Below are 57,671 nucleotides of genomic sequence, written 5' to 3'. Positions count from 1 at the left end.
CATTGACGTTGTGGCAGATGTCGTTAGAAGCCATTGAATTATTAAAATATAATATTAAAAAATATGATATTCAATGCGATTTTCAACAGGGTTTGGCTGAGGTTGCAGTTAAACCGCGTCAGTATAAGGAGTTGAAAGCATGGGCTGAGGAAATGCAACGACATTATAACTATCACAGTATGCGGTTTATGGAAAAGGAGGAGTTATGCTCGATTCTTGCGACAAAACGGTATTTAGGTGGTGTTTATGACACCAATGGCGGACATTTGCATCCGCTTAATTATACATTAGGACTGGCAAAAGCCGCTCAGCAAGCAGGTGTAAAAATATTTGAGCAGTCAGCAGTCATACGTGTTACGCAAGGTCAACAACCTGTTGCAGTCACTGCGCAAGGACAGGTACGTTGCCGTCATCTGATTTTAAGTGGCAATGCTTATTTACATCAAATATTGCCTGCTATTGAGGCGAAAGTGATGCCTGTGAGTACTTATATTTTAGCAACCGAACCCTTGGGCAAGACACAGGCGACGCAGTTGATTAGTAATAATATGGCTGTTGCCGATGTCAATTTTGTTTTGGATTACTTTCGTTTATCGGCTGATTGGCGTTTATTATTCGGCGGCGGGGTGAGCTATTCTACGGTTGACCCGATTCATTTAACGCAAACTATGCGCCGTAAAATGCTGAGGGTTTTCCCGCAATTACAAGCGATTAAACCCGCTTTTGCGTGGGGTGGACATGTTGCGATTACGATTAATCGTGCGCCCCATTTTGGTCGTGTGGGCAGTAATGTTTATTTTGCACAGGGTTATTCAGGACATGGATTGGCAATGGCTGGTTTTGCAGGAAAATTAATGGCTGAAGCCCTTGCAGGAACATCTGAACGGTTCGATTTATTCGGCGAAATTCCGCATCATCCATTCCCCGGTGGGCGGTGGTTACGTATGCCCTTGTTGGTATTGGGAACAACCTATTATAAGTTAAAAGATTTATTTTAAGTTGGTTGTTTAAATTCCATACATTTAATATGGGTATATCACCTGATAGTATTGTGTTATTCGTTCATTTATTGTTGCGTTAATGGCACACAAAATGAATGTTATACGTCATCCTCCATATAGTAATCGCTATTAATTGTATGAATTTATATTTCTTTTTCTTTATCACGCTAACAGTGTGAATGAAGTTTTTATTCAAAATCAATAATAAGTTGTTTTAGGTAGATTGGTAAGTGCAAAACTAGGATTTTCTACAATGTTTTCCAAGACTAACAGTATAAAAACAATAGCAAGTTTGCTTATCTTAGGATGTAGTCCTTGTGTGTTATCTAATAATGTTTTAGAAGCACGAGAGCTATTAGATTTGAGTTTAAGCGAACTAATGGACATTAAAATCAATGCTGCATCAGGCATTGAGGAAACAATTGCTAATGCACCTGCTGCAATGATAGTCATTTCTGCTCAGGATATTGAAAAGCGCGGGTATAGCAGTTTAGATGAAATTTTATATGATTTGCCCGGATTTGATGTCGTTAAGATAGGTGCAGCAGTCAGTGTAAATGCCTATCAGCGTGGTTATAGAACACCATCGACGCAACGTACTTTATTCATGGTAAATGGTATTGTTGATAATACGCTGTGGGGACAAATAGCTAATATTTCAACACAATATCCTTTATCTATTATTGAGCGTGTCGAGGTTTTATATGGTCCTAGCAGTGTTGTTTATGGGGCAAATGCGTTTTTAGGGGTCATTAACGTTGTTACAAAACAAGCGAGTTCTTTGGAAGCGGGTGAATCTTTCGCGAATGCAACGGTTCGTTATGGTAGCTACAATAATAAACGGGTTGAGTTTGCAGCAGGTGGAACTTATAAGCAGTTGAAATTTACCCTTTCAGGTACGTTAGGTAGCAGTGATGAGGCAGGGCTTGATGATTTTCCTAAACAGTGGGGTTTTACCAGTAATGAATTGTTAAGTAATCAAAATACATGGGGAAGTATTACCAGTCTTTCTAATGATGGTAAATCGCTGGGTAGTTATTATGACCCTTCAGATTCATGGGGAATTATTGGTGACATCAATTATGGTGCATTTACATTAGGGACTATGTTGTGGCAAACCAAAACATCCTTTGGAGCAGCATACGCCAATGATTATGTACAAACTAATGTCCCTTGGTACACTTCATCTTCACAATTTTATTTAAAACATAATGATAAATTCACGGATAGTTTAAACATCACCTCTTTAGCTTTGTTCCGTAGGAGTAATACATGGGGGCAATGGGCAGAGGCTATCCCTGACAGGACGGATACAAACTATTCTTATTTAAGTTATTCCGATTGGAATTCAGAAAGCGAAAGTTTTCTTTTAAAACAAGACTATGATTATACATTAAGCAACACATGGCGGATGACAGGGGGCGTTAAGTATGAAAATAAACGTCTCACTAAAGCCTATGATGTTTGTTCTTATTGGATAAGTTCTTATTGTTCTAGCTCTGATGGGGAAGATTCAGGCCCTTATGGTTTGGGTGAAGGGGTTTTTTATAGCACAGATCCCACCCCAGTGATTGCGGATGGAACTGCCGCCGACGTGCCAGAAGATGACCGCATGACAACGGTGGACAAAGGTATTTATCTACAAGGTATTTGGGATAAAGACGCTTGGCGATTAAATGCAGGTGTACGATACGACCATAATAGTTTGTATGGTAGCACTATCAATCCGCGTGCATCGGCAATTTATCGTTGGTCAGATAAACTCTCATTTAAATTCTTAAATGGCTATGCTTTTCAAGAGCCTGCACCCCAACAAGTTTGGGGCGGATGGAGTGGACGTTTAAGCAATCCTAATTTAGTGCCTGAAGAAGTGAAAAATTATGAATTTATCACGCTTTATCAAATGGATAACTGGTTACATGACGTGTCTTTATATTATGCTAACTATAAAAACGTGATTAAGGAAGAAGCTGAAAATGCGGGTGAACGGGATGTTTATGGATTGGAATATCGTGGACGTTACTCCTTCCCTAACTTTATACAAGCTCCTGATATAACAGGCTATGTCTATTATACCTATACCGAAGCACGCAGTAGCATTCACTATGACCATGATTTGCAAGACTGGGTAGAGGGAGAGGCAGATGTTGGTGATATTGCCCCCCATAAACTGAATTTTGGATTAAATTTCCCCTTGAACGAAAAATGGTTTATTGATACGCGGATTAACTATGTGAGTAGTCGTGAACTTTACTCACGTAATGCCTTAACACCATTAGGGATTAAAGCAGAAGACTACACCCTAGTACATTTGAATATTGGTTATAAAAACAAGCCATTTTCTGCTTCTTTTAAAATCAATAACTTATTTGATAAAGGTTATTTAGTTCCCGGTTTTGAACAAGCCGATTCAGGCAATGATTTTAGCCAACGCAGTGCTGGTTTTCGTAACTCTTTAATTCCGCAAGAAGGGAGAAGTTTTATGCTAACGTTGCGCTGGGATTGGTTATAAACAAACGCTGAGTAAAGCGCGTTGATACAGTCGCCTAACGGATACCCGCATTTAATGTGGTATCCGTTAGTAATAGGTAATATTTTATAAACAATGGTTTATAATAAGCTTTATGCTTGACAAATCACTTTATCAAATAAACTTAAAGCTCGTGCAATTGCCTGATCCATGTTGTAATACTGATAATCCGCCAACCGCCCCGCAAACAAAACTTTTCCCGCTAACTTCTGCGCTTCAGCCTCATATTCTTTATATAACAACCGATACTCATCTTTAGGAATAGGGTAATAAGGAATATTTTTTCCCCTAACATAAACCTGTGGATATTCCTCCACATAGCTTGTGCCAAAACTACGTTGTCCTGTTAAGTGTTTAAATTCAGTTATTCGCGTGTAATGGTATTCATTAGGGTAATTCACCGTCCCTACAGCCTGATATTGCTCTACAGGGGTATGAATAAAATTAAAATGCAAACTGCGGTAAGGTAATTCACCATGTATATGCTGGAAGAAATCATCAATTGCCCCAGTATAAATCATTCGTTTATATTGAATTTCGCCTTCAATATCGCTCAATGTCGTGTTTAATAACACTTTGATATTCGGGTGATTCAACATATTACGGAATAGTGGGGTATAACCATTTTTTGGCAAGCCCTGATAGGTATCTTGAAAATAACGGTCATCACGACTGATATAAATAGGCACTCGGGCAGTAACTGAAGGAGCAAGTTCTTCAGGTGTTAAATTCCACTGTTTTAATGTATAGCTATGAAAAACATTGCGATAGATATAATCCGCCAAAAATTTTAAATCTTCACTGGGAGCAGACTCCCGAATTTTTAAAATAGGAACTTTAACATTAAATCCATACTCAGATAACAATGCCTGCTCTAATTTTGCCGCATACTGTGGGGGGAATAAGGAATATAACGAGTTGAGATTAAAGGGAATCGGCACAGATTTCCCGTCAACAACCCCCAAAACATGATGATAATAACTACGCCATTGCGTAAATTGGGCGAGATAATCCCAAACATGTTTGGCATTTGTATGAAAAATATGTGGTCCATACTGGTGAACTAATACGCCCTGTTCATCATGATAATCATAAGCATTGCCACCAATATGGTCGCGTTGTTCGACGATTAATACCTTCTGCTTTAATTGGCTAGCAATACGTTCTGCTAACACTGCACCTGTAAACCCCGCCCCAACAATTAACCAATCAACCTGCATAATAACCCCCATGTGCCTTATTTATTGAATCTATCAAACCTTACATCATTTTCACGCTTAGAATTGTATCAGTCTCGATTCCAAAAATGGTAACAGGTTTTGGTAATGGGTGATGTTAAGATGAAAAAGATTCCCATCTAAAAAAAATAGTGCCAAACAGAAAAGGACAAAGACTAATGATTGTCTAAATCAGGATTCTTCACATCAATGGGTAAAAATTCTTTGATAACGCTATTAGTTTTGAGAATCTTGATTCAAACCGTCTTTTATTCAAGAAAATAACTTATCCTTACTTCGGCATTACCGCAATTTTTTCTTTGTGCCGTATGCGTATATAGCCATTTTCGGATAATAAAATAGCCAATGGTCTGGTTTTTGGAAAATAAGTAAATACAATCATTACAATTACCATAATAGGCACGCATAAAAACATTCCAACCACCCCCCATAAACTCCCCCAAATAGCAAGGGAAAATAAAATAACCAACGGACTTAAATTTAATGAACTGCCCATCATTTTCGGCTCAAGAAAATTACCAATTAGAAACTGAGTTGTTCCTAATGAACTAATAATAATGATAAAAGGATAAAACGTATCAAACTGTACCAAGGCGAGTAAAGAAGGAAATATGGTCGCAATGATAGAGCCAACATTAGGGATAAAATTCAGGAAAAAAATCAAAATAGCCCAGAAAGCGGCAAAATCAACACCAACCCCCCACATAATAAAAAAACTGATGACCGCTGTCAGAATACTCATCAAGGTTTTTACACCAATATAAGTTTTAATGTCTTCATCTATTTGGCATAAAATCCGTTCTACGGTACTTTCCTGTTCTGGCTCAGCGGACAATAATACTTTTAACTTTTGGTAGAAGGTTTTTTCCTCTAAAAAAAGAAAAATAACGTATAATAAGATAATTCCCGTATTACCCGCTAAATTGGTTAGCGAAATAGCCAAGGTAGAAATAAGCTGTGGAATATTGATACTATCTTTAAAGTTAGCAAGATTAGGTAATTGTTCCACACCCACTAGGGCGAATAAACGAAGTAATAATTTTTCAAAATTTGCTTGGTAAATAGGTGAAACTGTAATAACTTTATCAATATTACTACTAATTAATTGCACAAATATCCAAAAAAATACTAAAAAAGTCAAAATAGACAGAAAAAAGCATACTGTTAAAGGGAGTTGCCACTGTCTAAATTGTAATAAATGATAACCATCCGCTAAAGCATCAATAAGATACCAAATAGCGATTGCAATCAATAAAGGCATCAAAATTGATTCGCCAACTTTAATCAAATAAAAAAACAGCACCAGTAAAAATAACCATAAAGCAATCGGTTGTAAACGCATAACTTTTCCTTTTTTAACGACACAATGATACCAATAACACTCCCAGATTTTGCCTACATTTTAGGCGCGCCCACCATAACGGCTGATGTACGGACTTATCCCGAAGATTTTCAGGTAGTAGAAACCTTAAGTTTTGAGCCAACTGGAACAGGGGAACATGTTTTTTTACAAATTCGCAAGCGCGATACCAATACGGATTGGTTAGCACGACAGCTAGCACAGTTTGCGAATGTTAAACCACATGAAGTTAGTTATGCGGGTTTAAAAGACCGTCATGCAGTAACAACGCAATGGTTTAGCATACAACTGGCGGGTAAAATAGCTCCCGATTGGCAAACATTAAATAGTGATACGATTCAAGTTGTACAGCAAACACGTCATAGCCGTAAACTACGGCGTGGTGCGTTGCGTGATAATCAATTTATTCTTTGTTTACGAAATGTTACAGGTAATCATGCTACCTTAGAACAACGCTTGACATACCTTGCACAACACGGTGTTCCCAATTATTTTGGTGAACAACGTTTTGGACACAATCATAATAATTTGCAAGCGGCCGAGCAGATTCTCGTTGCACAAGCCATTATAAAAGACCGTCATCAACGAAGTTTATATTTATCAGCGGCACGGTCTTTCTTATTCAATCGTATTTTGTCAGAAAGAGTAACACAAGGCTCATGGAATCAGGCTATTAATGGTGATGTAATGCAGTTAGCAGGCTCGCATTCAGTTTTTCCAATTACGAATATTGATGATGAAATTCAACGTCGTCTTACTTGTTTTGACATTCACCCCGCCGCGCCATTATGGGGAAAAGGGGAAAATTTAGCCTCTTTAGACGCACTGGCGTTGATGCAAACAATTTTATCTGCTCATCAAGGCTGGTGTGAGGGTTTAATTCGTGAGGGTTTAGAACTTGAATGGCGTAGCTTGCGCTTGATAGTGGAAAATTTACAATGGACATGGTTAAGTGAAACCTCACTGCAATTGGCGTTTCATCTGCCCGCAGGTGCGTATGCAACCACTGTTTTACGCGAGTTGGTGAAAACGACCGAGTTTACACGCCATGTTATGTAATATATTGAGATATAAAAATTTACTTAAAAACAATATATAATTTATTTGGAATAAGATAAATTCCTCTTCACAACGAAAAAAAAGATTGATATACTGCGCAACTTCAAAACGTCGTCAAATTGCCGATATAGCACAGCGGTAGTGCAACTGATTTGTAATCAGTAGGTCGGGGGTTCAAGTCCCTCTATCGGCACCAGTTTTTATTCCCTCTTTTTAAAAACCTACCTATTTTTCCCAGAATATTCGTGTTTAGAACAAATGTTGGTTTATTTTTATAAATCCCGCTTGAAGAAATCGGCATCCATCATTTCAATAAAGCGTTTTGCACCGGGGGATAAAAATTTACCGCGTCGTAAAATTACACCATAACTGCGTTTAGGAAAATATTGTTCTAATGATAAGACTTCTACAGGGTCATCTGGCATTAAACAAATGCTGGTAACAATCGAAATTCCTAACCCCAACGCCACGTATTTTTTAATGACTTCCCAGCCACCCGCTTCTAGGGTTACTTTGTAATCCAAATTATGTTGTTGAAAAACCATTTTTACCATACGCCATGTGCTTAAATGTCGTGGGGGTAAAATTAAACCGTATTGGCTGATGTCTTCTAACCGAAAATCAGGCTTTTGCGCAAGTGGGTGATTTTTTGGTGTAATTAAAACAGTATCATAGTAATAAATCGGGAAATACATAATATCATCGGGTATATCTAAAAACGAGCCAACCGCGAAATCAACCTCATTTGCCCGCAACAACGCCATACCATCGCGCCCTGTGACATTATGCAAGCGTAAACGAATGCCGGGATAGGCACTTGCAAAGCGTTTCATTACATCAGGCAAAATGTATAAAATAGTCGATTCACCCGCTGTAATATTCAGCTCACCCGACTCTAAATTTCCGCGTCTGACAGCAAAAGATTCTGTTAAAGAATCAATACCTTCAACTAAAGGCGTTGCCAACTCATATAAAATTTTACCTTCGGGTGTTAATTCAATAGAAGGTCCACGCCGTTCAAATAGTGAAATATCTAACTCACGCTCTAAGGCTTTTATTTGTAAAGAAACAGAGGGTTGACTTAAGAATAAACGGTCAGCGGCTTTAGAAATACTGCCCGTTTGAGCTGCATGACAGAAAGCACGCAATTGTTTTAATCGATTTTGTTTATAGTAAAAACGCTCGTTTGACATAACACACCTTATTTTATTGAAATTATCGCGCGTTATTAAATAACAGATTGCTTATCAACAAGCCTTCTACCATGCTTTGGGTTGGAATTGGGTATCATTAAGCATTACGGCTGTATCATGTTTTTGAGTAATAACAAAAAAACCTTTGCGGTACGCATATTTTGCCACATTATCAGGAATGACCATGCCAGCAACTGCGCCAAAAACTTTGCTATCTTGGTATTTGGGAAATAACGGTTTAAATTTTTCCAATCGTGCTATATGTTCATCAATATCATCCTGACTTAAATGACTTTTAACTTCAACTAATACACAACAATCACCATTGGTAGCTAATAAATCAATTTGCATCGCAAGACCTAATTGCGGATTATCTGCTTCTACATCTCGACTGACGACATGCACATCAATACCGCGTGCTTGAAGCAAGGGAACGACATTAGGCTTAATTAACCCTTCAACAAACTCTCCTAACCGATTGCTTAATGAGCCGATTTTTTTATCTAACTCACGGGAACGTTTTTCTGCTGCTTGTGCGTAGGTGTTTAATAACTTTTCTGTTTCTTGAAAACGATGCGCTGTTTCTTGAAATTTACGATCCGTTTCTTGAAATTTAAGGTCAGTCTCAAGAAACTTACGGTCTGTTTCTTGAAAACGACGAGCTGTTTCAAGAAATTTGCGGTCGGTTTCAAGAAATTTGCGGTCAGTTTCTTGAAACTTACGGTCGGTTTCTTGCGTTTGATAACGGAGTTCTTGAAGCTGTCGACTGGTTTCCCGAAATAATTCCCAGATTTCTTGTGCATCAGACATTGAAAAATTCCTTGTAAATACTTGGTCGCTATACTTTATGTCAAATAGATATAATTTTTTAGCGATTTACTATTAACATAGACAATAGTATATATTAAAATATTTGGCTTACCAATTGTTGCAATGCAACGTAAAAATCAGTTCTAATTATAGACCCATTACTCAAACGTAGCTAAACACGTCCAGAGGGATAAATTACGATGTCAACACAACCTGTGTCACTGCATACGCCTGATTTAACAATCACTGCTCCCATTAAAGCAGAGTTTGCCTCTGTATTAACAGCAGAAGCAGTCGCGTTTGTAGCAGACTTAGTAAAACACTTTGGTGCACGACGTGAAGCACTTTTAGCAAAACGGGTTGAGCGGCAAAAACAATTAGAAGCAGGCATTATGCCTGATTTCCTGCCTGAAACTAAGCATATTCGCGATGGTAATTGGCAAGTTGGCGCAACCCCCGCCGATTTACAAGACCGCCGCGTCGAGATTACAGGACCTGTTGACCGCAAAATGGTCATCAATGCACTGAACTCAGGCGCGAAAGTGTTCATGGCAGATTTTGAAGATGCACAAAGCCCTACTTGGGAAGGATTATTGGAAGGGCACATTAACCTACGTGATGCCTTAGACAAGACCATTTCCTACACCAGCCCAGAAGGCAAACAGTATCAATTAAACGACACTATAGCGACCCTATTAGTGCGTCCTCGTGGTTGGCATTTAGAAGAAAAACACGTGTTATTTGAAGGTAAACCTATTTCTGGTTCACTTTTTGATTTCGGGTTGTATTTCTTCCACAATGCGAAACGTGCCTTAAGCAAAGGTACAGGACCTTATTTCTATTTACCTAAATTAGAAAGTCATTTAGAAGCCCGTTTATGGAATGACGTATTTGATTACGCTCAAGATAAACTCGGCTTACCTCGTGGCACTATCAAAGCCACTGTTTTGATTGAAACCATTTTAGCATCCTTCGAAATGGACGAAATTCTGTATGAATTGCGTAATCATTGCGTTGGGTTAAATTGTGGTCGTTGGGACTATATATTCAGCTTCATCAAAAAATTCTGCAAAAATCCAGAATTTGTCTTACCTGATAGAAGCGAAGTCACCATGACCAGTCACTTCTTACGTTCTTACTCACAACTGTTGATTAAAACCTGTCACCGTCGCGGTGCACATGCGATGGGCGGGATGGCGGCACAAATTCCCATTAAGAATGACCCCGCTGCTAATGATGCAGCCATTGCAAAAGTGTTAGCCGATAAAGAACGGGAAGCAAGTGATGGACATGATGGCACATGGGTTGCACATCCTGCACTGGTTCCGATTGCAATGGATGTATTTAACAAATACATGCCTAACGCCAATCAAAAGAATAAACTGCGTGAAGAAGTCAACGTTACTGCACAAGATTTACTCCAAGTTCCGACAGGGAATATCACTGAAAAAGGCTTACGTAACAACGTCAGCGCAGCACTTCAATACATGGAAGCATGGTTAGGCGGTAATGGTTGTGTGCCTATCAACAATTTAATGGAAGATGCAGCAACCGCTGAAATCGCCCGCGCCCAGTTGTGGCAGTGGGTACGTTATCCGAAAGGTATTTTAAATGACGGTCGCAAAGTGACCGCCGAGTTGATGAAACAAGTGATACAGGAGGAACTCGATATTATCCGTGCTCAAGTGGGTGAACAGCGCCAAAAGGCTGGTCATTACGCGCTAGCTGCGGAATTACTCGCGAAAATTGTGACAGAAGAGACGTTTGCAGAATTTTTGACTTTGGTCGCTTACGAATATTTACCTTAAATCGAGACTGGATAATATGACATTTTTAGATGCAAAAGCACTTGAAAAAGAATGGGCTGAGAATCCCCGTTGGAAAGGCGTGACCCGTGGTTATTCCGCTGCTGAAGTAGTTCGTTTACGCGGTACTATGCCAATCGAGCATACCTTGGCTAAAGTTGGTGCTGAGAAACTGTGGAAATACTTAAACACAGAAGCCTATGTCAATGCGTTGGGTGCGTTAACAGGCAACCAAGCCATGCAACAAGCCAAAGCAGGCTTAAAGGCCATTTATTTAAGTGGCTGGCAAGTTGCGGGTGATGCCAACAGTGCGGGACAAATGTATCCCGACCAAAGTTTATACCCTGTTGACAGCGTGCCTACCGTTGTTCGCCGTATCAATAACGCTTTCCAACGTGCTGACCAATTACACCACGCCGAAGGCAACGACTCCATCGACTGGTACGTGCCTATCGTTGCTGATGCCGAAGCTGGTTTCGGTGGCGTATTAAACGCATTCGAATTAATGAAAGGCATGATTGAAGCGGGTGCGGCTGGTGTGCATTGGGAAGACCAATTAGCCTCTGCTAAAAAATGCGGTCACATGGGCGGTAAAGTATTAGTTCCCACCCAAGAAGCCGTGCAAAAATTAATTGCTGCACGTTTAGCTGCCGACGTTTCTGGCGTGCCTAGTGTGATTATTGCCCGTACCGACGCATTAGGTGCGGCATTACTCACCAGCGACATCGACCCACGTGACCAAGAGTTTGTCACAGGCAATCGTACCGTTGAAGGCTTCTACCAAACCCGTCAAGGGATGGCACAAGGGATTTCTCGTGGCTTAGCCTACGCACCTTATTCTGACCTCATTTGGTTAGAAACAGGTAAACCTGATTTAAATGAAGCACGTGTATTTGCTGAAGCCATCAAGAAAGAGTTCCCCAACAAAATGTTGGCTTACAACTGCTCTCCTTCATTTAACTGGAAACGTCACCTCGACGACGCAACCATTGCTAAGTTCCAAAAAGAACTCGGTGCAATGGGTTACAAATTCCAATTCATTACCTTGGCAGGTTTCCATACATTGAACTTCGCAATGTTTGATTTAGCTGACAAGTACCGTGATTCTGGCATGACCGCTTATGTCGAATTGCAAGAAAAAGAATTTGCTGCTGAAACACGCGGTTACACAGCGACCAAACATCAACGTGAAGTTGGTGCAGGTTTCTTTGACGACGTGACTCAAGTGATTACAGGCGGTGTGTCTTCTATCACTGCATTAAAAGGCTCTACGGAAGAAGAGCAATTTACCCACGCTTAATTTTTTAAGTCGGTAAATGAGAAAAGCCCCTATCAGTTTAATGATAGGGGCTTTTTTTATATGTTTTCACTAAAAAAACTGAGTGTGCGCAATTTGCTATAGCTAACGCACTTTAAAATGATTATTGTAGGGTGGAATAGGCGCAAGCCGTATTCCACAACAGCGCAAACTTTCTGCATAAACTCAGCTAGTTCTGGCGTTTTATGGTGGAATACGCTACGCTATTCCACCCTACATTAAGCTGCTTTTTAAGTTGCGTTAGCTATAAATCAAATAATAAATTTAAGGAAACGCTATGAATTAAGACCTAGATAATTCCTGACTTAGTAACCGCGCCCAATAATTTAAGCCATCCTCTCCCAAATCCTTTGCCAACTCCTCCAACGCCTGCAAGGCTTGTGCTTCACCAATCTTATGAGCAATTCGATACACTTCTACAAACTTCGCGATTCCTTCCTGCATTTCTTTATTTTGTAAATGAATATGTCCCATATTAAACAATGTCGCACACAAGCCCGCCACATCGCCGATTTCTTGTCTTATCGCTAAGGACTGTTGCAAGTAGCGCAGGGCGGTTTCGTAGTCGCCTCGGGCATAAGCCGTTGTTGCCATATTGTTGAGCGTCGAGCCTTCGCCACGTTTATCGCCGATTTCTTGTAGAATCGCTAAGGACTGTTGCAAGTAGCGCAGGGCGGTTTCGTTGTCGCCTCGGGCATCATAGATTTGAGAAATATTGTTGAGCGTTGTGCCTTCGCCACTTTTATCGCCGATTTCTTGTTGAATCGCTAAGGACTGTTGCAAGTAGCGCAGGGCGGTTTCGTAGTCGCCTCGGGCTTTAAATATTTGTCCAATATTGTTGAGCGTCGTGCCTTCGCCACTTTTATCGCCGATTTCTTGTCTTATCGCTAAGGACTGTTGCAAGTAGCGCAGGGCGGTTTCGGTGTCGCCTCGGGCATCATAGATTTGAGAAATATTGTTGAGCGTCGTGCCTTCGCCACTTTTATCGCCGATTTCTTGTTGAATCGCTAAGGACTGTTGCAAGTAGCGCAGGGCGGTTTCGTAGTCGCCTCGGGCATAAGCAGTTGTTGCCATATTGTTGAGCGTCGTGCCTTCGCCACTTTTATCGCCGATTTCTTGTTGAATCGCTAAGGACTGTTGCAAGTAGCGCAGGGCGGTTTCGGTGTCGCCTCGGGCATCATAGATTTGAGAAATATTGTTGAGCGTCGTGCCTTCGCCACGTTTATCGCCGATTTCTTGTCTTATCGCTAAGGACTGTTGCAAGTAGCGCAGGGCGGTTTCGTAGTCGCCTCGGGCTCTAAATATTTGAGAAATATTGTTGAGCGTCGTGCCTTCGCCACGTTTATCGCCGATTTCTTGGCGAATTGGTAAGAGTTCATCAAACAAAGTTTTTGCTTCATCATAACGTGCTATGTCAAACAGTTTTGTGCTTAATGAACCGCCCACTTTAGAAAAAATCGTCTTCTCTGCCCCTAATTGCGCAATACGAGCCAGTTCTATATGTTCTTCAAAATTAATGGGATAATCGCTTTCCCACCATTTCGCATATAACCCTTGTGCAACATTGGCATAAATAGCGGGTTGTTCCAAATGCTCGCACTCTTGCGCAAGAAATGGCACAAGCAAACGCGACACAAACAAGGTTTCCTGATAATGCTCTACCAAACCCAACACCAATGCGGGGCGTAAAACCATGATTAATTCAGGCTGAGAAAACGCTTGCGCAAAAATATCGATAGGTACGGGCAAATTAAACAGGGCAATACGGGCTAATAAATTGCGAACTTCCGCAGATTGATAATTTAATAAGGTTTGTAATAACAACTTTTCTCTAAATTCTGCCTGCTTTGCTTCTAACTGTGTAAATAAAGCCGTTTTATCAATGTTTTTATCCGCTAATACCTTATACAACCATTCTAATAAACGCGGATTGCCTGCGCCTAAGTCTATGGCTTGCTGTTCTAATGCTTTGCTGACGGCGGGCGTATCTTGAGCGGTCAAATAGCTTTCACGCAAGGCTTGCAGTTTTTTCTGTAGCTCTGTCCCTTCAAAAGAATTTAAGGCTAATTCAGCGAGTTGTAAGGGCTTTTGTACCGAAAACGCATAGCGACAGGTGATTAATACTCGACTGGGCGAGCCTGTTTCACGAATGGCTTTTAATAAAGCGGTGATAATTTGAGACGCGCCCGCTTCAAGCTGTTGATGATTGTTTTTGATAAAATTTTGCTCAAAGTCATCAAACACAAATAGCGCACTGTGTAATACGGGAAACTGGTTAAATAACTGTTTTAGGCGTAAATCTAAAGCAAGAGACTGATTTAAAATTTCATTAATCAGGCTGGCATGTTCAGGCAATTCTTCACTAAACACGCCACGCAAAGCGATTTCATCAATTTTCCCCATCCATACAAAACGTTTGGGCAATAACACCGCTAAACGCTGACAAATCCGTAACGCTAAACTACTTTTTCCCAACCCGCCCATGCCTAACAACATCAAGCCATCCGCATAATTCGCATCACCCTGTTGACTGCGTAAAATTCGCAAAGCGGTTTGTAATAATCGCCGTCTGCCCACAAACAGCTCACGCGGACACACTTCCGTTTTTGCATTTTTATCTAAAAACTCCTGACGAATTTCCCGCTTGGCTTGCGCTCGCCCCTTAAGCACTAAGGCGTTTAACGGTGTGTAATCGCTGTAAAACCGCAATAAATGCCATTGCGGTTTATAATGAGGGGTTCGCTGTTGTATCTCCATTTCATACACATACAAATCCCGCCGTGTTTTCGCCACTGCCCGCGCTAAATCCAGACCATCGGCTAAATACGCATATAATTTTTGTGCGGTAAAAAGCCCGATAAAATCATAAACAGGCTTCGCCCACCCCAACACCGCAGGCACACCCGCTTGTACTAATGCCTCGCACAAACTGGGCAACGCATTATCATGACTCTGCGCCGTTTCACAACCCGATAAAAACAACAAACGCGGAAAATGTCCTTTATAACTAAAAACTTCGGCAATCTCATCCGCTTCTGCTAACTGTACTTTTCCTAAATCATCCTCTAACACAAATACGGGTTTGCCCTGATTAAAACTTGCATGACCTGTTAAATGCACCACATCAAAACGCATTGATTCATCGTCAAAACGCATTGATTCATCATCGTAATTCAGCCATTCTTGCAAACCTGCTAAAGAACCACTTTCTTCAACGACTAACTCTAAAGGCAATTTTTGAGTGGCTTTTAAAATCAAGCCTTCTTCTTTTTCAAACGCTAAAACAGGTTTTACATCTTCAGGCGAACTTGCCATAAACAACACCCGCAATTGACGCTTTGCAGGCTCAATATTTTGTTTTTCTTTACCAATTAACCGCAACGGCGTAAAAGGCTTATGCAGATTCATGCAAAGATATTGTTCTGTATGCAACAATTCCCACGCGAGATGATGTAAACCGTGTGTGTTAGGAATTTGTAAAATGGTTTCTTGTTGAAAATTTTGTAGCGTACTTTCTTGTCCATTTAGCCAATTAAATAAGTCCTTGCCTAAATTCTGTAACTGTAGCCCATCCTCATAATGCTGTTTTGCATTGCTTATAAATTGCTGTAAATCCTGCGCACTGACTGCCCGCGTTTGGTAAGGCGTGGGCGTATTGTCAATGAAAAAACGCAATTGATAATTATCAGTGGTTTGCTCGAACACTTCTAAACGGATATTTTTCATTGGGTTATTCCTGTTTAGCATCCATCATTGTTTTTAAAATACGCTCAATATGCCCTGCTGACCCTGATAGTTCTGTGAGTTTATTACCTTCTTTAATTTTAACTTCTACTTTTTTGCTATTAATCCAAATTTCTAACACCCGCGCCAATTTAGCAAAAAATATTGTACCTGCACCACCCGCACTTAACGCAGTTGTTAATAAAATAACGCTTAAATCAACAGATTCTGCACCTATCCAACGTTGTGCTTCTGATTCTACGGTGGGTAAGGCTTCACAATGAATAACCTCTTGTAGTTGTTGTTGATGGAGAACAGTTTGTACAGTATTGATAAAATCAGGGTCGTGACTGAGTAAATACAATTGCATGAAATAACTCCTTAAATTTAAAAAAGTCATCATAATAATACAATAAAAAAAACAGACAAGTTATTTATTTTATTGAATCCAAGATTAAAATTGTTTCTCAGCACTTTGATATAGCAACCGTACTATAAAAAGATTAAATAGAATTCAGTAAAAAGAGCTTATCGATAGAACAATATTGTTGTTTACGGAGAATCTTAGCCTGCATTTATGCTCAATAGGATTTAAATCAGGCGAATGAAGGCGGTAAATATTCCAAGAGATGCCAAGCGTCTAAAATGGCCTGCTGCATGTCGCTACGTTTATGAAAAGTGGCGTTATCCATCACAATCATAGAATTCTGAATGAAAAAGTCCAACGACAACGTTGGACTTCAATGCAATTTAGTTTTTATGGAAAGTGCCGATATTCAGACAGTGTGAGTACTTGATGTTTACTAAGTTGTGATTGAAAATTTTGCTCATACAAAATGAAAAAGTCCAACGACAACGTTGGACTTCAATGCAATTTAGTTTTTATGGAAAGTGCCGATATTCAGACAGTGTGAGTACTTGATGTTTACTAAGTTGTGTTTGTGCTAATAAAGCATTGTGTCATTAGCTTTTTAGGGTAAAGGCGTAACACGTACAACATGTTGTTCGTCTTTTAACATCGTCATAACATATTCAACCCGCTGTCCTTGAGATAAAGACCGACGACCATTTGCTTCTATCGGCACGATGTTGCTGAAATGAACAAACACCTCTTCATCCCCAATATCTGGCGTAATAAAGCCAAAACCACTTTGTTTATCAAACCATTTCACTGTTCCATAATACTTTTTTTCGACAACGGCGGGGTTTGCATTAGTAGCGTTATTTGCTGTTGGTGCGGAAATAGCCTCTTCAGCATATACGATATGCATAAACAGCACCCCTAAAATGGCAAATACATAAAGTATTCTCTGCATTTTACTTTCTCCCTTAATGAGAAATATGCAATAAAACAAGGCTTTTAAACATAAATCATGAGCGTTGTTACATACAATTTTGGTCTGCTACTAACATAACCTAAGATTAAGAAGTACGTAATTTAGGTAATTGTCTTATTGCTTAACGAAAATGACCTAATAAAGTTGTGTTATTTTCCATATCAGCAATTCATGTGCCAGCCTATTTATTTAGGTTTAATTAATTGATTTTTATATTAAAAAATATAAACTTTTTCATGAATTATTCAGTATTGATTTAGTAATAGACATAAGGTGTCATAATTTTGACAGTTTATGAATTAAGTGGAAAAGAGGCATTGAGTTAGGGGATGTATTAGTGAAATATAATGGTGCAAAGAAAGGGTTAATAAAATTTCATTAAGATAAACGCGAGAAGAATATAGAAATCAGGTGTAAAGTGCTTTTATAGCATTATTTTTTAATACGTTAAACCATAAAACTAATTTCAAAAAAACCAAATAATGGGCTTTTCGTGTTGATAAACTCGCCTGAGTTTACAAGATTAACGGGATTTCATTATCCTGAAAATTCTGATTCTGATATGTTATCTCTTATAGAAGTACACACAAATTTGCACAGTGTTCTTAATGAATAAGTCCATGCGTTGCGACTGCAAAACACCGTGTTATTAACGAAAGCAAAAATAATTATTAACTTTAATGGTTTATAGCCATGTCAAAACCTGATACACAAGCTTTTATTGATGCGATTCGTCAGCATTTGAGCTATTCGTTAGGTGTACAACCTGCTCAAGCGTCTTTACACGATTTATTTATGGCAGTGGGCTTGGCAACCCGTAATCTAATGTTAGATAAGTTATTTCTAACAGAACAACGTTATGCCGAACAAAATGCAAAACGCTTGTGTTACTTATCTATGGAATTTCTGGTTGGGCGTTCCTTAGCAAATAATTTATATAACTTAGGTATTTATGATATTTGTCGTCAAGCAGTGCAAACCTTGGGGATGGATTTTGACGAGCTATTAGAAGTAGAGCTTGATGCGGCATTAGGTAACGGTGGTTTAGGACGTTTAGCCGCTTGTTTTTTGGATTCGCTGGCAACGCTGGATATGCCGGGATATGGTTACGGTATTAACTACGAATATGGCTTATTTAAACAAGATATTATAGATGGTAAACAAGTTGAAAAGCCTGACCATTGGTTAATTCGCGATACCCCTTGGTTAATTGAACGACGTGATTACGCTTGTTTTATTCCCCTTTATGGGCGTGTTGTGCAAACCCGTGACCGTGCTGGAAAAATGTTGCCAACATGGATAGATTGGAAAGTACTGGTCGGTGTGCCACATGACATGCCAATTGTTGGTTATAACGGCAATACCGTTAATTATTTACGTTTGTACTCAGCCATGTCCTCTGATGAATTTGATATGAATTTATTTAACTCAGGGGATTATATTAAAGCGGTTGAGCAAAAAATCTCTTCCGAAAACATCTCTAAAGTATTGTATCCCTCAGACCAAGTGCGGGTTGGGAAAGAATTACGCCTTATTCAAGAATACTTTTTTGTTGCCTGCGCCGTTCGGGATGTTATCCGCATTCATCGTGAAAAGTATCAAGATTTAAACAATTTAGCTGATAAAGTAGCCTTTCAACTCAATGACACGCACCCAGCACTTGCCATTGCTGAATTAATGCGGACATTGACGGATGAATATGATTTTAGCTGGAAAAAAGCATGGGAAATGACAGTTAGTATGTGTGGTTATACTAATCATACATTATTGCCTGAAGCCCTAGAAAAATGGTCAGTTGCGTTGTTAGAACATGTTTTACCGCGTCATTTACAAATTATTTACGAAATTAATCATCGTTTTCTCCAACAAGTTGCTAATCAATATCCTAGCGATATTGGACGGTTGCAACGCATGTCTATTATTGAGGAAGGCGATGATAAACAAGTGCGTATGGCAAATTTAGCTATTATTGGGAGTCATTCTATTAACGGTGTAGCGGCGATTCATTCCGAATTGGTCAAAACAAACCTTGTTCCCGATTTTTACGAATTTTTTCCAGAGCGATTTAATAATAAAACCAATGGGGTAACGCCTCGTCGATGGCTCTTAAACGCAAATCCACAACTGGCTTCGCTGTTAACGGAAACCATAGGTGAACAGTGGATAACCGATTTATCACAACTATCTGCTTTAGAAGTCGTTAGCGAAGACAGTGCGTTTCAAGATTGTTTTCTACGCATTAAACGTGCAAATAAACAACGCCTTGCAACGCTGATTGCTGAAGAAATTCGTGTTATTCTCAATCCTGATGCTCTTTTTGATATTCAAATTAAACGCTTACATGAGTATAAACGGCAATTGCTCAATGCCATGCACATTATTCATCAATATCTCTCTATTGTTGAAGATGGTGTGATGTTACCGCATCCCAAAGTGTATATTTTTGCAGGTAAAGCCGCGCCCGGTTATTTCATGGCGAAGCTGATTATTAATTTAATCAATAATATTGCAGATATTGTCAATCATGACCCGCGTGTAAAAGGCATGTTAAGTGTTATTTTTATGCGTGATTATAAAGTTTCACTCGCCGAAAAAATTATTCCTGCTGCGGATTTAAGTGAACAAATTTCTACCGCTGGTATGGAGGCTTCAGGTACGGGAAATATGAAGTTTTCTATGAATGGCGCGCTAACCATTGGCACACTAGACGGGGCGAATGTAGAAATTAGAGAAGAAGTCGGGGCAGAGAATATTTATATTTTTGGATTAACTGTTGCAGATATTGAAAAAATGCAACGAATAGGAACTTATAAATCGTGGGATTATTATCATCATAATCCTTTAATTCGACGGGTGATGGATGCTATTAATTCTGACCGTTTTTGTCCGCGCGAAAGCGGCTTATTCAAGCCAATTTTTGACGCGATTATGTTTAACGACCGCTATTATCACCTTGCGGATTTAGACGCATATATTCAAACCCAAGCGCAAGTTTTAACTGATTTTGGCAGTAAGCCCTATTGGGCAAAAAAAGCTATTTTAAACGTTGCTCGTATGGGTAAATTTTCTAGTGACCGTACCATTAAAGAGTATGCGCAAGCCGTATGGGGTATTGAAACCGCAAAAAAATAAAATGCGCACACTTTAAATTTTGTTAGCACACTACATAACCATAATCATTCAGTCAAAACCGCCTTAACTAAGAAAAGTAATCTTAGTGACTGATTGAGATTTTCTTCCCATTTATTATTTACTTTTAATATAGATATCGCATTTATGTTTACAGGCATTATACAAACCGTCGGCAAAATCGCCCAAACAGAAAAAACAGGGGTAGATGCGCGGTTTTACATTCAGACAGGCACATTGCCATTGGGTGATGTCAAGATTGGCGATAGCATTGCGGTTAATGGGGTATGTTTGACAGCCGTTGTATTAACAACAGATGGTTTTTGGGCGGATGTTTCTGGTGAAACCTTATCGCGCACTACCTTGGGTAATTTACGCATTGGTAGTCCTGTGAACTTAGAAAAAGCCCTTACACCACAGACCCCTTTAGGCGGGCATATCGTTGCAGGGCATGTTGATGGTGTAGGCATTGTCAACCAGTGTTATAACGATGGGCGTTCTTTACGCATTCATATTCAAGCCCCTGCGGAATTGGCAAAATATATTGCCGAAAAAGGCTCAGTTTGTTTGGATGGAATAAGCCTTACGATTAATCGCGTTGTGGGTGCTGAATTTACAGTGAATATTGTTCCACATACGGCACAAATGACAACGTGGAAAACACTCCAAGTTGGACAGGCGATAAACATAGAAGTAGATGTTATTGCGCGTTATTTAGAACGATTACTCTTAGGGGAAAAAGCGGCTGACCCACAAGCGAGTAATATCAGTGAAAATTTTTTACGCGAACATGGATTTATGTCTTAAATTGCCTGTTTCAGAACTGCTTTTACTGAATTTTTTAATAAAAAATATTGTGTAATGCCCAATTTCATACACAAAAGCCATTACATAATCCCTTATAAATAGAGATGTTTTAACATGATTGATGATTGGTCAGAGTTTGGGTTAGATACCCGCGCAGTGCGTGCAGGACAAGTGCGGACGGCGGAAGGGGAACACAGCGAAGCCCTGTTTTTAACCTCTAGTTTTGTCTTTGACAGTGCTGCTGAAGCTGCCGCGCGCTTTTCGGGACAAATAGAAGGTAATGTTTATTCTCGTTTTACTAACCCAACCGTTCGCACTTTTGAAAAACGTCTTGCCGCATTAGAAGGTGGAGAACGTTGTATTGCGACCAGTTCTGGCATGGCGGCAATTCTAACGACCTGTTTAGGCTTACTGAAAACAGGCGACCATATTCTTGCTTCACGCAGTATTTTTGGGTCATCTGTTACCCTTTTTGACAAAATTTTATCCCGCTTTGGGATTCAAACTACATTTGTTGAATTAAATGACCGCGCTGCATGGGAAACTGCTTTCACGCCACAAACCCGTTTATGTTTTTTAGAAACCCCTTCTAATCCACTCACTGAAATTGTGGATTTGCGCCAGATGGCAGACCTTGTTCATGCGCATAATGCTTTGTTAGTGGTTGATAACTGCTTTTGTAGCCCCGCATTACAACAACCCCTGAAATGGGGGGCAGATATCGTTATTCACTCAGCAACCAAATATTTAGACGGGCAAGGGCGTTGTCTAGGGGGCGCAATTGTTGGCGCAGAATCACTATTGGGCGGTGATATTTATAGCGTATTACGTTCTAGCGGAGCAAGTTTAAGTCCTTTTAATGCTTGGGTATTTTTAAAAGGGCTAGAAACCTTAACGCTTCGTATGAAAGCCCATAGCGCGAATGGTCTAGCACTCGCACAATGGTTAGAAACACAACCATCCGTTAATAAAGTGTATTACCCCGGTTTAGCCTCTCATCCACAACATGAACTTGCAAAACGGCAACAAAGTGGTTTTGGGGGACTGGTTTCTTTTGAAGTGAAAGGCGGACGCGAAGTTGCTTGGCGTATTATTGATAATACACGCCTTATTTCTATTACGGCTAATTTAGGCGATACCAAAACCACCATTACCCATCCTGCTAGCACGACACATGGGCGTATTAGCCCTGTTCAGCGAGAAGCGGCAAATATTACAGAAGGGTTATTGCGTGTTTCGGTTGGCTTAGAAGATATTACTGATATTCAAACAGATTTAGCACGAGGGCTGGGTAAGACAACATAAACGGATAATGTAAATGGGAGGTAAACATCTCACAGTAAAAAGCAAAATTGATTTTTGTGCCCAATTCCCTTTTTAACTTTTTATACAGAGTATAAGCTAATGAAAAGCAAATATTTAGCAATGGCGTTAATGATGGGTTTAGGTTATGGCGTAACCGCTATTGCGGAAGAACCCACCACAAAAGAACAGGACAAACCTGCTCATGAAATGGATCATGAGAAGATGATGGCTGACGGCGACAAGAAGCCTGCTATGGATCATGAGAAGATGATGGCTGACGGTGACAAGAAGCCTGCTCATAAGATGGATCATGAGAAGATGATGGCTGACGGCGACAAGAAGCCTGCTCATAAGATGGATGAGAAGATGAAGGCTGAAGGTGACAAGAAGCCTGCTCATAAGATGGACGAGAAGATGAAGGCTGACGGCGACAAAAAACCTGCTCATAAGATGGACGAGAAGATGAAGGCTGACGGCGACAAGAAGCCTGCTCATAAGATGGACGAGAAGATGAAGGCTGACGGCGACAAGAAGCCTGCTCATAAGATGGATGAGAAGATGAAGGCTGACGGCGACAAGAAGCCTGCTCATAAGATGGACGAGAAGATGAAGGCTGACGGCGACAAGAAGCCTGCTCATGAAATGGATCATGAGAAGATGAAAGCTGAAGGCGATAAAAAGTAAGTTTGAATTTTGTATCTAATCTTCCCTTTTAATTTTTCAATACAGAGTTTAATACCATGAAAAGCAAGTATTTAGCAGTAGCATTCCTTATCGGATTAGGTTATGGTGCAACCACTTTTGCAGAAGAACCTGCCTCTGCACAGCCGTCTGTAACGATGAAAACGGAAGCAAAACCTATTCACAAGATGGCGCATGAGAAGACAAAAGCGGATAGCAATAAAAAGGTTGTCCATCACAAAGTACACAATAAGAAGTCCAAAACGGGTACTAACACATCACTCAAACATAGCGGTGTTGACAAGAAATCCATCCATAAAGTAAGCACGAAGAAATCTAAACCTGCACATGAGATGGAAGACAAAAAAGCACAGCAATAAACACGGTTGCTTGATTGGTTAAGATGCGGTTAGTAAAAGGGGCAGTGTTGTATAACTGCCCTCTCGTTAAGCAATTTTTATCTCCCTCTCAATTCCCTGCCAAATCATCAGCAAAACAACTACACATATTGCTGAATATCATTGTATCCCTTGTTAAATTTAAAGAAATAGCTATTATTTAACCCTCTCTATAAATACATTAAATGCCTATCAGGTGCATTTACGCACTGTCAAAGGAAGCCTAATCATAATGCTACAAAATAAACCACTTAATGGTGTGCGTGTATTAGATTTAACGCGCTTATTACCCGGCCCTATGTGTACTTTACATCTAGCAGATATGGGGGCGGATGTGATTAAAATTGAAGACACGGGCGAAGGGGATTATGCACGCTGGATGGGTGTGGAAAAACCTAAAAACTCAGGCTATTTTCTCGCAGTCAATCGTAATAAACGCGGTATTACCCTTGATTTGCGTCAAGAAAAGGGACGCGACATTTTTCTACAATTGGCAAAAACGGCAGATGTGATTATTGAAAGTTTTCGCCCACAAGTGGTAGATAAATTAGGAATTGGTTATGACACGATAAAAGCGATTAATCCACGTATTGTTTATTGTGCCATTACAGGCTACGGACAAACAGGACCTTATCGTGATAAAGCGGGGCATGATTTAAATTATTGCGGTTATAGTGGTGTTGTTGACCAAACGGGTTTAGCGGGCGAAGCCCCTGCAATGTCTAATTTTCAAATTGCTGATTTAGCAGGCGGTACACTCAGCGCAGCAATGGGTATTTTAGCCGCATTATATGCAGTGCAAAAAACAGGTAAGGGAACTTATATCGATGTTTCTATGACTGATTGCACCTTAGTACACACGGTTGCCGCATTATCAACCTATGTGCGTGAGACAAAAACGAGCCCACGTGGTGAAGATATGCTCACGGGTCGCTTACCTAACTACCGTATTTATGCAACGGCTGATAATCGCTACATGGCAATGGGTGCATTAGAACCCAAATTTTGGCAAGCCTTTTGTCAAGCAATACAACGCCCTGATTGGTTAGGTTTAGCATGGTCAACAGGTCACACAGCAACGCAACTACAACAAGCACTCACCGACTTATTTGCATCACAAACACAACAATATTGGACAGATAAATTAGCAACCGTTGACTGTGGTGTTACGCCGATTTTAACCTTTGAAGAAAGTTTAGCCGACCCACAAATCCAAGCCCGTGGCGTTTTTATTCATGCACAACATCCAACTGAAGGGACAGTAAAGCAATTCGCTTTTCCATTAAAGTTTAGTGAATATGCGTTTAGTATCGACCGACATGCACCATTACAAGGCGAACATAATCAAGAGGTTTTGCGTACATTAGGTTATAGCGAAGCTGAGATTATTCAACTTAAAACGACGGGTGTGATTTAAGATTATTAGTTTGAATTTATTAGTATTTTTCTGATGTCGGTCATCGTGTGGCACATTTATATATATTACTATATACTAATATACTGATTAGATGTGTTACACATGAGGACAACGGTATGGATATTAATGTACATTTTGGCGAAGGGTTACAAGTTATCACACAATTTGATGGCTTTACCGTGCAAACCGACCAACCCATAGAAAACGGTGGACAAGGTATCGCACCCGATCCTTTTTCCTATTTTCTTAGCAGTCTTGCTGCTTGTGCAGGCTTTTTTGTTCTCCGTTTTTGCCAATCTCGCCAGCTTGTTACCGACGAGATTCGTTTAACCCTGCATAGCAACCGTGACCCTGTTAGCCATCGTTTAACCGACATCAGCATGATAATTCATGTTCCACAGACTTTTCCCCAAAAATATTTATCTGCCCTTGTGCGGGCAACAAACGAATGTAGCGTGAAAAAAGTCTTAGCAGACCCACCCACCATCACCGTTGATGCACAAGTTACGGAGAATCTAGCGATGGCAGTTAGTGAATAACATACGCATTTTTGAATTATTCGGTGCGCCGTTTAACCCATAACGGCGTTACCAAACTAGCCGCAATTTCATCCCGTTGGTTATATGTCTGCCAACGCATTTTTACCACTCCCCATCCTTGTTTCGATTGTGAGGCTTTGGTTTCTAGCACTTCAATCACCACGCGCAATGTATCTCCGGGATAAGTTGGCATAAACCAACGTAATTCATCTACGCCTAAGCCAATCACCCCATTTGCAATTTTACCAATAGGACTGCTGACAACTAAACGCATAGTTAATGCACTGGTATGCCAGCCGCTTGCTGCTAATCCATTAAAAAAACTATCTTTAGCTTGTATTTTATCTGTATGGAAATATTGCGGGTCAAATTGTTGACCAAATGCAATAACGGCCTCTTCTGTCAATGTCAGTTTTTCAGATTCAAATCGATTACCTACTTGAAAGTCCTCAAAAAATAGTATTGTCATTGCATTTTTTCCTGTTGCATAAAAGATAATTAGCGTGATATATGACTGATGTCTGGATAAATCAATTACAGCAAAGTAGGCTGATAAAAATACAAAATAATAAGGAGGGTACATGACTAATTTATTATGGAATCCAACAACTGAGGCGATTGATAACGCTAATGTAACCACATTTCGTCATGCCGTTAATCAACAGTGGCAATTGCAACTGATGGATTATTCTGCGTTATATCAATGGTCCATTGAGCAACCCACACAATTTTGGCAGTCATTGTGGACGTTTACTAATTTAATTGCAGAAACACAAGGTGATGTTGTATTAAATCATCAATATCCCATGTTTGGCGCGCGTTGGTTTCCACAAGCCCGTTTAAATTTCGCTGAAAACTTGCTCCGTCGTCAAGATTCCGCAGATGCATTGGTGTTTTGGGGAGAAAACCAAGTTAAGCGTCGCTTGAGTTATCAAGACCTTTATGCCGAAGTTTCTGTTCTAGCGCAGGCCTTACGTGCAGATGGTGTGCAAGCAGGGGATAGAGTTGCAGGATATTTGCCTAATATGCCTGAAGCGATTATTGCGATGTTGGCAACGAGCAGTATTGGCGCGGTTTGGTCATCTTGTTCGCCTGATTTTGGCGCGCAAGGATTGATTGATCGATTCGGACAGATTGAACCGAAAATTTTATTAACGGCAGATGGCTATTTTTATAATGGTAAACCGCATGATTCTTTAGGAAATCTCCCTAAAATAACGCAAGCAATTTCTTCTATTGAACGGGTTATTGTTATTCCTTATGTTAATCAATTACCTGCTATTGGGCATCTTAATAAAACGACATTGTACTCAAGCTATGTTGCGGGTTACACTGCTGATACAATTGAATTTAATCGTTTACCGTTTAATCATCCTTTGTACATTTTATATTCTTCTGGCACAACAGGCGTGCCAAAATGTATCGTGCATGGTGCGGGTGGCACGTTATTACAACATTTAAAAGAACATGTATTACATACAGATATAAAACCCAATGACCGAGTTTTTTATTTTACAACCTGCGGTTGGATGATGTGGAATTGGTTGGTATCTGCCTTAGCTGCACAGGCAACGGTGTTGTTATACGATGGTTCACCGTTTTATCCGACAGGGCAAACGTTGTTTGATTATGTCGAGCAAGAAAAAATAACGGTCTTTGGAACATCGGCAAAATTTATTGACGCATTAAATAAGCAGGGAATTGTTCCTAATAAGACACATAACTTGCAGTGTTTACGGGCGATATTGTCCACAGGCTCGCCGCTGTTACCAGAAAGTTTTGATTTTGTTTATCACGCAATTAAGGCGGATGTGCAACTGTCTTCTATTTCGGGCGGGACGGATATTGTGTCTTGTTTTGCGTTGGGTAATCCTGTGTTACCTGTTTGGCGTGGCGAGTTGCAGTGTCGCGGTTTGGGGTTAGCCGTAGAAATTTTTGATGATGCAGGGCAAGCATTGCGGGCGCAAAAAGGCGAGTTGGTGTGTACAAAACCTTTTCCTGCTATGCCCATTTATTTTTGGAATGACCCACAAGGGGAAAAATATCATGCTGCTTATTTTGAGCGGTTTCCTAATGTTTGGTGTCATGGTGATTATGCCGAGTTGACCGCACATGATGGAATTATTATTTATGGGCGTTCTGATGCGGTTTTAAATCCCGGTGGGGTTCGAATTGGTACGGCTGAAATTTATCGTCAAGTTGAACAATTACCTGAAATTTTAGAAAGTTTAGTGATTGGACAAACATGGGCAGATGATGTGCGGGTGGTTTTATTTGTGCGTTTACAAACAGGGCTTGTGTTAGATGATGTTTTGAGGGAACGTATAAAGCAGTATATTCGGCAGAACACCACCCCTCGCCATGTTCCCGCAAAAATTGTGCAAGTTGCAGATATTCCAAGAACTAAAAGTGGCAAAATTGTTGAGTTAGCGGTGCGTAATGTGGTGCATGGGTTGCCTGTAAAGAATAGAGAAGCCCTTGCAAATCCAGAGGCGTTAGACTTATTTGCTAATTTAGCACTGTTAAACAAATAGCATTTTGTTAAGGTTAAGGGGCGAATGAATATATTCGTCCCTTAATTATCACGATTAGATTAGCTCTTACGTGCTTCCCCAACAACGACATCAATAGCACCTGTCTTACCAACTTTTAGATTTACTTCTTCTAACAACAGATTCCGTTTATCACGTAATTCTGTGTCATCAGGATATTTTTTTAACAAGGCTTCAAACTCGGTGACTGCGTCGTACCATAAGCCTGCTTCGGCATAAATAAGCGGGCGTTGTTTGTCATCCGCTTTCGCTAATTTATCCGCTAATCCTGCTGGTTTGTCTAACAACATAATCGTGCCGAAAGAAACGACATCATTAGCGGGATTACCCGTTGGAATAGAAACCGACCATTTGTATTCTACATTGGGTTTCAAACTTAGTTTATGCGCCCCTAGGCTAATGCCATAAATACCCGCTTCGGCTTTGGCTATTTGGGTTTGTAACAAGGGTTCGTAGTTATTCCCTGACATCGCTTGGTCGACATAATCAAGGGTAATTTCGAGCGGGGCATCAATGGTGCTAGATAAAGACCAGTATAAAACAGGTTGCGCGCTTGTTGTATAGCCCGTTGATTGTGGAGAAACAACAGCAAGAATAAGATTTTCTGGCAGGTTGGTGAGTTTAGCGGCACGTGTTCCCCCACCAACACGACGAGTCGGCGCACCGGCTGCCAACGTGGGTTTATACATGGGGACAACTTCATCAGCAATAACATCACGAATCAGGTGATGATGTCCTGTGAACAGGGTTAAACTTAAACTGGCAGCAACACCCAGCAGTACCGATTTTTTTACTAGCATGAGATTTACTCCTATGTAACTTTATTTTGTTATAAGTAGTTTATGATCCGTTTGTCACTTTGTCTTGCGGACTTTCCTCTATTGACATAGTGTCTATTCGCCCTATAACTCGATAAACTGTAATCATTAATTCTTTGCCTTTTAAGTGTACATCGTCCACTCGCTCAGTTTTAAATTGATTATTCAAGTAATTCAGTGTTGGCTCGCCAATTAAAATTCGACAGTCGCTTTCTGCATCAATCGATTTATCAAAACTTTCTAGGCGTGAAGCGGTGTTGACGGTGTCACCTATAACGGTGTATTCCTGACGATCTACCGCGCCTAGACTACCTGCAACTAGGTGTCCTGTGAAAATGCCTACCCGCATACGAATTTGTGGCAGTCCTTGTTCGTGCCAAATACAGCGTAATTTTTCAATTTCTTGGCGCATTTCTAAGGCACATTCCACAGCATTAATCGCGTCTTGTCTAATTTCTGCGGTGGATTCGCGCGGAAATGGCACACCAAACACAGCCATAATGGCATCACCTATAAATTTATTGACTTGGCCATTATGTTTTTCAACCACAGAAACCATTGCTTCCATGTATTGATTAAGCCAATCCATCAAGGCTTGTGGTTCCATGCGTTCAGAAACGGTGGTGAAATTTTGTAAATCTGTAAAGAGGACAGTTGCGGTTAGACGTTGTGTAACTAAACGTCCTGCACTGAGATAATGTTCACGTTGCCGCCAAATGGCTTCAGCAACGTCTTTTGAAACGTGTTTTGAAAAGATTTGCATCAGCATGTCGCGGTTTTCTTTTTCTCGTTGCGAGAGGTAGCGAAACATGCTTAAGTGTCCGATTATCCAGCCAGCCGCAGGGGTGACGAGTAAGACCCAAATAAAATGGGTAAAACAAACGTAGGTAATTGTTACCAATAGGAGTAAACCGCCCACAAGGGAAAAACTAATTTTAGATAGGCTGTATGTCCACAAACAAAAGAAAGTCCCTGTAATTGTCCAAATCCAAATCCAAATGACTTCTTGCCATTCTGTCCAACTAGACATGGGGGGCGATTCATGTAGTGCCATTTGTAATAGTTGGCTGGTGATGTAGCCGTGAATCAATGCACCGGGTACACGTTGGTCGCCATCAATAAACCGTCCATAAGCAGGAAAGAGAAAGTCGGGCGTTGCTTCTGCGCGAATCCCGATAATGACTATCTTATCGGTGAATAAGTTAGGGTCAAATTGTCGATTGAGTACATCAGAAAGGGTTACATCGTTAAATTGCGCCAATGCAAAGGGATAGGTAAGCATAATTTGCCAACCCAACGTGTCCCCATCAACATAACCGCCATAATTAGGGGCAAGTGGAACAAGGCGTGTGCCATTAATGACTACGACACTTGGGTCTGATGCGTCTCCCTCCGTATAAATACCTTGTTTTGCTAAATAGTAGCGTGCAATCTTCATACTAAAGGCTTCATGCAATTCGCCAAATTCATCAACAATGTAGAGTAGCCCACGACGGACAACCCCACCTGAATCTATGGGCAAATCATTAAACGCAACTTGATCTGTTCCTTGCAAAATAGGCGGCGGGTCAACATGAACCCCTTGTTCATTTTTGTATTTTTTAATGGCAATAATATTTTTATTATTTTTTAAAATTGTTTGTAGGCGTTCATAATCTGCACCTTTTTCATAAGGTACGGGTAAATCACGGTAAATATCTAAGCCTATCGTGCGGGGCTGTGCTTCGATAATAATACCTAACGCATCAGATAATTGCTTATCGGGCATGGGCCAGCCCCAATTGCGTTGGTCTTCATCGGTTAGCCAAACTAGGGTAATCCGTGGGTCTGCTGTTTTTTCAGCGGTTCTATTTAACGTTGCGCGTGTCCATAACATTAAATCGTAATAATATAATTCTAATGGTTGCAAAACACCGAACAGACGAGCAGCCAGCACAATCAGAAACACCAAATGCCCTATCAAAACAGCAATAAGCAGTGGTTTTTTAATGAAAAAATTTAGTTTTTGTGCCATCGTGATTGATGTGCTTTGAAATGGGAATTCTAAAGAGGAATGCTTAACAAGGAACAAACAGGCTTTAAACGGAGATAAAGAAGATTATCCCAAGGCATTCAGTAACAAATCGTATCACATACTAGCACAGTCTATTGGTTAGACTGTAATTAACGATTTATTAGATTGATAAAATAGGGGAGAGTTAAAAATGGTGCCGATGGCCGGACTCGAACCGGCACAGCATGAGCCACCACCACCTCAAGATGGCGTGTCTACCAATTCCACCACATCGGCATTTAAGAAATGTTTTACAGCAAACAGTCAAAATAAGCGCGCATTATAACGGGAGTGATTTTATTTGTATAGCATCATCTGTACACTTCATTCATCTGCAACAAATTGCATCCCCACTTGTAATCAAGCATTTGAAGCATTAAATGCCTGATTGAAAAATAAGATTACTAATATTACTCTTTATATTTTATATATTTAAATCTTGGGTCGTCGGGCGTGCCTTCTAAAATACCATCATCAGGTTGCCATAAGATAACTTCTTCAATCTTTTTCGCCAGTGAAAAATCTTTATCTGTAATTCCCTTTGCAGAATGCGTCATTAACTTAACAATAACAAATGCATAAGATGCACTTAAATCGGGGTGATGCCATGCTGCTTCAGCGAGATGTCCGACAGTATTAATCACCATTAGCGTTCCTTTCCAGCCACTGGTTTTGTATTTACGCCGAATCCAACCCTCTTCATAATGCCAATGTGGGAGTTCTGTTGCTAGCTTTTGTCCGACTTCATCGGGACTATATACACGTTGTTCTTCTTTCATCACATAACTCCTGTTTTATCAAGTTGTCAGCGTATGGCTTCTTTTATATAAATCTAATTACAAAAAACAAGTTGTAGAAAGTGACAATTTTTAAAAAGTTTCTCTTACAATAAAGAGATGTAACAAAAATCATTCATGTTGTTTATGTCATAAAATTTGCTTAAATACACCTAAAAAAATGACAACAGCATGAATATAAATATTTTTTCGGGGAAACTGATGATGAGTATCAAGTATAAGTTACCGTTAGCATTCTTAGTAATTGCTTTCGTAACAGCCAGTTCAACAACCTTATTTTCTATTCTATATTTCTCACGAATTTTAAATACTGAAGCACAAGATTCGGTGGAATATCTAGCAGAAACTATTTCGCAAGATAATATTCTACAAGCACTTGTGGTGTTGAATATTCATAATAAAATGCCCAGCTATTTAGAGGAGTTGGTAAATACCAAACGGTTACACCATATTGTTGTGACGGATATCGTTGGAAACGAATTAGGAAGCGCGGGAAATATTTCAGCGTCATCGGGATTTGTACAAGCCAGTTACCCCATTAAAAAAAATAATAAATTTAAATTTTCTATGCCGGGTTATCAAGGTGATGTTCCCGTTGCAATCTTGACAATAGGCTTATCAACCGAACGCTATGACAATATTACACAACAAGCTGTTTTAAATCTTTCGCTGATTATGTTGCTCTGTATTATCTGTGCATTGATTTTAAACTATTTTCTATCACGGAATATTATCGGGTTGGAAATTCAAGCGGAGGAGGCAAACCGTAATTTACTAGAGAAAAATAGTGAACTAGAGGCTTTTGCACATACGGTTGCCCATGATTTAAAAAATCCCATTAATGCCATTATCGGTTTTGCTGAACTAGGGATTGAAGAAATGGAAGAAATGCAAGATGACCCACGACGGGAAATTCTCAATAAATCATTTGAAATTATTATAAAATCTGGGAAAAAATCCGTCGAAATTATCCATTCTTTATTACTACTGGCCACCGTAGAAAAACAGCATATTCAACTGGATAAGATTGACATGAAAACGGTTATTACCGCCGTAGAAGGGCGTTTAATGCCAATGATTGAACAATTTCAAGGAAAATTAACCATCCCTGAACAGTTTCCGCTAGTCATTGGTTATGCCGATTGGATTGAAGAAATTTGGATGAATTACTTAACCAATGGGCTTAAATATGGTGGACATCCGCCTTTATTAGAAATTGGGACAACGCTGAAACCAAACAATTTTGTTGAATTTTGGGTTAAAGATAATGGACGTGGAATGTCTGTTGAAGAAACGGCAAAGCTATTTCGCCAGTTTTCTCGATTAGAACGAGATAGGCAGCGTAATGAAGGGCATGGTTTAGGACTTTCTATCGTGCGACGAATTACCAACAAATTGGGAGGCAATGCGGGTGTAGAAAGCGTACAAGGGGAAGGCAGTCGCTTCTACTTTACCTTACCGCTTGCCAGCCAATCTTCTCACTAACATGACACATTCACAACCCTATGGTTTAAAAGCTTATACAGGTTGCTTGCTTGGGCTTGCTGTTGGCGATGCACTAGGAACAAGTGTGGAATTTCAAGCACCTCACAGTTTTTCTCCGCTCACCGATATGATAGGGGGCGGTTTTTTTGAACTGACGGCGGGACAATGGACAGATGATACATCAATGGCACTGTGTCTAGCAGAAAGCTTAATAACAAAACAAGCCTTTGACCCTGTTGACCAAATGGAACGGTATTTGCTCTGGTATCAACAAGGACATTTGAGCAGTACAGACAAATGTTTTGATATTGGCAACACCGTATTAAACGCACTCAAAACGTTTGAGAAAACCCGCGAACCTTATTGTGGACTAACCGATATACAAGCCGCTGGTAATGGTTCACTCATGCGGCTTGCGCCTGTTCCACTGTTTTATGCTTATAACCCCTTAAATGCAATACAATATGCAGCTAACAGCTCGCAAACAACCCATGCGACACGTACAGCAGTTGATGCGTGTCGATTTTTTGCGGGCTTACTTATTGGCGCACTACAAGGAGAAAGCAAAACAACATTGCTGAGTACGCGCTACTGTCCACTGGCTGATTATTGGCATACTTATCCATTAGCACCTGAAATTGATGCAATTGCTTGTGGAAGTTACAAACAAAAAATACCACCGCCTCCCTCTGTCGTAAAACATTGGAGCGAAATAGAGAATAACCGCTACATACGCGGAACAGGTTATGTTGTGAATTCGCTAGAGGCAGCACTATGGGCGTTTTATCACACAGAAACATATACTGATGGCGTACTTAAAGCCGTGAATTTAGGGGATGATGCTGACACAACAGGCGCGATTTACGGACAACTAGCTGGTGCATTTTACGGTGAAACAGCCATTCGCCCCGATTGGCTTGCAAAACTGGCACACCGTAAGCGCATCACTGATTACGCTACGCAATTGGCAACCTTGGCATGGCAAAGACAGTACCCGAGTTAAACTATTCATACCATTTGGTTTTACGATTATTTAGGCATAAAATAACCGTGAATATTATAAATGGAGAGGAAAGCAATGAGTATGGAGCATAGAAAATACCTAAGACATTCAGCGGCAATTCCCATCACCGTTTCATTGATAGATGAATCGTTGACTAACCTACAATTTTTAAGCAATGTCAGTTCTGGTGGACTGGCATTCAAATCAGAAAATCCTTGGGAAGATGGTAAGACTGTCACAATTAGTTTTCCATTGCCCTATGATTTTTCTAGTGATTTACTTAAGGTTTATGGGCGCGTCGTTTGGTGTCGCTATATTGAGTCTGACCAATATGATATTGGTGTAGAATTTTTACAGTCCGCAGAAACGGCTGTTGATACCGTGTTTCTGGTGGAAAAACTGTATGCCCAATTAGAACAACAAGAAGAAGAACAAACATTTTGGCTGCCACATATTACTGTTGCCGCAGTGATTGAAACGGAAGGACGGTTTTTACTGGTTGAAGAAGATGTTAATGGCATGGCGGTTTTTAACCAGCCCGCAGGACATTTGGATAAATCAGAAAGTATTACGAATGCCGTTATTCGTGAAACATTAGAAGAAACCGCATGGCATTTTACGCCAACAGAAATTATAGGTATTTATCAATACACCAATCCTCTCAATGACACAACCTATTTACGTATTGTCTTTTGTGGTAAGCATCATGACTATTCGCCCGATCTCCCCTTAGATAAAGAAATTATTCGTACTGTATGGATGACGCGCGAGGAAATTATTGAACAACCGTTACGTAGCCCCATGGTATTACGTGCAATTGATGATTACCTAAACGGTGTTAGATACCCGTTAAATATCATTACAATGTTGTAAAAATACAATGCGTCAACCCTTTCTTAATAAATGTCCGCTGTAGCTTGATTGCATCATAGTAGGGTAACGGACTCGTTACCCATTAACTTCCCTTCTCTACTTCATATTTTCACAAGCAATTTACTGTTTGCAACTGTCCTAAGATTTTTTGTCTGAATAAAAACGCTTAGAATTAACAGAAAGCTAAACTTATCAACGCCATCGTTTTTCCACCAATTAATACTGAAAGTCCTGATACAGACAACGATTATATTTATCCCCACCAGATTTAGATTATCAACATTATCTATTGCTCGTTGCCAAGTTTCACTTGGTAATGCCTATTCAGGTACTTGAACGCCCCACGCTTAAGTCCGCTTGTACTCGGCAAGCGGAGCTTGCAAGGCAGGCATTACCAAGCAGAGCTTGGTAACGAGCAAAAGCTAAACTTATCAACGCCATCGTTTTTCCACCAATTAATACTGAAAGTCCTGATACAGACAACGATTATATTTATCCCCACCAGATTTAGATTATCAACATTATCTATCTAATTTAGAATAAATATTTTTTGTCACAAAACGGTCATATAAAAATTGTAGAATCCAGATTGCAGAATAAAAATTAAAAATGAATAAACGAGGATGGCAACAGGAGTGTTCACTAAGTTATTATCTAAGGGGAAGTTATCATGCAACTCAATCAACAACTAGCCGTTTATCTGCAAAAAACAGGTAAACCTTTTTCGGTTCATTTTATACCCGAAAGTGACGAGTGGTGTGTAACCGTTGGTTCTGCCAGCACCAGCCATGCCCGTTTAGAAGATGCCATGCGTTGCGTGTGGTCTGATATAGACGACTATGATCAAGTTGTTAATCATAACCATTAAGCAATAAAAAACGGCTTCTCTGTTATCCTTGTTTTTATGAGAAGCCGTTGCATTTTCCATCCTTTCCGCTCTCACCTGCTCTCAACGTTCCGCTACAGGTTTCCGCATCATTATAAAATAAGGATGTTCACCTGTTGGTAGTTTTCCTGCGGGATTCTCGCGCGTTGGTAACATCGCCATTAATGGCAATAATTGACGTTGCCAAACAGCAAAAATACGCTGTAATTCCATAACGGGCGTTTGATGTTCATCAACCCGTAAATCAAGATAAGGATAACTTTCTTGATGCACAACATATAAACAAGCAGATTGTCGTCCACGATAATCGCCACCTGTCGCATCACCCGCCATTAAAGCGCGTAACAAACGTTCAGGCAAAGAAAGGCTTGTTTCTGCTAAAAAAACCTGCTCCATCTCCGCAACAGTACTCGCATCCTGCATCATATTCGCGACAATCACAAAACCAGCCCCACAAACTTGCCCACACCACGCAAAACACGCTTTTCCTGTATGTGCGATTGCGTTTCCTTTTGCGTCAACTATTGCTATTTGGCGTGTATTAAATAACGGGTCAACTGCCGCTAACATTTGTAAAACTGCATCGGCTGTTCCACCCTTTGCTAATTGTTCAAGCCCGATAATGCCTAAATAAGGATTTAATTTTGCCTGTGTTGCAATTGCTCCAACGCCTGCTTGTGCGCGTATAGCAAGCCCACCAATGGCAGGGATTGCAGTACACATTGCAACGCCTAACATCCCTGTTTCTGCACAACGGGCAGTAATAGAAAAAGTGGATAAATACATGATTATGCAGTTGCTGGGCGACCTGCTTTGCGTAATATCCCCCGTTGCGGGTCATAACCAAAAATCGCAAGGGTAAAAAAGAGTACAAATGCCCCTAACACAACCATAAACGACACCCCATTAAACTGCCCATATAAAGCAAAACGAATTAATTCAATTGCATGGGTGAAAGGATTATACATTGCTAACCAATGTACCCAGACCGCGCCCGATTCTTCTAGCTTCCATAAAGGGTATAAGGCAGAAGAGATAAAAAACATGGGGAAAATCACGAAATTGATTGTTCCTGCAAAATTCTCTAACTGCTTAATATGGACAGATAAAAGCAACCCAAGCGCACCCAACATCATGCCACTCAATGTTAAGGGCAGAAAAATATATAACCAACCACTTAATGGGATATCTACACCATAAGCATACGTAATTATTAAAAAAGTATAAGATTGTAATACTGATAACAATGTTCCAGCGCATAACTTACAGAATAATAAATACCAACGCGGCAATGGTGCTGTTAATAATAAACGCATCATTCCCATTTCCTTATCATAAACCATTGATAAAGATGAATTCATGCCATTAAATAACAATGTTATGCCTAATAATCCGGGAACAACATATACCTGATACTCAATATAAGTGTCATAAGGTGGAATAATGGAAACCCCAAACACGTTTTGAAACCCTGCGGAAAACACGACTAACCACAATGTAGGACGCACTAATGCTGAGAATAAGCGTCCTGTTTGCGAGAGAAACTTAATCACTTCCCGACTTGCAACTGCTGTTAAGGCTTGTAAAGCATGGCTTAATGTCATTGTAAATACTCTTAATTTAGTTTGATAAATTTTAGTCAACCATTTGCAAAAGCAGCACAGATAATACTGCGTTATCCATTATTCATCCCCATTCTTTATTAATTTTTTCAACAAGAGATTGTTACATCGAACACAGGTTAAGTTACACCTTAAAAGCGGGTAAACTACACTTTCATTCACTTTCTTTTATTTTTTAATAACACTCATGTCCAGTCATATTCCTGATATTTTAAAAAAAATTCTCCAGCGTAAAACCGAAGAAATCATTGAACGTGCTGAAAAAACGTCTTTAAAAAAATTAAGCCAAATTGCCACTGATGCTGCTGCACCACGCGATTTTATCGCGGCCATTGAAGCCCGTTTGCGCGTTCAACAAGCAGCCGTTATTGCCGAGATAAAAAAAGCCTCACCCAGTAAAGGCATTTTACGCCCCCAGTTTTATCCTGAAGAAATTGCTAAAAGCTATGCACGCAGTGGTGCGGCTTGTTTATCTGTCCTGACTGACCGTGATTTTTTTCAAGGCGCGGAAGAATATTTACAACAAGCAAAAGCCGCCTGTGCATTACCCGCTTTACGAAAAGACTTTATTATTGATGCCTATCAAGTTTATGAAGCTCGCGCAATTGGTGCGGATTGCATTTTGCTCATTGTTGCAGCCCTCGGTGATGCACAACTACAAGATTTAACAGGTCTAGCTTATCATTTAGGGATGGATGTACTGATTGAAGTGCATGACCGTGAAGAATTAGAACGTGCTTTACCCTTAAACACAACATTAATCGGGATTAATAATAGGGATTTACGCACGTTTAATACCTATTTAGAAACGACATTAGATTTACTAGCGCATATCCCTAAAGAACGTATTGTCGTGACAGAAAGCGGCATTCATACCCCACAAGATGTAAAACTATTTCGTGATGCGGGGGTTGATACCTTTCTTGTTGGCGAAGCCTTTATGCGTGCGGTTGACCCCGGTGAAGCCTTGCAACACCTATTCTATGCCTAATTAATTTTCTTCTCTGGTAATGGGTTATAACCATGAACGACGCAACATTAACACAGCTTTTTATCGGCACACTCCGCCCATTACCGCCTGAAGGACAATTAACAGGTATTTATAAACACGCTGTAACCGATAGCATAAGCGTTACACCGCTAGGCTTAACAGGCGACCACCAAGCCGACAAGCGCGTACATGGGGGGACAGAAAAAGCAATTCATCACTACGCCGCCGAAAATTACGCATTATTAGCACAACAGTATCCTAACTGTAGCGACCAATTTATAGCAGGGAGTTTAGGCGAGAATTTCTCCAGTGATGGTTTACATGAAAATAACGTCTGCATAGGCGATATTTTTCAAGTCGGTCAAGCCATCTTGCAAGTTAGCCAACCCCGTAGCCCGTGTTGGAAAATTAACCATAAATTTGGTTTAGAACAAATATCTATGTTTATCCAACAACAAAATATTACCGGTTGGTATTATCGCGTTTTGCAGACAGGATACATACAAGCAGGCGATAAACTTCTCTTAGTAGAACGTCCAAATGCGGATTTAACCCTTGCCCATTTCTGGAATTGCGTATTAGAACACCGCCCAGCCATTGCTATTATAGAATCCATCAGTCTAGCCATTGGATTAGCACCACAATGGCAACAGCGTCTCAAAGACCGCGCCGTGTGGTTAGGGCAACATCACTAAAAAATGATTGAGGACAATATATGGATTCCAAGTTTAAACAATTATATAACACGTTTAGCCCTGAACCCTTGCCTGCGGGAGATGAAAAATATGTGGATTTTCAAGCAGTACGTGGTGGGAGTGATGTTTTACAATTAGCCCATCGTATTGAATTATCTGATAAAACCATGACTTGCCAATTATATTCGGGACACATGGGCGGAGGAAAAACAACAGAATTATACCGTTTGGTTGAGGCGTTACGTCAATTAGGTTATCAAGTGGTTTATTTTTCCGCAGGTGGCATGGATGTAGAGCCAGAGGATGCGCGTTATACCGATGTATTATTAGCTTGTGTGCGCTATTTATTACAGGATTTAAAAGCACAATCGACAGAACCTTTATATCATTGGTTAAAAGAACGATGGGATGGAATAAAAGAATTTTTAAATTCGCAAGTAGAATTAAACCTTGAGTTAGAAGCGAAATTACCTTTAGCGTTTGCTGAATTAAGCAGTACGATTAAAGTCAACCCCAGTGTGCGCAGTAAAATTCGTGATTTATTAGACCCTTATACGGTAACTTTAGTTGAAGCGTTAAATGAATTTATTCGATTAGCAAAACCCGACAGCCATAAATTAGTCTTGATTGTGGATGGCTTGGATAAAATTGTAAAAGTGGTGACGGATGAAAGCACAGGACGGACGAATTTAGAAGAAATTTTCATAGACCGCAGTGAACAGTTAAAACGGTTAGCCTGTCATGTGGTTTATACCGTACCAATTTCGTTAGCGCATTCAACCAGTGCGGTAGAACTAGAAAACCGTTATGGACAACGGGTAGAAATTTTGCCGATGATAACCATTCGTAAGCGTGGCACAAAAGAATTGTGTGAGTGTGGGTTAAAAACCTTGAGTGAACTGATTGAAAAACGCTTGCAGGTTGCCGCGCTAACATTAACCGATTTTTTAAACGAGGCGGATTTAAAGCGTTTATGCTTGATGAGTGGTGGACATACGCGAAATTTGGTGCAGTTAGTGCGGACAGCGTTGGAATATAGCTCAAGTTTTCCTTTGTCAACGAAAGCGGTTGATAAAGCCATTGCACAAATGCGCGATACGATGCGGCGTTCAATAGACGCGCATGAATGGGAAAAACTGGCTGAGGTACATCGTGACCAAGACGAGAAAAACTATCGTGATTTATTATTTCGGCGCGTCATTTTGGAATATCGAGATGATGATGAAACAACATGGCATGATATTCACCCGTTAATTGAAGAGATAGAAGAATTTAAAACCGCAATGATGAAGATAATAGAATAATGTTCAATGAATTAGACGCTGGAGAATATACGGCTTTGTCGCGGGCTTTACAGTGGCTGGATGGTTTTGGCTTTTTTTTTGTTGAGTGTACGCCCGCACAAGGTCAGTTATTAATCAAGCGGTTAAGTGATGAGTTAAGAAATAAAAAAACGCAGGTTTTATCATTAACTGAAGAAATCCCTGATTTACGCAAGTTAATTTTACAATTGGCAGATTATCAAACGCTAGAAGTGTTGTTTTTAGTCGGATTAGAACAGTCATTTACACCACATATTAAAGCGGGTTATGGCGGTGAAGGTGATTATTACCGTGAAGATTCTGTCCCGCCTGTCTTAGGGCGATTGAATTTAGATAGAGAAATCATCAAATCAGATTTTCCACATTTAGCCATTGTGTGTATTTTGCCGAAATTTGGCATTAAATATTTTATCCGACGCGCGCCCGATTTTTTTGATTGGCGCAGTGGATTCTTTCATTTTGCAACAGAAAAAACCCTTTTAACGCAATTAATCGCTGAGAAAACGGCTATTGATTATGATGTGTATTTGCAACTTTCTGAAATAGAAAAACAAGCACGGTTATTAGAACTAGTTGAATTATTAGAAGAACCCGAACAAGATGATGAAAATAAAGCAACTTTACATCGGGAAATTGGCATAATATTAGAGAGTTTAACGCGGACTGAAGAAGCCATAGCAAGTTATGACAAAGCGATTGCCTTTAAACCTGATTATGCTTTCGCTTGGCGTAATCGTGGAGTTGCACTTGCTAATTTAGGACGCAATGAAGAAGCCATAGCAAGTTATGACAAAGCGATTGCCTTAAAACCTGATTATGTCTTCGCTTGGCGTAATCGTGGGACTGCACTTGTTAATTTAGGACGTTATGAAGAAGCCATAGCAAGTTATGACAAAGCGATTGCCTTTAAACCTGATGATGCTTTAGCTTGGTACAATCGTGGGAGTGTGCTGGATGATTTGGGACGCAATGAAGAAGCCATAGCAAGTTATGACAAAGCGATTGCCTTTAAACCTGATGATGCTTCAGCTTGGAATAATCATGGGTTTGCACTTGCTAATTTAGGACGCAATGAAGAAGCCATAGCAAGTTATGACAAAGCGATTGCCTTTAAACCTGATTATGTTTTAGCTTGGAATAATCGTGGGAATGCACTTGCTAATTTAGGACGCAATGAAGAAGCCATAGCAAGTTATGACAAAGCGATTGCCTTTAAACCTGATTACGCTTTCGCTTGGCGTAATCGTGGGATTATGCTGGCTAATTTAGGACGTTATGAAGAAGCCATAGCAAGTTATGACAAAGCGATTGCCTTAAAACTTGATTACGCTTTCGCTTGGGATAATCGTGGGTTTGCGCTTGCTAAGTTAGGACACTATGAAGAAGCCATAGCAAGTTATGACAAAGCGATTGCCTTAAAACCTGATGATGCTTTAGCTTGGAATGGTCGTGGGAGTGTATTATGGAAGCAGGGAAAATTAAGTGAAGCAGAAGATAATATTGCAAAAGCATTGGTTATTGAACCTAGCTCTTTACCCTTCTTATGTACTGATATTGAGCTTGCCCTAGTACAGCAAGATTTTGTGCGGATGCAACAACGACTAACTGTTGTTTTACCATTATTGAAACCCAGCGATGAGACGTTTGTTATTGTCCCCTTTCTTCAATGGCTATCACAACCAACAGAATCAATTCAACCTATTTTAACGGCTATCCAACAAGTTGCTACTCAAATAACTTGGGATTTTGGCACTACCCAACCCGCCATTGACCGACTTACACCTGAACAACAACATATTGCCCGTGCCTTTATAGATTACTTCCAAAATAAAATAGACTTTATAACGTTACAACAAACCATTGAAATAAAATAAATATAAAAACCACCCAAAAAAAAGGACGGCAACGCCGTCCCTAAGTACTTTTGATTGAGAAAAACGATTATGCCGCTTTACTCAGTTGTATCAACATCTGATTTAAACGACTGATAAAACTGGCGGGGTCTTCTAATTGTCCCCCTTCACTTAACAAGGCTTGGTCAAACAGAATTAATGCCCAATCACCAAAACGATTCTCGTCTTGTTCCCGTTCCATCGCTAAAATGAGCGGATGTGTCGGATTAATTTCAATAATTGGTTTGCTACTGCTGATACTCTGCCCTGCCGCTTTTAATAAGCGTTCTAAACTCGCATCCATTCCCTGTTCATCGGCGACTAAACAGGCGGGCGAATTGGTTAAACGATAGGTTGTCCGTACTTCTTTGACTTTACCGACTAATACTTTTTGAATGCGCTCTAATAACGGTTTCTTTTCCGTATTGGCTTTTTCAACTTGGTCTTTTTCCGCTTGGTCTTCTAACTGACCTAAATCTAACGAGCCTTTTGTAATGGATTGTAAAGACTTACCTTCAAACTCAGTTAAGTGCATCACTAACCATTCGTCAATCGGTTCGGATAGCAACACCACTTCAATGCCTTTCTTGCGGAAAATTTCTAAATGAGGGCTACTTTTTGCCGCCGCGAAAGTTTCGGCAGTGATGTAATAAATCTTTTCCTGCCCTTCTTTCATCCGCCCAATATATTGTTCTAACGAAATAGCTGGTTGATTATTGTCATCATGCGTGGTGGAGAAGCGTAACAATTTAGCGACTTTTTCGCGGTTGCTGTGGTCGTCGACAATGCCTTCTTTTAAAACCTTGCCAAACTCACGCCAAAAGGTTGCGTATTTTTCGGGTTCGTTATTTGCCAAATTTTCTAACGCACCAAGAATTTTCTTTACTGTGCCAGAACGAATTGATTCAATCTGTTTATTCTGTTGCAGAATTTCGCGTGAGACATTTAACGGTAAATCGCTACTGTCCACCACACCACGCACAAAACGCAGATAAGGCGGTAATAATTGTTCGCTGTCATCCATAATAAAAATACGGCGGACATAAAGTTTCATTCCACGCCGTGTATTTCTATCCCACAAATCAAAGGGGGCGCGACCGGGAATAAACGCGAGCAGGTTGTATTCCATCGTCCCTTCGACTTTGTTATGAATCGTCAGTAACGGGGGTTCAAAATCGTGGGCAACATGTTTGTAAAACTCGTTATACTCTTCCTCTGTCACATCGGCTTTATTGCGCACCCATAAAGCGGTTGCACTGTTGACAACTTCGTCTTTAATAACCTTAAGGTTTTCATCATTTTCATCCGTGCTAACGGTGGGCATGATGATGGGTAAGGTGATATGGTCAGAATATTTTTTGATGATGCTTTTTATGCGATATTCTTGTAAAAATTCGTCTTCATCATCACGTAAATGGAGGGTTATTTCTGTTCCACGTTGCGCTTTATCAACTGTTTCAATGGTATATTCGCCATCACCCGCAGATTCCCAACGCACACCATGTTCAGCGGTTAGCCCTGCACGACGGGTGGTTAAAGTAACTTTATCAGCGATAATGAAAGACGAGTAGAAACCAACCCCAAATTGACCGATTAGTTGCGCATCTTTGGCTTGGTCGCCTGTTAAGGCTTTGAAGAATTGACGTGTCCCTGATTTGGCAATCGTTCCAATATTTTCAATCACTTCTTCCCGTGACATACCAATACCGTTGTCACGAATGCTAATTGTCCGCGCATCTTGATTGACTTCAACCCAGATTTTTAATTGACTATCGCCTTCATACAATCCGTCGTCAGAAAGGGCTTCAAAGCGTAATTTATCTGCCGCGTCAGAGGCATTAGAAACCAATTCGCGTAAGAAAATTTCTTTGTTGCTGTATAAAGCATGAATCATTAAATCAAGCAGTTGTTTAACTTCTGCTTGAAAACCTAGTGTTTCTTTATGGTTATCGACCACCATTGCGTCATTCTCCTTATTGTTTTGAAGTGGTGTAGATGTAGGGGTGTGATTGTAGATTTCAAGAAAATTCGTCACGGTATCGCGATTAAATGTGTTATCTGCATTAGAATTTGGGGTAGTGGGTTGTTATTGTCTGAATTAGAATTTTTAGGATTAACGGGTTTTTTTGCATTGAGATAGCGTTATTTTTCAGTTTTTAATGTGGTTAGTTGGTGTTAATTCTACAAATTTGTTTAATCCTAATTCAGACGGCTATGGGTTTTTAAATGTAGAAAATATAGATTGTAAAAATGTTGTGATGAAAAGGGCTTAACCTGATAATGATTCAATTGGTTTAAAGTTGTGCAGTTGCACATATTTTGGATAGGATAAACCTATTTTCTTTTAGATAATTGATATAATAAGAGATTCTTCAATGATTAAAGTAGGCATTGTTGGCGGTACAGGTTATACAGGCGTGGAGTTATTGCGGTTATTAGCGATGCATTCCGAAGTGCGCGTGCAGATGGTTACGTCGCGCGGTGAGGCAGGGATAAAAGTCGCGGATATGTTCCCAAATTTGCGGGGGTTTATCGATTTGCCTTTTACCGAGCCTGAGCCTGAGCAATTAGCTAAATGTGATGTGGTGTTTTTTGCAACGCCTAACGGAACGGCAATGCAAAGTGTGCCTGATTTATTAAAAATGGGCGTGCGCGTTATTGATTTAGCCGCCGATTTTCGCTTGAAAGAGACGGCAACATGGGAAGAATGGTATAAGGTTAAACATGCTTGTCCTGATTTATTAACCGATGCAGTTTATGGATTACCTGAGGTTAATCGCACGGCAATTGCTACGGCGCGTTTAGTTGCAAATCCGGGCTGTTATGCAACGGCTGTGCAGTTAGGATTTATTCCGTTGCTTGAGGCGGGTGTTGTTGACCCAAAAAGTTTAATTGCTGATGTAAAGTCTGGCGTGAGTGGCGCGGGGCGTAAAGCAGAAGTGGGAACGCTAATGGGGGAAACGGGTGAGAGCTTTAAAGCCTATAATGTGGCAGGACATCGGCATTTACCCGAGATTATTCAGGGTTTAAATCCTTTATCACCTGTGCCTGTGCAATTAACCTTTGTGCCACATTTGTTGCCGATGATTCGCGGTATTCATGCAACCTTATACGCAACTTTGTATGAAGATAGTGCGTTACATTTGCAAAATATTTTTGAACAACGTTATAAAGATGAACCGTTTGTTGATGTTTTACCTGCAGGCTCACATCCTGAAACGCGCAGTGTACGGGGCGCGAATGTTTGTCGAATTGCTGTACATCGCCCACAGGGTGGTAATGTGGTGGTGGTGTTGGCAGTCATTGATAATTTGGTGAAAGGGGCAGCAGGGCAGGCAGTGCAGAATATGAATATTATGTGTGGATTAGCGGAATCGACGGGGTTAAAAATCGTTGGTTTATTACCATAATGTAAGTTTGGCAGGTTAGCATCAGGCGTATTATGTGTTAATCATTTAATGCACTTGGATATTTTATTTAAAGAAGTGGTACAGGAGTAACGAGCGAATGTTGTGGGGTAAGAAGAAGAAAAAAGTAACACGGATTGATTCATTGATTGGGCAGGGAACTGAGATTCATGGTCATGTCGTGTTTGCAGGTGGCTTGCATATTGATGGCACGATTAAAGGGAATATCACGGCAAAAGATGAGTCTAGCTCGGTATTAACATTAAGCGAACAGGGGTCTATCAAAGGGGAAGTGCGTGTACCTAATGTGATTCTTAATGGCGTGGTGATGGGCGATGTTTATGCGTCTGAACATATCGAGCTTGCGCTCAATGCACGTGTAACGGGGAATGTTTACTATAATCTGATAGAAATGGCGATGGGTGCTGAGGTAAATGGCAGTCTGGTGCATCATACAGATAAAAAGCAGCCTTTATCGATTAAACATGATAAAGATAAGAAGGTCGCCAATATGGCAATGCCCATCGCACCCGAGATGAATGATAAGGATGAATAAAACATGTGTAAACGGTGGTGTGTTGTATTGTGGATGTGCTTAAGTTTAAATGCTTTCGCACTGCAAGCGGCTGATGAAGATTATCCCCCTCCCCCAACGGGTATAACGTGGGGTTGGCAAAATAATGTCACTTTTCCCTTAAACAGTGCCAAACTCCAAAAAGTAGCATTGCCTGTTTTGGATAATTTGGTTTATACATTGCGCCAATACCCGTCGGTTAATCTCTTAATCACAGGACGAGCAGACAATACAGGCGAGGAAAATTATAATTCACAACTCAGCCGTAAACGCGCAACCGTTGTTGAACAATATCTTATTAAACAAGGTGTAAATCCTAGCCAACTGAGTAAACAAGAGATTGGAGAACAACGCCCCGTTGCTTCTGACGCGTGTGCAGAAGACCGACAACGTAATCGGCGGGTGGATTTGGCTTTTTTCCCACAAGGCTATTTACCTGATTATGTTAAGCCTTTTCAGGGAGATACCAAGCCACAAGCGGGCGAGTGTGAGGAAGTAAAAGAAATGGAACGCTTTATTCATTCACACTAACTGTTTTTTTAGAGGTAACAATACGTTATAGTATGTTATCTCTACTATCTTATTTTCTCTTATATTATTCCTATGAAAAATTTTTCCCGCTATTTTTTCATCACCTTGCTGTTATTCAGTATCACACTTGCATTGCCTGCTGTTGCTCGCCAACAAACGACAGTCACGGACAAAGGCTTATTGTGGAAAATACAGAAAAAAGGCGTACAAACGGCTTATTTATTTGGCACTATTCATTCAGAAGATGCGCGAGTATTAGCGTTATCTGATGCCGTGAAGCAAGCCTTAAATAATGCCAATATTGCTGTTTTTGAGTTGGAATTAGGGCTATCAACGGTTTATCAAAGTGTCAGTGCTATGTATCTTGAAGAGGGCAAAACCTTGGATAAGGTATTAAACGCAGAAGATTACAAAGCCATTATTCAATCCCTTGCAGAAAAAGGCTATCCCGAAGTGACTGTAAAAACCATGAAACCATGGGCAATTATGGTTTTTCTCAGTGCGCCTAAACCAGAAACGGGACAATTTTTAGACATGGTGTTGTACCAAAAAGCCTTAAAGCAAGGTAAAAAAATCATTGGATTAGAAACAGCCGATGAACAGTTAAGCATTTTCGAATCCATGCCATTGGCTGACCAAGTGACTTTATTAAAAGATACACTCGCCCATTTTGATGAAATTGATGGCATGTTAGAAACGATGTACAAACACTATTTAGCACGTGATTTACAAGGGTTATTTGATTTTCAAGAAACTTACATCCGCGAAAAAACCGACAATCCTGAATTGGAACAAGCCTTGATGGTAAAAATGTTAGATGACCGTAATATACGAATGGTGGAGCGGATAGTGCCGATTTTACAAAAAGGCAAGGCATTTATTGCGGTGGGCGCGTTACATCTAGCGGGTAAGAAAGGGATTATTCAACAACTACGTCAACAAGGCTATACCGTTACTGCTGTTTGGTAAGCCCTAAAAGCTCTGTATCTCACAATGTTCACACCAGCAACATACAGAGCTTATTTAATGCTTTACAGTTAGTTACCACGAATCCAATCGAGGTCTTCATAACGGTTATCCCCTTGATCGGGGGTCATCAGATTATCAGCGGGTAAGACTTGAGCAATCATCGTTGCAGGGACGCGCGCACCCGCGTGCAACACAGACCGTCTGACACCTACAGTATATTTACCCTTAACAAGCAGTGCGTTATTACGGTTGAGTAACATTATCTATCTCCTAAATACATCTTGCCTATAAATGAGCTGGTAAATAGACCAGCTCCTTATCTAATTATATCAAGGTTTTTGTTTATCAGACATGTCTAAATAAACTAATCAACTGATTTGCAGTAAAAAAGAAATCTTTGCACCCGTTAGAAAATAATCCCCTTTTGCAGAACAAAAAGGGATTTTTATAAACTACAGCAAACCATCTTTACGGAACATATCACGAATACCGCGTATTGCCTGACGACTACGATGCGGGTTTTCAATCAATGCAAAACGAACATGGTCATCCCCATAACTGCCAAAACCAACACCGGGAGAAACCGCAACATGTGCGTCGCTAATGAGTTTTTTCGTAAACTCTAATGAGCCCATTGCTTGATAAGGTTCAGGAATTTTTGCCCACACAAACATGCTGCCTTTAGGGCGTGTCACTTCCCAATCAATGTTATTTAAGCCGTCGCACAACACATCACGCCGTTCTAAATACATATCCCGAATTTGCGTCACGCATTCTTGCGATTCTTCTAATGCAGTAATCGCCGCTACCTGAATCGGGGTAAACGTTCCATAATCCAAATATGACTTCATTTTTGCCAGTGCCGCAATTAAAACAGGATTACCGCACATAAAGCCAACACGCCAACCGGGCATGTTATAGCTTTTAGACATAGAAAAAGACTCGACTGCAATATCTTTAGCCCCCGGAATTTGTAAAATTGAGGGCGCGGTATAGCCATCGAATACAATATCAGCATACGCTAAGTCATGAATTACCCATATTTGATGTTCGCGGGCAATATCAATGACCTTCTGAAAGAAATCTAATTCGACACATTGCGTTGTCGGGTTAGCGGGAAAACTAATCACCAACATTTTTGGGCGTGGCCACGAATCGACAATTGCACGCGACAACTCGGCAAAAAAATCCACACCGGGGATTAAAGGCACATGACGAATATCAGCCCCAGCAATGACAAAACCATAAGGATGAATGGGATAAGCAGGATTAGGCACAAGCACCGAATCCCCCGGCCCTAAGGTTGCTAGGGCGAGATGTGCTAAACCTTCTTTAGAGCCTATGGTGACAATAGCCTCTGTTTCAGCATCTAAAGTGACATCATAACGTTGCGCATACCAGCGCACGATTGCACGGCGCAAACGGGGAATACCGCGAGACATAGAATAACGGTGCGTATCTTTACGCTGTGCGGCTTCAACCAATTTATCGACTATATGTTTGGGTGTAGGCTGGTCTGGATTACCCATTCCAAAATCGATAATATCTTCCCCCCGCGCTCGTGCCTGTGCCTTGAGTTCGTTAACGATGCCAAAGACATAAGGGGGGAGGCGTTTGATACGAGGAAAATCAGTATTCAAGATAATTCCTTAAAAATAGCAGTAGAACAATTGTATGTGATAGTTTTATAAACGCTCACGGTTTTTATAACGCGAATTGTTTTTCCGTCAACAGCATAAAAACAATCCACGGATGACAACATTGAATCCATTATTTAAACGTTTTAGTTATCCATAAAGGCACACGCGCTTGTTGCAATAAAACAGCCGTTTCATGCAATGGTAGCCCCATAATGCCCGAATAACTCCCCATTATTTGCGTAATAAATATACTTGCTAAACCCTGTACAGCATAAGCCCCCGCTTTATCAGTCGGCTCACCTGTTGCAATGTAACAGTCGATTTCTAATTCGCTTAAAGGACGAAAAGTAACCTGATTATAATTAACCAAAACCTGCTCACCAAGCGCACTGACCACCGCAATCCCCGTCATAACCTCGTGCGTTTTGCCTGCTAACTGTTGCAACATCCTTTTTGCATCGGCATCATCACATGGCTTACCAAAAATAACGCCATCACAAATAACACTCGTATCAGCCCCCAACACAGGATATACCGCTTGAGACTGTGCATAACCACAACGCGCCTTTGTCAGGGCTAAACGACTCACATAATGCGCAGGTGCTTCATATAACAAGGGAGTTTCATCAACATCAACACTTATTTGTTGAAAATCAACATGGATTTGTGCCAATAATTCACAACGGCGAGGGGATTGGGAAGCAAGATAAATCATGAAGTACGAATAAACAGTTAGGGAAACGAATTATTTCACACTCAGCGACTAAGATAAATGGTGAGCATGTTATGCACAATGATTTTACCCAAGAAAATGCTTTATGGGCGCAACTACAAACGCAAACAGCCCCAAATAAACAACGCCAACAACTCTTAGAAATGGCGCGCTTGCTACTGCTACATGCACAAATGGATACGGCAACAACAACACAGCTTGCAACAGATGACTTAACCGATTTATTTTTAGAATATCAAATGATTGGGGAAACAATTGCCCAATTTCTACAAAAATCACTCCCCTTTCTTGACCCTGACTATCGCGGACAAGCCTTTGAACAAGAACTACAAGCATTACAAGAAAAGCTAGCCCAAGATAAAGCACAAGCACGTACCTTGCAAAATCAACTACAAACCTTGCGTGAAGAACAAACCCAACTCACCCAAACCGTGCAACAGCAACAAGCGATAGAACAAGAAGTACAAACCCTAACGACCAACATCGCTAAACTTAAACAAGAGTTAAGCTATTTACAACAACGTCCTGCCCGTTTAACAGCCCTTGCAGAAAGCTCAATCCAGTTATATCAAGAAGCGCAACAAGCCATTATCGACGCGATTCCACAAATTATGAATTTAGTACAAGCCAATAAAGAACTTTATAAAAAGCATTTCAAAGCCAATCAACAAATTATGGACGCGATGCAACTACCAAATATAACAGAAGAAATTTCTTCTCCCGTACAAAAAATCGCACAAGTCACACAGGCAATAGAAAAAAATCTACAGACTTTTGACCAGCAATTGCAAAGCTTAATATTAACCAATGAAACACAATTACGCGAATCACGCCAATTACGCGAACCCAGCGGTTCATAGGCTAGTCTAAACTCAGGACTTTTAGCGTTGAACGGGATAAAAATAACCGCGTTGATAACTCTGTCGATTTGGATAATCCCAAAAATGTTGATTCAGACAATCGCTTATCAGGAAAATAACGCATTCCTACGCTTTTGGTACTACAAAAAATAAATTATTTTCCACTGGTTACGATAAAAATAAGTGAGCAACACTATCAAGTGGTTAGTCCTGTAGTAAATCCTTAAAGGCTATGAAACAATGAACTGTTTCTTTTTCTTAAGGGTGATTGCCATGTTTGATTTACACGGCTATGGAATGAGTATTTTAATGGGAGCGTTATTAACCATTGAAGTTGCACTATTTTCCCTTCTAATTGCAACCGTACTGGGTTTATTGGGTGCATTAGCAAAATTATCCCCTTCTAAAACCGCCCGTTGGATAGCAACGCTTTATACAACGATTGTTCGGGGTATTCCCGATTTAGTTTTGATGTTACTGGTATTTTATGGCGGGCAATTGCTGATTAACCAAGTTGCAAGCGCGTTAGGTCATAACGACTATATTGATATTAATCCATTTATTGCAGGTGTGCTGACCATCGGTTTTATGTTTGGCGCGTATATGACAGAAACTTTTAGAGGCGCAATCCTTGCGATACCTTACGGGCAGTTAGAAGCTGCGTATGCGTTTGGCATGACACGCTGGCAAGTATTCAGACGCATTTTATTACCACAAATGATTCCCCACGCCATTCCGGGATTTGGCAATAACTGGCTAGTGCTATTAAAAACAACGGCATTGGTGTCGATTATTGGCTTAGACGACATGGTACGCAAAGCCGCACTCGCCGCAGGCGCAACCCGTTTACCATTTACGTTTTATTTGGTTGTTGCCCTTGTTTTTTTAGGATTTACAACAGTTTCTATTTTGCTGTTGAAATGGGCAGAACGACGGTATAACGTTGGCACAAAAACGGTGTAATAAATGGATTTTACAGCAATTATTGAAAATATTAATTTATATTGGGGTGGATTATGGTTGACCTTACAACTGGTCTCTTTATCCCTACTGCTCGGCATTTTGATGGCGATTCCCTGCGCATTGTTGGCAACAGCGAAAAACCCATTTTATTCATTGCCTATTTTCACCTTTAGCTATTTCTTTCGCGGAACACCCTTACTAATTCAAATTTACCTGATTTATTATGGATTAGGACAATTTGAGTGGGTAAAAAATAGTATGTTTTGGGGAATCTTGCGCGAGGCATATTGGTGCGCACTGTTAGCCTTTACACTAAATACAGCCGCTTACACGATAGAAATTTTACGCGGAACGATAATAACAACACCATCAGGTGAGATTGAAGCGGCACGGGCGTTTGGGATGTCACAACGTTTATTATATCAACGAATTATTTTACCCAGTGCCTTACGCCGTGCCTTACCCGCGTATGGTAACGAGGTAATTTTTATGTTGCACGCCAGTTCGTTAGCCAGCATTATCACTTTAGTTGATATTACAGGCGCGGCGCGGATAATCAACGCTCGTTTTTATATGCCTTATGAAGCATTTTTAACAGCAGCGGCATTTTATCTAGTGCTAACGTTTATGTTAGTGTTTTTATTTAAACAGTTAGAAAAACATTGGCTAGCCTATTTACGCCGTTAATTTTGAACCGTATCAAACAGGCTAAAAACTTTACTATCGTTGAATAGTTATGATTTAAATCGTTTATCGCCACCATGACGATAAGCGGTTCATCCATGTTTTGGGTTCGGTGATATCGTTATTTGTTGCAAACATGGGTTGTGCAAGGATGACGGAGATATTATCTTCACCACCCATTTTATTGGCTCTTTCTACTAAAAAGCGGGCTTTTTGCTCTAAATTATTATCACGCAATAAAATTTTTTGCATCACCTCGTCATCCAGCATATCGTTTAAACCATCAGAACAGAGCAGATAAATATCGTTGGAGGTGATTGGATATTCTTTCACATCCACCGTCACACTATCGCCAACCCCTAAAGCGCGGGTAACAAGATTTTTATTTGGCGAATAGCGTGCTTGTTCGCGGGTATAAAATCCACAGTCAATCAACTCTTGTAAAACAGAGTGGTCAGTTGTGAGTTGGATAAACTCCGAACCACGTAAACGGTATAAACGCGAGTCACCCACATGGGCAACGCTGACAAATGTCGGTTGAAAAATCGCGGCGACAACGGTTGTTCCCATACCACGATATTCAAGTTGTTGTTCAGCCGTGCTATAAATTAATTGGTTTGCTTTAATAATCGCTTTTTCTAATAAGGCAGAAATACGATGTTGTCCGTTAGCTGTCAGGGTTTGCTGTTGTTCTAAGCTCAAATTGCGCATTTCAACAGCCATGTCTTGCATAATGGTTTTAACGGCTAATTCGCTGGCAACTTCCCCTGCCTGATACCCGCCCATTCCATCGGCTAAAACGACAATACCCAATTCTGTATCGCTGTCGATGCAATCTTCATTATGTTCACGCACTAACCCTGTATCGGATTGACAGGCGATTTCTAAGTGCATGATGCCACCTTGCAATCACGTAATGCAGTTGCAAACTCTGCCCCTGTTTGAAAACGATGGTCGGGTATCTTAGCAAGGGCTTTATTTATTAGGTCTTTCAAGCAAGAAGGCATATCAGGTCGTAGCATGGATAAATCGGGGTGTGGTTCGGTGGTAATTTTATACATAAGTGTTGCCATTGAGTCCGCCTGAAATGGCAAAACACCTGTAAATAATTGATAAAGTAAAATGCCTAACGAAAATAAATCGGAGCGACCATCCACCAGTTTGCCCACTAATTGTTCGGGTGACATGTAGGAGGGTGTCCCTAAAATAATACCTGTTTTCGTCCGTTTTGCATCGGTAATCCGTGCAATACCAAAGTCAGTAATTTTTATTTTACCTGTTCCGGGGTTATACATGATATTAGCGGGTTTAATATCACGGTGGATAACGCCTTGCGTATGTGCGTAGTCTAAGGCTAACGCGGCTTGATAACCAATTTCAATAGCGGTAGCAATAGGGAGTAAATTATCTGATTTAGTATAAGGGGTTAAATTACCGCCTTTGAAAAACTCCATAGAAATATAGGCTAAATTATACTCCTCTCCCGCATCATAAATCGCTACGATGTGCTCATGTTTTAGCCGACCTGCGGCAGTCGCTTCACGGAAAAAGCGGGTTGTCGCTTCGGGTAAATCTTCTGCTTCAAATTCTTGGGATAAAGGCAGGGTTTTAATAGCAACCAAGCGATTTAATTTCGGGTCTTTACCTAAATACACAACACCCATCGCGCCTTTACCTAATTGTCGCTCGACTTGATAGCGTCCTAATTGCGGTTTTTCGCCGCTTTCATCATGCAACCAATCATCCAACACGCTGGTTGTTCCACGTAGTCTCGGTTTGCGTAAACTGCGTAAGCGTTCTAAACGTCTTTCACTGTCACGAAAATTGGGCGAATGGCTCAAAATGTAACGGTAAACCGCTGCCGCGTGGCGTGATTGGCGTTTACGCTCATAATCTAATGCCAGATTGTAAAGCAAGCCTAACATGCCCTCATCCGCAGGACAGAGACGGAATTTCTCAAACGCCATATCTAACTGCCCTTGTCCTTGAAATGCTAATCCTAACAAACGATTACTTTCCACTGCATTGGGTAGCATTCGAAACACATCTTGATACGCCATTAAACTACGTTTCACGAACATCAAGATATGTCCTAATGGTAATAATAATAAGGGCAATATCAAAGAAATAGACCAGCCTAAACGCAATAAACTGAAATAGAGTACAACCAGACAGATAAAACTTAAACCGCTAATAAACAGCGCAATACGCCATTTTAAATCGGGTAATAAAAAACAAAGATAAGCAATAACAAGCAAAAAAACGCCCGTTTGTAAACTTAATGCCCATTCTGGCGTAATTAAAAAATCTTGATTTAACAAACTGCTAACCGTGTGGGCTAACACTACAACGTGGGGTAATTCTCCTACGGGTGTACTTTGTGTCACGCTGTGATACGGGGCTGTTACGCCGATTAAAACGATTTTATCCCGATATTTTTCAGGGGAAATTTTTCCCTGTAATACATCCACAAAGCTATCGATGGTTAATGCCGATTTATCATCAATATCATGATAAAAAAAGGGTTGAATTTGTAACTGGGTATCGGTGTTAATCCGCAACGCGCCTAAGCGCACCCCTTGTCCTAAACGCACTTCTAACTCTTGTAAACCCACGCGCAAATGTTGTGCCGCCAGAAAAAGCGGTAAATTGGGTAAATACAAATGTTGATACTGTACAACCAACGGAACCGCCGTATTAGTGGGTAATATATCAGGTAATACACTGGCATTATTACTAAAAATAGGTAACGGCATTTGTAATTGAAGAATAGACAACGGTTGTGGAGAAGGGCGCGAAGTATCAAAACGCTCGCTAACCGTTGTGAGACGATTACGCATGATACCTTCAGGAATATTCTCTAATGGAATAGGGGGTTCATTGCGCATAATAGGCACACCAAAAACCCATTTACCCGATTTTTTCAGGTTGTCTGCAAAAATCCCATCAGCATCTAATTCAGAATAAGCCGCGTTTAATTTATCTTCTAACGTTGTAAGTGTGTTGGGTAATTCTGTCCACAGCGGGGAGGATAGATGAAATTGATTTAATTCTGCCAAACTATCGCGCTCTGCTGCTCGTGTACGTCGTGCTTTTGTCGCGGTAGCGATTAACGCGCTTAATTGTCCTAATTCTTCAGAAAGCTGACTAATCGCGGGGGATTTTGTATAAAACGTCATTAATTCAGCAAGGCGTTCTGTACCCGCGTCTTGTTGTGGTTTGGAGAAATCTATATCTGTAGCAACGACATCCGCATAAGGCTGTAATATTCCCAATAACTGCGCGTAAACCGTCCGTGACCATTGCCAATCGCCTAATTGTGCCATGCTGGCTTGGTCTATAGCGATAACAGCGACCTTTTCGCCCGCGTTATGATTGGTATGGCGCAAACCCAACGCATACAAACTATTTTCTAACGGTTGTAATAACCCAAATTGCGCCAAGCCTAATAAACACACCGCTACCAATATGCCGACAATCCAGTCATACATGCCTAATTTTTCTTTTAAAGTGGTCATTATCTTGTCAATACAGAGGAATTCTATAGAAAAACAGGAGGGTTAGCATTACGTAAATACGCTGATAACCTGCTTGTTTCCCTAGTCCGCAAGATATATGCCAGTGAAGTAGATGTAAATTTATTTGCACAAATTGGCGACGATTACGCAGATAAATTCGCGCTTATAAAACTCGTAAGGTGCGTAAAATCAATTTAATATCGAGCCATAACGTTCGCTCGCGTACATATTGTTGTTGATAAGCTAATTTAATCGGTAAAATTTTTTCTATATATTCTTGTTCGGGATTTTTTGCGGCGGCTAATAACTCGCCTTCATGACGAAATAGAATTGATGCGTAATCAGTAATACCGCAAGGCACTGATAACACTTCAGTTTTAACCATTGGTGAGTAATAAGCAACATATTCAGGCACTTCAGGGCGCGGGCCGACTAAGCTCATATCGCCAACTAGTACATTGAATAATTGCGGTAATTCGTCCAATTTATACCGTCGTAAAAATGCCCCTGCGCGGGTAATCCGTTTGTCCGTTGTCGCTGTAATTTTTAATCCTGTATTTGGATACATGGTGCGAAATTTAAAAATCTTAAATAGTCGCCCATGTTGTCCAACACGGGTTTGTAAAAAGAAAACAGCCCCGCGACTGTCTGCTTTAATCCACACAGCAATACAGATAAAAACAGGGCTTAACAACAAAATAGCAGGGATAACGCAGAGCAAATCAAACCAGCGTTTTACCCTCATCGACGCGCTCCCGTCAAAATCTGCCGGGTTGCAGCAATCACTCGCATAACATCGGCTTCTGTCATATCGGGATAAATTGGCAAACTGACTGCCCGCTGATAAACATCAAAAGCAACGGGAAAATCTTCTGGTTCAAAACCGTAACGCTCTTTCCAATAAGGTTGAATATGCAGCGGGATAAAATGCACACTTGTGCCTATTCGCTCCATTTTCATCCGTTCAATAAATTGATTACGGTCAATTTTTAAGTCTTCCAATGTCAATTGAATAACGTATAAATGCCAAGCATGGGTATTTTCAGGGGCGGTGTAAGGCGTGGTTAAAGGTAGCCCTTGCAATCCCTCGGTATAACGTTGGGCGATAGCTTCACGACGTTGGCGTAATTTTTCCGCCTTGCGCAGTTGATGA

The 57,671-nt window shown here is 40.5% G+C and carries 49 protein-coding genes and 2 tRNA genes (2 of these 51 running past the window's edge); 29 read left to right on the top strand and 22 right to left on the bottom strand.

The window, feature by feature from the left end; genetic code table 11:
- Both AL038_RS17910 and AL038_RS17905 read left to right on the top strand, forming a co-directional pair.
- Positions 1–998: the 3' portion of an NAD(P)/FAD-dependent oxidoreductase gene (locus tag AL038_RS17910; RefSeq protein ID WP_062155187.1), read on the top strand. Its footprint begins 283 nt before the window's first position; only the last 998 of its 1,281 coding nucleotides appear in the window; its start codon lies beyond the left edge, outside the window; the stop codon is at positions 996–998.
- 256 nt (positions 999–1,254) lie between these two features.
- Positions 1,255–3,513: a TonB-dependent receptor plug domain-containing protein gene (locus tag AL038_RS17905; protein ID WP_083991586.1), complete on the top strand. Its 2,259-nt coding sequence runs from the start codon at positions 1,255–1,257 to the stop codon at positions 3,511–3,513.
- A 110-nt stretch (positions 3,514–3,623) separates the two neighbouring features.
- Here AL038_RS17905 and glf read toward each other — a convergent pair whose 3' ends face one another.
- Together glf and AL038_RS17895 are read right to left on the bottom strand one after the other, a co-directional pair.
- Positions 3,624–4,751 carry a UDP-galactopyranose mutase gene (gene glf, locus AL038_RS17900; RefSeq protein WP_062155618.1) on the bottom strand — a complete coding sequence of 376 codons (1,128 nt, stop codon included), beginning with the start codon at positions 4,749–4,751 and terminating at the stop codon, positions 3,624–3,626.
- A 289-nt stretch (positions 4,752–5,040) separates the two neighbouring features.
- Entirely contained in the window at positions 5,041–6,111 is a 1,071-nt protein-coding gene (locus AL038_RS17895) for an AI-2E family transporter (RefSeq protein WP_062155181.1), read from the bottom strand.
- 24 nt (positions 6,112–6,135) lie between these two features.
- On the opposite strand from AL038_RS17895, the gene truD reads away from it, so the two are divergent.
- Together truD and AL038_RS17885 are read left to right on the top strand one after the other, a co-directional pair.
- Positions 6,136–7,188: a tRNA pseudouridine(13) synthase TruD gene (gene truD / locus AL038_RS17890; protein ID WP_062155179.1), complete on the top strand. Its 1,053-nt coding sequence runs from the start codon at positions 6,136–6,138 to the stop codon at positions 7,186–7,188.
- Positions 7,189–7,309: 121 nt separating this feature from the next.
- Positions 7,310–7,384: transfer RNA gene (locus AL038_RS17885), tRNA-Thr, on the top strand.
- A gap of 76 nt (positions 7,385–7,460) precedes the next feature.
- Here AL038_RS17885 and AL038_RS17880 read toward each other — a convergent pair.
- Both AL038_RS17880 and AL038_RS17875 read right to left on the bottom strand, forming a co-directional pair.
- Entirely contained in the window at positions 7,461–8,381 is a 921-nt protein-coding gene (locus AL038_RS17880) for a LysR family transcriptional regulator (RefSeq protein WP_062155177.1), read from the bottom strand.
- 66 nt (positions 8,382–8,447) lie between these two features.
- Positions 8,448–9,191: a DUF8196 domain-containing protein gene (locus AL038_RS17875; RefSeq protein WP_062155175.1), complete on the bottom strand. Its 744-nt coding sequence runs from the start codon at positions 9,189–9,191 to the stop codon at positions 8,448–8,450.
- A 200-nt stretch (positions 9,192–9,391) separates the two neighbouring features.
- Between AL038_RS17875 and aceB the strand changes: the two genes are divergently transcribed.
- Both aceB and aceA read left to right on the top strand, forming a co-directional pair.
- Positions 9,392–10,999: a malate synthase A gene (gene aceB, locus AL038_RS17870; protein ID WP_062155173.1), complete on the top strand. Its 1,608-nt coding sequence runs from the start codon at positions 9,392–9,394 to the stop codon at positions 10,997–10,999.
- Positions 11,000–11,015: 16 nt separating this feature from the next.
- Complete coding sequence (aceA, locus tag AL038_RS17865) at positions 11,016–12,296, top strand: isocitrate lyase (RefSeq protein WP_062155172.1); 1,281 nt, start codon at positions 11,016–11,018, stop codon at positions 12,294–12,296.
- A gap of 300 nt (positions 12,297–12,596) precedes the next feature.
- Here the strand turns inward: aceA and AL038_RS17860 are convergent, their stop codons facing one another.
- The 3 genes from AL038_RS17860 to AL038_RS18990 form a co-directional block, all read right to left on the bottom strand.
- A complete protein-coding gene (locus AL038_RS17860) occupies positions 12,597–16,040 on the bottom strand; it encodes a tetratricopeptide repeat protein (RefSeq protein WP_062155170.1) in 3,444 nt (1,147 codons plus the stop codon).
- A 4-nt stretch (positions 16,041–16,044) separates the two neighbouring features.
- A complete protein-coding gene (locus AL038_RS17855; RefSeq protein WP_062155168.1) occupies positions 16,045–16,407 on the bottom strand; it encodes a hypothetical protein in 363 nt (120 codons plus the stop codon).
- Positions 16,408–17,008: 601 nt separating this feature from the next.
- Entirely contained in the window at positions 17,009–17,353 is a 345-nt protein-coding gene (locus AL038_RS18990) for a cold-shock protein (RefSeq protein ID WP_414635097.1), read from the bottom strand.
- A gap of 714 nt (positions 17,354–18,067) precedes the next feature.
- On the opposite strand from AL038_RS18990, the gene AL038_RS17845 reads away from it, so the two are divergent.
- The 7 genes from AL038_RS17845 to AL038_RS17815 all read left to right on the top strand — a co-directional run bounded on the left by AL038_RS17845 (position 18,068) and on the right by AL038_RS17815 (position 25,650).
- A complete protein-coding gene (locus AL038_RS17845; RefSeq protein ID WP_062155166.1) occupies positions 18,068–20,506 on the top strand; it encodes a glycogen/starch/alpha-glucan phosphorylase in 2,439 nt (812 codons plus the stop codon).
- A gap of 144 nt (positions 20,507–20,650) precedes the next feature.
- Positions 20,651–21,310 (top strand): riboflavin synthase, encoded by a 660-nt coding sequence (locus AL038_RS17840; RefSeq protein WP_062155164.1) that lies wholly within the window; start codon positions 20,651–20,653, stop codon positions 21,308–21,310.
- 114 nt (positions 21,311–21,424) lie between these two features.
- A complete protein-coding gene (locus AL038_RS17835; protein WP_062155162.1) occupies positions 21,425–22,615 on the top strand; it encodes an O-succinylhomoserine sulfhydrylase in 1,191 nt (396 codons plus the stop codon).
- Between the two features lie 99 nt (positions 22,616–22,714).
- Positions 22,715–23,299, top strand: a complete 585-nt coding sequence (locus tag AL038_RS17830; protein ID WP_062155159.1) for a hypothetical protein — start codon at positions 22,715–22,717, stop codon at positions 23,297–23,299.
- A gap of 56 nt (positions 23,300–23,355) precedes the next feature.
- On the top strand, positions 23,356–23,676 hold the full coding sequence (locus AL038_RS17825; protein ID WP_062155157.1) for a hypothetical protein: 321 nt from the start codon (positions 23,356–23,358) through the stop codon (positions 23,674–23,676).
- Positions 23,677–23,926: 250 nt separating this feature from the next.
- Positions 23,927–25,111, top strand: a complete 1,185-nt coding sequence (locus AL038_RS17820; protein ID WP_062155154.1) for a CaiB/BaiF CoA transferase family protein — start codon at positions 23,927–23,929, stop codon at positions 25,109–25,111.
- Positions 25,112–25,227: 116 nt separating this feature from the next.
- On the top strand, positions 25,228–25,650 hold the full coding sequence (locus tag AL038_RS17815; protein WP_062155152.1) for an OsmC family protein: 423 nt from the start codon (positions 25,228–25,230) through the stop codon (positions 25,648–25,650).
- 16 nt (positions 25,651–25,666) lie between these two features.
- Here AL038_RS17815 and AL038_RS17810 read toward each other — a convergent pair whose 3' ends face one another.
- Positions 25,667–26,119 (bottom strand): MaoC family dehydratase, encoded by a 453-nt coding sequence (locus AL038_RS17810; RefSeq protein ID WP_201800108.1) that lies wholly within the window; start codon positions 26,117–26,119, stop codon positions 25,667–25,669.
- Positions 26,120–26,231: 112 nt separating this feature from the next.
- Here AL038_RS17810 and AL038_RS17805 point away from each other — a divergent pair, with 112 nt between their 5' ends.
- Positions 26,232–28,184, top strand: a complete 1,953-nt coding sequence (locus AL038_RS17805) for an acetoacetate--CoA ligase (RefSeq protein ID WP_062155150.1) — start codon at positions 26,232–26,234, stop codon at positions 28,182–28,184.
- Positions 28,185–28,243: 59 nt separating this feature from the next.
- On the opposite strand, the gene AL038_RS17800 is transcribed toward AL038_RS17805, so the two are convergent.
- The 4 genes from AL038_RS17800 to AL038_RS17785 form a co-directional block, all read right to left on the bottom strand.
- On the bottom strand, positions 28,244–29,002 hold the full coding sequence (locus AL038_RS17800; protein WP_062155148.1) for a DUF928 domain-containing protein: 759 nt from the start codon (positions 29,000–29,002) through the stop codon (positions 28,244–28,246).
- Positions 29,003–29,042: 40 nt separating this feature from the next.
- Positions 29,043–31,034, bottom strand: coding sequence for a CHASE2 domain-containing protein (locus AL038_RS17795; RefSeq protein WP_062155146.1), 1,992 nt, complete (start codon positions 31,032–31,034; stop codon positions 29,043–29,045).
- Positions 31,035–31,225: 191 nt separating this feature from the next.
- A tRNA-Leu gene (locus AL038_RS17790) sits at positions 31,226–31,310 on the bottom strand.
- A 173-nt stretch (positions 31,311–31,483) separates the two neighbouring features.
- Complete coding sequence (locus AL038_RS17785; RefSeq protein ID WP_062155144.1) at positions 31,484–31,852, bottom strand: 4a-hydroxytetrahydrobiopterin dehydratase; 369 nt, start codon at positions 31,850–31,852, stop codon at positions 31,484–31,486.
- A 189-nt stretch (positions 31,853–32,041) separates the two neighbouring features.
- Here AL038_RS17785 and AL038_RS17780 point away from each other — a divergent pair, with 189 nt between their 5' ends.
- The 4 genes from AL038_RS17780 (at position 32,042) to AL038_RS17765 (ending at position 36,099) form a co-directional block, all read left to right on the top strand.
- Positions 32,042–33,355, top strand: a complete 1,314-nt coding sequence (locus tag AL038_RS17780) for a sensor histidine kinase (RefSeq protein WP_083991583.1) — start codon at positions 32,042–32,044, stop codon at positions 33,353–33,355.
- A 1-nt stretch (position 33,356) separates the two neighbouring features.
- Positions 33,357–34,358 (top strand): ADP-ribosylglycohydrolase family protein, encoded by a 1,002-nt coding sequence (locus AL038_RS17775; protein ID WP_062155137.1) that lies wholly within the window; start codon positions 33,357–33,359, stop codon positions 34,356–34,358.
- Positions 34,359–34,433: 75 nt separating this feature from the next.
- Positions 34,434–35,231 carry an NUDIX domain-containing protein gene (locus AL038_RS17770; protein WP_161575477.1) on the top strand — a complete coding sequence of 266 codons (798 nt, stop codon included), beginning with the start codon at positions 34,434–34,436 and terminating at the stop codon, positions 35,229–35,231.
- Between the two features lie 670 nt (positions 35,232–35,901).
- A complete protein-coding gene (locus AL038_RS17765) occupies positions 35,902–36,099 on the top strand; it encodes a hypothetical protein (RefSeq protein ID WP_062155136.1) in 198 nt (65 codons plus the stop codon).
- A gap of 81 nt (positions 36,100–36,180) precedes the next feature.
- Here AL038_RS17765 and AL038_RS17760 read toward each other — a convergent pair whose 3' ends face one another.
- Both AL038_RS17760 and AL038_RS17755 read right to left on the bottom strand, forming a co-directional pair.
- Positions 36,181–36,903: a DUF1028 domain-containing protein gene (locus AL038_RS17760; protein WP_062155133.1), complete on the bottom strand. Its 723-nt coding sequence runs from the start codon at positions 36,901–36,903 to the stop codon at positions 36,181–36,183.
- Positions 36,904–36,905: 2 nt separating this feature from the next.
- Complete coding sequence (locus AL038_RS17755) at positions 36,906–37,721, bottom strand: ABC transporter permease (RefSeq protein WP_062155131.1); 816 nt, start codon at positions 37,719–37,721, stop codon at positions 36,906–36,908.
- A gap of 205 nt (positions 37,722–37,926) precedes the next feature.
- Here AL038_RS17755 and trpC point away from each other — a divergent pair, with 205 nt between their 5' ends.
- The 4 genes from trpC to AL038_RS17735 are packed head-to-tail and all read left to right on the top strand — an operon-like array spanning position 37,927 to position 42,621.
- Positions 37,927–38,730 (top strand): indole-3-glycerol phosphate synthase TrpC, encoded by an 804-nt coding sequence (gene trpC, locus AL038_RS17750; protein ID WP_062155129.1) that lies wholly within the window; start codon positions 37,927–37,929, stop codon positions 38,728–38,730.
- Positions 38,731–38,762: 32 nt separating this feature from the next.
- On the top strand, positions 38,763–39,425 hold the full coding sequence (locus AL038_RS17745) for an MOSC domain-containing protein (RefSeq protein ID WP_062155127.1): 663 nt from the start codon (positions 38,763–38,765) through the stop codon (positions 39,423–39,425).
- A 20-nt stretch (positions 39,426–39,445) separates the two neighbouring features.
- Positions 39,446–40,729: an AAA family ATPase gene (locus tag AL038_RS17740; protein WP_062155125.1), complete on the top strand. Its 1,284-nt coding sequence runs from the start codon at positions 39,446–39,448 to the stop codon at positions 40,727–40,729.
- A complete protein-coding gene (locus tag AL038_RS17735) occupies positions 40,729–42,621 on the top strand; it encodes a tetratricopeptide repeat protein (protein ID WP_062155123.1) in 1,893 nt (630 codons plus the stop codon). The genes AL038_RS17740 and AL038_RS17735 overlap by 1 nt, the downstream gene beginning before the upstream one ends.
- Positions 42,622–42,688: 67 nt before the next feature.
- On the opposite strand, the gene htpG is transcribed toward AL038_RS17735, so the two are convergent.
- Positions 42,689–44,599, bottom strand: coding sequence for a molecular chaperone HtpG (gene htpG / locus AL038_RS17730; RefSeq protein WP_062155121.1), 1,911 nt, complete (start codon positions 44,597–44,599; stop codon positions 42,689–42,691).
- A 415-nt stretch (positions 44,600–45,014) separates the two neighbouring features.
- On the opposite strand from htpG, the gene argC reads away from it, so the two are divergent.
- The 4 genes from argC (at position 45,015) to AL038_RS17710 (ending at position 48,120) form a co-directional block, all read left to right on the top strand.
- Entirely contained in the window at positions 45,015–46,049 is a 1,035-nt protein-coding gene (gene argC, locus AL038_RS17725; protein ID WP_062155119.1) for an N-acetyl-gamma-glutamyl-phosphate reductase, read from the top strand.
- A gap of 97 nt (positions 46,050–46,146) precedes the next feature.
- The gene (locus AL038_RS17720; RefSeq protein WP_062155117.1) at positions 46,147–46,602 is read left to right on the top strand and encodes a bactofilin family protein; all 456 of its coding nucleotides are present in this window, start codon (positions 46,147–46,149) and stop codon (positions 46,600–46,602) included.
- A 3-nt stretch (positions 46,603–46,605) separates the two neighbouring features.
- The gene (locus AL038_RS17715; RefSeq protein WP_062155115.1) at positions 46,606–47,151 is read left to right on the top strand and encodes an OmpA family protein; all 546 of its coding nucleotides are present in this window, start codon (positions 46,606–46,608) and stop codon (positions 47,149–47,151) included.
- Positions 47,152–47,223: 72 nt separating this feature from the next.
- Entirely contained in the window at positions 47,224–48,120 is an 897-nt protein-coding gene (locus AL038_RS17710; RefSeq protein WP_062155113.1) for a TraB/GumN family protein, read from the top strand.
- Positions 48,121–48,188: 68 nt separating this feature from the next.
- On the opposite strand, the gene AL038_RS17705 is transcribed toward AL038_RS17710, so the two are convergent.
- From AL038_RS17705 to AL038_RS17695, 3 genes are all read right to left on the bottom strand, one after another.
- Positions 48,189–48,380: a hypothetical protein gene (locus AL038_RS17705; protein ID WP_062155111.1), complete on the bottom strand. Its 192-nt coding sequence runs from the start codon at positions 48,378–48,380 to the stop codon at positions 48,189–48,191.
- Between the two features lie 192 nt (positions 48,381–48,572).
- The gene (alaC, locus tag AL038_RS17700) at positions 48,573–49,760 is read right to left on the bottom strand and encodes an alanine transaminase (RefSeq protein ID WP_062155109.1); all 1,188 of its coding nucleotides are present in this window, start codon (positions 49,758–49,760) and stop codon (positions 48,573–48,575) included.
- A 130-nt stretch (positions 49,761–49,890) separates the two neighbouring features.
- Complete coding sequence (locus AL038_RS17695; RefSeq protein ID WP_062155107.1) at positions 49,891–50,475, bottom strand: Maf family protein; 585 nt, start codon at positions 50,473–50,475, stop codon at positions 49,891–49,893.
- Positions 50,476–50,546: 71 nt separating this feature from the next.
- Here AL038_RS17695 and AL038_RS17690 point away from each other — a divergent pair, with 71 nt between their 5' ends.
- The 3 genes from AL038_RS17690 to AL038_RS17680 all read left to right on the top strand — a co-directional run bounded on the left by AL038_RS17690 (position 50,547) and on the right by AL038_RS17680 (position 53,003).
- Positions 50,547–51,353 carry a coiled-coil domain-containing protein gene (locus tag AL038_RS17690; protein WP_062155105.1) on the top strand — a complete coding sequence of 269 codons (807 nt, stop codon included), beginning with the start codon at positions 50,547–50,549 and terminating at the stop codon, positions 51,351–51,353.
- A gap of 273 nt (positions 51,354–51,626) precedes the next feature.
- Positions 51,627–52,316 (top strand): ABC transporter permease, encoded by a 690-nt coding sequence (locus AL038_RS17685; RefSeq protein WP_062155103.1) that lies wholly within the window; start codon positions 51,627–51,629, stop codon positions 52,314–52,316.
- Between the two features lie 3 nt (positions 52,317–52,319).
- Positions 52,320–53,003, top strand: coding sequence for an ABC transporter permease (locus AL038_RS17680; protein WP_062155101.1), 684 nt, complete (start codon positions 52,320–52,322; stop codon positions 53,001–53,003).
- A gap of 63 nt (positions 53,004–53,066) precedes the next feature.
- Here the strand turns inward: AL038_RS17680 and AL038_RS17675 are convergent, their stop codons facing one another.
- The 4 genes from AL038_RS17675 to AL038_RS17660 form a co-directional block, all read right to left on the bottom strand.
- Positions 53,067–53,894, bottom strand: a complete 828-nt coding sequence (locus AL038_RS17675) for a Stp1/IreP family PP2C-type Ser/Thr phosphatase (RefSeq protein ID WP_066246162.1) — start codon at positions 53,892–53,894, stop codon at positions 53,067–53,069.
- Positions 53,885–56,518 carry a CHASE2 domain-containing serine/threonine-protein kinase gene (locus tag AL038_RS17670; RefSeq protein WP_062155099.1) on the bottom strand — a complete coding sequence of 878 codons (2,634 nt, stop codon included), beginning with the start codon at positions 56,516–56,518 and terminating at the stop codon, positions 53,885–53,887. Before AL038_RS17670 ends, AL038_RS17675 begins: the two co-directional genes overlap by 10 nt.
- A 163-nt stretch (positions 56,519–56,681) precedes the next feature.
- Entirely contained in the window at positions 56,682–57,263 is a 582-nt protein-coding gene (locus AL038_RS17665) for a sugar transferase (RefSeq protein ID WP_062155093.1), read from the bottom strand.
- Positions 57,260–57,671, bottom strand: the 3' end of a protein-coding gene (locus AL038_RS17660) for a DegT/DnrJ/EryC1/StrS family aminotransferase (RefSeq protein WP_062155091.1). 755 nt of this gene lie beyond the right edge of the window; the window shows 412 of its 1,167 coding nt (coding positions 756–1,167); its start codon lies off the right edge, out of view; its stop codon occupies positions 57,260–57,262. The genes AL038_RS17665 and AL038_RS17660 overlap by 4 nt, the downstream gene beginning before the upstream one ends.

It is taken from the genome of Beggiatoa leptomitoformis, assembly GCF_001305575.3.
GTDB classification, from domain to species: domain Bacteria; phylum Pseudomonadota; class Gammaproteobacteria; order Beggiatoales; family Beggiatoaceae; genus Beggiatoa; species Beggiatoa leptomitoformis.
This window is presented reverse-complemented; position numbering and strand designations above follow the sequence as displayed.

Excerpts from the sequence above, each read along its gene's own strand:
- AL038_RS17770 (WP_161575477.1), top strand. The coding sequence starts at position 34,434 with ATGAGTATGGAGCATAGAAAATACCTAAGACATTCAGCGGCAATTCCC.
- aceA (WP_062155172.1), top strand. The coding sequence starts at position 11,016 with ATGACATTTTTAGATGCAAAAGCACTTGAAAAAGAATGGGCTGAGAAT.
- AL038_RS17780 (WP_083991583.1), top strand. The coding sequence starts at position 32,042 with ATGAATATAAATATTTTTTCGGGGAAACTGATGATGAGTATCAAGTAT.
- AL038_RS17845 (WP_062155166.1), top strand. The coding sequence starts at position 18,068 with ATGTCAAAACCTGATACACAAGCTTTTATTGATGCGATTCGTCAGCAT.
- AL038_RS17820 (WP_062155154.1), top strand. The coding sequence starts at position 23,927 with ATGCTACAAAATAAACCACTTAATGGTGTGCGTGTATTAGATTTAACG.
- truD (WP_062155179.1), top strand. The coding sequence starts at position 6,136 with ATGATACCAATAACACTCCCAGATTTTGCCTACATTTTAGGCGCGCCC.
- AL038_RS17705 (WP_062155111.1), bottom strand. The coding sequence starts at position 48,380 with ATGTTACTCAACCGTAATAACGCACTGCTTGTTAAGGGTAAATATACT.
- AL038_RS17710 (WP_062155113.1), top strand. The coding sequence starts at position 47,224 with ATGAAAAATTTTTCCCGCTATTTTTTCATCACCTTGCTGTTATTCAGT.
- AL038_RS17680 (WP_062155101.1), top strand. The coding sequence starts at position 52,320 with ATGGATTTTACAGCAATTATTGAAAATATTAATTTATATTGGGGTGGA.
- AL038_RS17835 (WP_062155162.1), top strand. The coding sequence starts at position 21,425 with ATGATTGATGATTGGTCAGAGTTTGGGTTAGATACCCGCGCAGTGCGT.
- AL038_RS17905 (WP_083991586.1), top strand. The coding sequence starts at position 1,255 with ATGTTTTCCAAGACTAACAGTATAAAAACAATAGCAAGTTTGCTTATC.
- AL038_RS17895 (WP_062155181.1), bottom strand. The coding sequence starts at position 6,111 with ATGCGTTTACAACCGATTGCTTTATGGTTATTTTTACTGGTGCTGTTT.
- AL038_RS17875 (WP_062155175.1), bottom strand. The coding sequence starts at position 9,191 with ATGTCTGATGCACAAGAAATCTGGGAATTATTTCGGGAAACCAGTCGA.
- AL038_RS17675 (WP_066246162.1), bottom strand. The coding sequence starts at position 53,894 with ATGCACTTAGAAATCGCCTGTCAATCCGATACAGGGTTAGTGCGTGAA.
- AL038_RS17690 (WP_062155105.1), top strand. The coding sequence starts at position 50,547 with ATGCACAATGATTTTACCCAAGAAAATGCTTTATGGGCGCAACTACAA.
- AL038_RS17775 (WP_062155137.1), top strand. The coding sequence starts at position 33,357 with ATGACACATTCACAACCCTATGGTTTAAAAGCTTATACAGGTTGCTTG.
- AL038_RS17825 (WP_062155157.1), top strand. The coding sequence starts at position 23,356 with ATGAAAAGCAAGTATTTAGCAGTAGCATTCCTTATCGGATTAGGTTAT.
- AL038_RS17735 (WP_062155123.1), top strand. The coding sequence starts at position 40,729 with ATGTTCAATGAATTAGACGCTGGAGAATATACGGCTTTGTCGCGGGCT.
- AL038_RS17715 (WP_062155115.1), top strand. The coding sequence starts at position 46,606 with ATGTGTAAACGGTGGTGTGTTGTATTGTGGATGTGCTTAAGTTTAAAT.
- AL038_RS17765 (WP_062155136.1), top strand. The coding sequence starts at position 35,902 with ATGCAACTCAATCAACAACTAGCCGTTTATCTGCAAAAAACAGGTAAA.
- AL038_RS17760 (WP_062155133.1), bottom strand. The coding sequence starts at position 36,903 with ATGTATTTATCCACTTTTTCTATTACTGCCCGTTGTGCAGAAACAGGG.
- AL038_RS17670 (WP_062155099.1), bottom strand. The coding sequence starts at position 56,518 with ATGACCACTTTAAAAGAAAAATTAGGCATGTATGACTGGATTGTCGGC.
- AL038_RS17815 (WP_062155152.1), top strand. The coding sequence starts at position 25,228 with ATGGATATTAATGTACATTTTGGCGAAGGGTTACAAGTTATCACACAA.
- AL038_RS17810 (WP_201800108.1), bottom strand. The coding sequence starts at position 26,119 with ATGACAATACTATTTTTTGAGGACTTTCAAGTAGGTAATCGATTTGAA.
- AL038_RS17720 (WP_062155117.1), top strand. The coding sequence starts at position 46,147 with ATGTTGTGGGGTAAGAAGAAGAAAAAAGTAACACGGATTGATTCATTG.
- AL038_RS17785 (WP_062155144.1), bottom strand. The coding sequence starts at position 31,852 with ATGAAAGAAGAACAACGTGTATATAGTCCCGATGAAGTCGGACAAAAG.
- AL038_RS17840 (WP_062155164.1), top strand. The coding sequence starts at position 20,651 with ATGTTTACAGGCATTATACAAACCGTCGGCAAAATCGCCCAAACAGAA.
- AL038_RS17855 (WP_062155168.1), bottom strand. The coding sequence starts at position 16,407 with ATGCAATTGTATTTACTCAGTCACGACCCTGATTTTATCAATACTGTA.
- AL038_RS17745 (WP_062155127.1), top strand. The coding sequence starts at position 38,763 with ATGAACGACGCAACATTAACACAGCTTTTTATCGGCACACTCCGCCCA.
- AL038_RS17665 (WP_062155093.1), bottom strand. The coding sequence starts at position 57,263 with ATGAGGGTAAAACGCTGGTTTGATTTGCTCTGCGTTATCCCTGCTATT.
- AL038_RS17805 (WP_062155150.1), top strand. The coding sequence starts at position 26,232 with ATGACTAATTTATTATGGAATCCAACAACTGAGGCGATTGATAACGCT.
- AL038_RS17860 (WP_062155170.1), bottom strand. The coding sequence starts at position 16,040 with ATGAAAAATATCCGTTTAGAAGTGTTCGAGCAAACCACTGATAATTAT.
- AL038_RS18990 (WP_414635097.1), bottom strand. The coding sequence starts at position 17,353 with ATGCAGAGAATACTTTATGTATTTGCCATTTTAGGGGTGCTGTTTATG.
- AL038_RS17800 (WP_062155148.1), bottom strand. The coding sequence starts at position 29,002 with ATGCTAGTAAAAAAATCGGTACTGCTGGGTGTTGCTGCCAGTTTAAGT.
- AL038_RS17880 (WP_062155177.1), bottom strand. The coding sequence starts at position 8,381 with ATGTCAAACGAGCGTTTTTACTATAAACAAAATCGATTAAAACAATTG.
- AL038_RS17830 (WP_062155159.1), top strand. The coding sequence starts at position 22,715 with ATGAAAAGCAAATATTTAGCAATGGCGTTAATGATGGGTTTAGGTTAT.
- AL038_RS17755 (WP_062155131.1), bottom strand. The coding sequence starts at position 37,721 with ATGACATTAAGCCATGCTTTACAAGCCTTAACAGCAGTTGCAAGTCGG.
- AL038_RS17740 (WP_062155125.1), top strand. The coding sequence starts at position 39,446 with ATGGATTCCAAGTTTAAACAATTATATAACACGTTTAGCCCTGAACCC.
- glf (WP_062155618.1), bottom strand. The coding sequence starts at position 4,751 with ATGCAGGTTGATTGGTTAATTGTTGGGGCGGGGTTTACAGGTGCAGTG.
- AL038_RS17685 (WP_062155103.1), top strand. The coding sequence starts at position 51,627 with ATGTTTGATTTACACGGCTATGGAATGAGTATTTTAATGGGAGCGTTA.
- argC (WP_062155119.1), top strand. The coding sequence starts at position 45,015 with ATGATTAAAGTAGGCATTGTTGGCGGTACAGGTTATACAGGCGTGGAG.
- trpC (WP_062155129.1), top strand. The coding sequence starts at position 37,927 with ATGTCCAGTCATATTCCTGATATTTTAAAAAAAATTCTCCAGCGTAAA.
- AL038_RS17695 (WP_062155107.1), bottom strand. The coding sequence starts at position 50,475 with ATGATTTATCTTGCTTCCCAATCCCCTCGCCGTTGTGAATTATTGGCA.
- aceB (WP_062155173.1), top strand. The coding sequence starts at position 9,392 with ATGTCAACACAACCTGTGTCACTGCATACGCCTGATTTAACAATCACT.
- AL038_RS17795 (WP_062155146.1), bottom strand. The coding sequence starts at position 31,034 with ATGGCACAAAAACTAAATTTTTTCATTAAAAAACCACTGCTTATTGCT.
- htpG (WP_062155121.1), bottom strand. The coding sequence starts at position 44,599 with ATGGTGGTCGATAACCATAAAGAAACACTAGGTTTTCAAGCAGAAGTT.